Origin of the sequence: Nonomuraea sp. NPDC049607 (assembly GCF_040675375.1) — a bacterium.
Lineage (GTDB): Bacteria > Actinomycetota > Actinomycetes > Streptosporangiales > Streptosporangiaceae > Nonomuraea.
Window position 1 is genome coordinate 169,138 of record NZ_JBFAOV010000014.1, and the last position, 53,138, is coordinate 222,275.

Annotated in this window: 59 protein-coding genes and 2 pseudogenes (1 of these 61 running past the window's edge); 31 read left to right on the forward strand and 30 right to left on the reverse strand. The window is 71.8% G+C overall.

Translation table 11 applies throughout. The features are described from left to right. Positions 1-257: 257 nt before the first annotated feature. Positions 258-533: a hypothetical protein gene (locus AB0J97_RS26935; RefSeq protein ID WP_357701883.1), complete on the reverse strand. Its 276-nt coding sequence runs from the start codon at positions 531-533 to the stop codon at positions 258-260. Positions 534-772: 239 nt separating this feature from the next. On the opposite strand from AB0J97_RS26935, the gene AB0J97_RS26940 reads away from it, so the two are divergent. The 4 genes from AB0J97_RS26940 to AB0J97_RS26955 all read left to right on the forward strand — a co-directional run bounded on the left by AB0J97_RS26940 (position 773) and on the right by AB0J97_RS26955 (position 3,550). Then, positions 773-1,048, forward strand: a complete 276-nt coding sequence (locus tag AB0J97_RS26940) for a hypothetical protein (RefSeq protein WP_364093044.1) — start codon at positions 773-775, stop codon at positions 1,046-1,048. 171 nt (positions 1,049-1,219) lie between these two features. Then, complete coding sequence (locus tag AB0J97_RS26945; RefSeq protein WP_364093047.1) at positions 1,220-1,399, forward strand: hypothetical protein; 180 nt, start codon at positions 1,220-1,222, stop codon at positions 1,397-1,399. A 289-nt stretch (positions 1,400-1,688) separates the two neighbouring features. After that, entirely contained in the window at positions 1,689-2,837 is a 1,149-nt protein-coding gene (locus AB0J97_RS26950) for a histidine kinase (RefSeq protein ID WP_364093050.1), read from the forward strand. Further along, positions 2,834-3,550 carry a response regulator transcription factor gene (locus AB0J97_RS26955; protein WP_364093053.1) on the forward strand — a complete coding sequence of 239 codons (717 nt, stop codon included), beginning with the start codon at positions 2,834-2,836 and terminating at the stop codon, positions 3,548-3,550. Before AB0J97_RS26950 ends, AB0J97_RS26955 begins: the two co-directional genes overlap by 4 nt. On the opposite strand, the gene AB0J97_RS26960 is transcribed toward AB0J97_RS26955, so the two are convergent. The 3 genes from AB0J97_RS26960 to AB0J97_RS26970 all read right to left on the reverse strand — a co-directional run bounded on the left by AB0J97_RS26960 (position 3,515) and on the right by AB0J97_RS26970 (position 5,704). Then, positions 3,515-4,639: a lipase gene (locus AB0J97_RS26960; RefSeq protein WP_364093056.1), complete on the reverse strand. Its 1,125-nt coding sequence runs from the start codon at positions 4,637-4,639 to the stop codon at positions 3,515-3,517. The genes AB0J97_RS26955 and AB0J97_RS26960 overlap by 36 nt on opposite strands. 136 nt (positions 4,640-4,775) lie before the next feature. Continuing rightward, positions 4,776-5,285: a hypothetical protein gene (locus AB0J97_RS26965; RefSeq protein ID WP_364093058.1), complete on the reverse strand. Its 510-nt coding sequence runs from the start codon at positions 5,283-5,285 to the stop codon at positions 4,776-4,778. Between the two features lie 80 nt (positions 5,286-5,365). Beyond that, the gene (locus AB0J97_RS26970) at positions 5,366-5,704 is read right to left on the reverse strand and encodes a peptidase inhibitor family I36 protein (RefSeq protein WP_364093061.1); all 339 of its coding nucleotides are present in this window, start codon (positions 5,702-5,704) and stop codon (positions 5,366-5,368) included. Positions 5,705-5,878: 174 nt separating this feature from the next. On the opposite strand from AB0J97_RS26970, the gene AB0J97_RS26975 reads away from it, so the two are divergent. Further along, entirely contained in the window at positions 5,879-6,754 is an 876-nt protein-coding gene (locus AB0J97_RS26975; protein ID WP_364093064.1) for an alpha/beta hydrolase, read from the forward strand. Then, a complete protein-coding gene (locus AB0J97_RS26980) occupies positions 6,745-7,923 on the forward strand; it encodes an MFS transporter (RefSeq protein WP_364093067.1) in 1,179 nt (392 codons plus the stop codon). Before AB0J97_RS26975 ends, AB0J97_RS26980 begins: the two co-directional genes overlap by 10 nt. A 78-nt stretch (positions 7,924-8,001) precedes the next feature. On the opposite strand, the gene AB0J97_RS26985 is transcribed toward AB0J97_RS26980, so the two are convergent. Continuing rightward, positions 8,002-9,153 carry an epoxide hydrolase family protein gene (locus AB0J97_RS26985; protein ID WP_364093070.1) on the reverse strand — a complete coding sequence of 384 codons (1,152 nt, stop codon included), beginning with the start codon at positions 9,151-9,153 and terminating at the stop codon, positions 8,002-8,004. A gap of 63 nt (positions 9,154-9,216) precedes the next feature. On the opposite strand from AB0J97_RS26985, the gene AB0J97_RS26990 reads away from it, so the two are divergent. Beyond that, on the forward strand, positions 9,217-10,194 hold the full coding sequence (locus AB0J97_RS26990) for a WYL domain-containing protein (RefSeq protein ID WP_364093073.1): 978 nt from the start codon (positions 9,217-9,219) through the stop codon (positions 10,192-10,194). Between the two features lie 125 nt (positions 10,195-10,319). Here AB0J97_RS26990 and AB0J97_RS26995 read toward each other — a convergent pair whose 3' ends face one another. Beyond that, positions 10,320-10,922, reverse strand: coding sequence for an ABATE domain-containing protein (locus AB0J97_RS26995; protein WP_364093076.1), 603 nt, complete (start codon positions 10,920-10,922; stop codon positions 10,320-10,322). 67 nt (positions 10,923-10,989) lie between these two features. Here AB0J97_RS26995 and AB0J97_RS27000 point away from each other — a divergent pair, with 67 nt between their 5' ends. After that, a complete protein-coding gene (locus tag AB0J97_RS27000) occupies positions 10,990-11,379 on the forward strand; it encodes a RidA family protein (RefSeq protein ID WP_364093079.1) in 390 nt (129 codons plus the stop codon). Positions 11,380-11,790: 411 nt separating this feature from the next. Here AB0J97_RS27000 and AB0J97_RS27005 read toward each other — a convergent pair whose 3' ends face one another. Continuing rightward, a complete protein-coding gene (locus tag AB0J97_RS27005) occupies positions 11,791-12,339 on the reverse strand; it encodes a TetR/AcrR family transcriptional regulator (protein WP_364093082.1) in 549 nt (182 codons plus the stop codon). Between the two features lie 81 nt (positions 12,340-12,420). Here AB0J97_RS27005 and AB0J97_RS27010 point away from each other — a divergent pair, with 81 nt between their 5' ends. The 5 genes from AB0J97_RS27010 to AB0J97_RS27030 all read left to right on the forward strand — a co-directional run bounded on the left by AB0J97_RS27010 (position 12,421) and on the right by AB0J97_RS27030 (position 18,795). Continuing rightward, positions 12,421-13,155: an SDR family oxidoreductase gene (locus AB0J97_RS27010; protein WP_364093085.1), complete on the forward strand. Its 735-nt coding sequence runs from the start codon at positions 12,421-12,423 to the stop codon at positions 13,153-13,155. 304 nt (positions 13,156-13,459) lie between these two features. Then, a complete protein-coding gene (locus AB0J97_RS27015) occupies positions 13,460-14,407 on the forward strand; it encodes a hypothetical protein (protein ID WP_364093088.1) in 948 nt (315 codons plus the stop codon). A gap of 58 nt (positions 14,408-14,465) precedes the next feature. Next, a complete protein-coding gene (locus AB0J97_RS27020) occupies positions 14,466-14,966 on the forward strand; it encodes a hypothetical protein (RefSeq protein ID WP_364093091.1) in 501 nt (166 codons plus the stop codon). A gap of 152 nt (positions 14,967-15,118) precedes the next feature. Further along, positions 15,119-17,659, forward strand: coding sequence for a BTAD domain-containing putative transcriptional regulator (locus AB0J97_RS27025; protein WP_364093094.1), 2,541 nt, complete (start codon positions 15,119-15,121; stop codon positions 17,657-17,659). A 272-nt stretch (positions 17,660-17,931) separates the two neighbouring features. Further along, positions 17,932-18,795, forward strand: coding sequence for a lipase family protein (locus tag AB0J97_RS27030; RefSeq protein ID WP_364093098.1), 864 nt, complete (start codon positions 17,932-17,934; stop codon positions 18,793-18,795). Between the two features lie 56 nt (positions 18,796-18,851). On the opposite strand, the gene AB0J97_RS27035 is transcribed toward AB0J97_RS27030, so the two are convergent. After that, the gene (locus AB0J97_RS27035) at positions 18,852-19,544 is read right to left on the reverse strand and encodes a DUF4386 domain-containing protein (RefSeq protein ID WP_364093101.1); all 693 of its coding nucleotides are present in this window, start codon (positions 19,542-19,544) and stop codon (positions 18,852-18,854) included. Between the two features lie 39 nt (positions 19,545-19,583). Beyond that, positions 19,584-19,931 carry a nitroreductase family deazaflavin-dependent oxidoreductase gene (locus tag AB0J97_RS27040; RefSeq protein ID WP_364093104.1) on the reverse strand — a complete coding sequence of 116 codons (348 nt, stop codon included), beginning with the start codon at positions 19,929-19,931 and terminating at the stop codon, positions 19,584-19,586. A 182-nt stretch (positions 19,932-20,113) separates the two neighbouring features. On the opposite strand from AB0J97_RS27040, the gene AB0J97_RS27045 reads away from it, so the two are divergent. Beyond that, positions 20,114-20,776 (forward strand): TetR/AcrR family transcriptional regulator, encoded by a 663-nt coding sequence (locus tag AB0J97_RS27045; protein WP_364093106.1) that lies wholly within the window; start codon positions 20,114-20,116, stop codon positions 20,774-20,776. Positions 20,777-20,872: 96 nt separating this feature from the next. On the opposite strand, the gene AB0J97_RS27050 is transcribed toward AB0J97_RS27045, so the two are convergent. The 4 genes from AB0J97_RS27050 to AB0J97_RS27065 are packed head-to-tail and all read right to left on the reverse strand — an operon-like array spanning position 20,873 to position 24,219. Beyond that, entirely contained in the window at positions 20,873-21,718 is an 846-nt protein-coding gene (locus AB0J97_RS27050; protein WP_357701930.1) for an alpha/beta hydrolase, read from the reverse strand. Continuing rightward, entirely contained in the window at positions 21,718-22,650 is a 933-nt protein-coding gene (locus tag AB0J97_RS27055; RefSeq protein WP_364093110.1) for a VOC family protein, read from the reverse strand. The genes AB0J97_RS27050 and AB0J97_RS27055 overlap by 1 nt, the downstream gene beginning before the upstream one ends. 25 nt (positions 22,651-22,675) lie before the next feature. Beyond that, on the reverse strand, positions 22,676-23,392 hold the full coding sequence (locus tag AB0J97_RS27060; protein ID WP_364093113.1) for an FAD-dependent monooxygenase: 717 nt from the start codon (positions 23,390-23,392) through the stop codon (positions 22,676-22,678). Continuing rightward, positions 23,335-24,219, reverse strand: a complete 885-nt coding sequence (locus tag AB0J97_RS27065) for an FAD-dependent monooxygenase (RefSeq protein WP_364093116.1) — start codon at positions 24,217-24,219, stop codon at positions 23,335-23,337. The genes AB0J97_RS27060 and AB0J97_RS27065 overlap by 58 nt, the downstream gene beginning before the upstream one ends. 185 nt (positions 24,220-24,404) lie before the next feature. Here AB0J97_RS27065 and AB0J97_RS27070 point away from each other — a divergent pair, with 185 nt between their 5' ends. Further along, positions 24,405-25,055, forward strand: a complete 651-nt coding sequence (locus tag AB0J97_RS27070) for a TetR/AcrR family transcriptional regulator (protein ID WP_364093119.1) — start codon at positions 24,405-24,407, stop codon at positions 25,053-25,055. Positions 25,056-25,083: 28 nt separating this feature from the next. Here the strand turns inward: AB0J97_RS27070 and dmpG are convergent, their stop codons facing one another. The 3 genes from dmpG to AB0J97_RS27085 are packed head-to-tail and all read right to left on the reverse strand — an operon-like array spanning position 25,084 to position 27,874. Further along, entirely contained in the window at positions 25,084-26,109 is a 1,026-nt protein-coding gene (gene dmpG / locus AB0J97_RS27075; RefSeq protein WP_364093122.1) for a 4-hydroxy-2-oxovalerate aldolase, read from the reverse strand. Then, entirely contained in the window at positions 26,109-27,053 is a 945-nt protein-coding gene (locus tag AB0J97_RS27080) for an acetaldehyde dehydrogenase (acetylating) (RefSeq protein ID WP_364093125.1), read from the reverse strand. Before AB0J97_RS27080 ends, dmpG begins: the two co-directional genes overlap by 1 nt. After that, on the reverse strand, positions 27,050-27,874 hold the full coding sequence (locus AB0J97_RS27085; protein WP_364093128.1) for a fumarylacetoacetate hydrolase family protein: 825 nt from the start codon (positions 27,872-27,874) through the stop codon (positions 27,050-27,052). Before AB0J97_RS27085 ends, AB0J97_RS27080 begins: the two co-directional genes overlap by 4 nt. 68 nt (positions 27,875-27,942) lie before the next feature. Here AB0J97_RS27085 and AB0J97_RS27090 point away from each other — a divergent pair, with 68 nt between their 5' ends. Next, on the forward strand, positions 27,943-28,704 hold the full coding sequence (locus tag AB0J97_RS27090; RefSeq protein ID WP_364093130.1) for an IclR family transcriptional regulator: 762 nt from the start codon (positions 27,943-27,945) through the stop codon (positions 28,702-28,704). A 45-nt stretch (positions 28,705-28,749) separates the two neighbouring features. Here AB0J97_RS27090 and AB0J97_RS27095 read toward each other — a convergent pair whose 3' ends face one another. Further along, positions 28,750-29,514, reverse strand: coding sequence for an IclR family transcriptional regulator (locus AB0J97_RS27095; protein ID WP_364093132.1), 765 nt, complete (start codon positions 29,512-29,514; stop codon positions 28,750-28,752). 78 nt (positions 29,515-29,592) lie between these two features. Between AB0J97_RS27095 and AB0J97_RS27100 the strand changes: the two genes are divergently transcribed. Genes AB0J97_RS27100 through AB0J97_RS27115 form a run of 4 tightly spaced genes read left to right on the forward strand, consistent with a single transcriptional unit; the run spans position 29,593 to position 33,495 of the window. Continuing rightward, entirely contained in the window at positions 29,593-30,747 is a 1,155-nt protein-coding gene (locus tag AB0J97_RS27100; RefSeq protein WP_364093134.1) for a cupin domain-containing protein, read from the forward strand. After that, complete coding sequence (locus AB0J97_RS27105; protein ID WP_364093136.1) at positions 30,744-31,577, forward strand: fumarylacetoacetate hydrolase family protein; 834 nt, start codon at positions 30,744-30,746, stop codon at positions 31,575-31,577. The genes AB0J97_RS27100 and AB0J97_RS27105 overlap by 4 nt, the downstream gene beginning before the upstream one ends. Next, a complete protein-coding gene (locus AB0J97_RS27110; RefSeq protein WP_364093139.1) occupies positions 31,577-32,224 on the forward strand; it encodes a maleylpyruvate isomerase family mycothiol-dependent enzyme in 648 nt (215 codons plus the stop codon). The genes AB0J97_RS27105 and AB0J97_RS27110 overlap by 1 nt, the downstream gene beginning before the upstream one ends. Beyond that, a complete protein-coding gene (locus AB0J97_RS27115; protein WP_364093142.1) occupies positions 32,215-33,495 on the forward strand; it encodes an FAD-dependent monooxygenase in 1,281 nt (426 codons plus the stop codon). Before AB0J97_RS27110 ends, AB0J97_RS27115 begins: the two co-directional genes overlap by 10 nt. A gap of 82 nt (positions 33,496-33,577) precedes the next feature. Here AB0J97_RS27115 and AB0J97_RS27120 read toward each other — a convergent pair whose 3' ends face one another. The 4 genes from AB0J97_RS27120 to AB0J97_RS27135 all read right to left on the reverse strand — a co-directional run bounded on the left by AB0J97_RS27120 (position 33,578) and on the right by AB0J97_RS27135 (position 35,916). After that, a complete protein-coding gene (locus AB0J97_RS27120) occupies positions 33,578-34,867 on the reverse strand; it encodes a vanadium-dependent haloperoxidase (RefSeq protein ID WP_364093145.1) in 1,290 nt (429 codons plus the stop codon). Positions 34,868-34,955: 88 nt separating this feature from the next. Further along, complete coding sequence (locus tag AB0J97_RS27125; protein WP_364093148.1) at positions 34,956-35,129, reverse strand: LuxR C-terminal-related transcriptional regulator; 174 nt, start codon at positions 35,127-35,129, stop codon at positions 34,956-34,958. After that, complete coding sequence (locus AB0J97_RS27130; RefSeq protein WP_364093151.1) at positions 35,117-35,617, reverse strand: response regulator transcription factor; 501 nt, start codon at positions 35,615-35,617, stop codon at positions 35,117-35,119. The genes AB0J97_RS27125 and AB0J97_RS27130 overlap by 13 nt, the downstream gene beginning before the upstream one ends. Continuing rightward, positions 35,614-35,916: a hypothetical protein gene (locus AB0J97_RS27135; RefSeq protein ID WP_364093154.1), complete on the reverse strand. Its 303-nt coding sequence runs from the start codon at positions 35,914-35,916 to the stop codon at positions 35,614-35,616. Before AB0J97_RS27135 ends, AB0J97_RS27130 begins: the two co-directional genes overlap by 4 nt. Before the next feature lie 30 nt (positions 35,917-35,946). On the opposite strand from AB0J97_RS27135, the gene AB0J97_RS27140 reads away from it, so the two are divergent. From AB0J97_RS27140 to AB0J97_RS27150, 3 genes are all read left to right on the forward strand, one after another. Beyond that, on the forward strand, positions 35,947-36,270 hold the full coding sequence (locus AB0J97_RS27140) for a hypothetical protein (RefSeq protein ID WP_364093157.1): 324 nt from the start codon (positions 35,947-35,949) through the stop codon (positions 36,268-36,270). 171 nt (positions 36,271-36,441) lie between these two features. Next, complete coding sequence (locus AB0J97_RS27145; RefSeq protein ID WP_364093160.1) at positions 36,442-37,128, forward strand: ATP-binding cassette domain-containing protein; 687 nt, start codon at positions 36,442-36,444, stop codon at positions 37,126-37,128. Further along, entirely contained in the window at positions 37,125-37,874 is a 750-nt protein-coding gene (locus tag AB0J97_RS27150; protein ID WP_364093163.1) for a hypothetical protein, read from the forward strand. Before AB0J97_RS27145 ends, AB0J97_RS27150 begins: the two co-directional genes overlap by 4 nt. On the opposite strand, the gene AB0J97_RS27155 is transcribed toward AB0J97_RS27150, so the two are convergent. Continuing rightward, positions 37,814-38,818: a helix-turn-helix domain-containing protein gene (locus AB0J97_RS27155; protein ID WP_364093166.1), complete on the reverse strand. Its 1,005-nt coding sequence runs from the start codon at positions 38,816-38,818 to the stop codon at positions 37,814-37,816. The two genes, AB0J97_RS27150 and AB0J97_RS27155, sit on opposite strands and share 61 nt — an antisense overlap. 70 nt (positions 38,819-38,888) lie before the next feature. Between AB0J97_RS27155 and AB0J97_RS27160 the strand changes: the two genes are divergently transcribed. Next, complete coding sequence (locus tag AB0J97_RS27160) at positions 38,889-39,845, forward strand: NADP-dependent oxidoreductase (RefSeq protein WP_364093168.1); 957 nt, start codon at positions 38,889-38,891, stop codon at positions 39,843-39,845. 60 nt (positions 39,846-39,905) lie between these two features. On the opposite strand, the gene AB0J97_RS27165 is transcribed toward AB0J97_RS27160, so the two are convergent. Both AB0J97_RS27165 and AB0J97_RS27170 read right to left on the reverse strand, forming a co-directional pair. After that, positions 39,906-41,222 carry a hypothetical protein gene (locus AB0J97_RS27165; RefSeq protein WP_364093171.1) on the reverse strand — a complete coding sequence of 439 codons (1,317 nt, stop codon included), beginning with the start codon at positions 41,220-41,222 and terminating at the stop codon, positions 39,906-39,908. 65 nt (positions 41,223-41,287) lie between these two features. Continuing rightward, a complete protein-coding gene (locus AB0J97_RS27170) occupies positions 41,288-42,229 on the reverse strand; it encodes an MBL fold metallo-hydrolase (RefSeq protein WP_364093174.1) in 942 nt (313 codons plus the stop codon). A 75-nt stretch (positions 42,230-42,304) separates the two neighbouring features. Here AB0J97_RS27170 and AB0J97_RS27175 point away from each other — a divergent pair, with 75 nt between their 5' ends. Then, complete coding sequence (locus AB0J97_RS27175) at positions 42,305-42,976, forward strand: TetR/AcrR family transcriptional regulator (protein ID WP_364093177.1); 672 nt, start codon at positions 42,305-42,307, stop codon at positions 42,974-42,976. Positions 42,977-43,016: 40 nt separating this feature from the next. On the opposite strand, the gene AB0J97_RS27180 is transcribed toward AB0J97_RS27175, so the two are convergent. After that, complete coding sequence (locus AB0J97_RS27180) at positions 43,017-43,406, reverse strand: hypothetical protein (protein ID WP_364093180.1); 390 nt, start codon at positions 43,404-43,406, stop codon at positions 43,017-43,019. On the opposite strand from AB0J97_RS27180, the pseudogene AB0J97_RS27185 reads away from it, so the two are divergent. Further along, positions 43,405-43,547: pseudogene (locus tag AB0J97_RS27185) on the forward strand (aminoglycoside phosphotransferase); the annotation flags it as partial. The gene AB0J97_RS27180 and the pseudogene AB0J97_RS27185 overlap by 2 nt on opposite strands. Before the next feature lie 57 nt (positions 43,548-43,604). Continuing rightward, positions 43,605-43,910, forward strand: a pseudogene (locus AB0J97_RS27190) (phosphotransferase); the annotation flags it as partial. Positions 43,911-44,038: 128 nt separating this feature from the next. On the opposite strand, the gene AB0J97_RS27195 reads toward AB0J97_RS27190, so the two are convergent. Then, positions 44,039-44,515: a DUF6326 family protein gene (locus AB0J97_RS27195; RefSeq protein ID WP_364093183.1), complete on the reverse strand. Its 477-nt coding sequence runs from the start codon at positions 44,513-44,515 to the stop codon at positions 44,039-44,041. 404 nt (positions 44,516-44,919) lie between these two features. Between AB0J97_RS27195 and AB0J97_RS27200 the strand changes: the two genes are divergently transcribed. Continuing rightward, on the forward strand, positions 44,920-45,570 hold the full coding sequence (locus AB0J97_RS27200) for a TetR/AcrR family transcriptional regulator C-terminal domain-containing protein (RefSeq protein WP_364093187.1): 651 nt from the start codon (positions 44,920-44,922) through the stop codon (positions 45,568-45,570). Positions 45,571-45,852: 282 nt separating this feature from the next. On the opposite strand, the gene AB0J97_RS27205 is transcribed toward AB0J97_RS27200, so the two are convergent. Together AB0J97_RS27205 and AB0J97_RS27210 are read right to left on the reverse strand one after the other, a co-directional pair. Then, positions 45,853-47,058: a DUF6461 domain-containing protein gene (locus AB0J97_RS27205; protein WP_364093190.1), complete on the reverse strand. Its 1,206-nt coding sequence runs from the start codon at positions 47,056-47,058 to the stop codon at positions 45,853-45,855. 68 nt (positions 47,059-47,126) lie between these two features. Continuing rightward, positions 47,127-48,740, reverse strand: a complete 1,614-nt coding sequence (locus tag AB0J97_RS27210) for a thiamine pyrophosphate-dependent enzyme (RefSeq protein WP_364093193.1) — start codon at positions 48,738-48,740, stop codon at positions 47,127-47,129. Positions 48,741-49,035: 295 nt separating this feature from the next. Between AB0J97_RS27210 and AB0J97_RS27215 the strand changes: the two genes are divergently transcribed. Together AB0J97_RS27215 and AB0J97_RS27220 are read left to right on the forward strand one after the other, a co-directional pair. Then, a complete protein-coding gene (locus AB0J97_RS27215) occupies positions 49,036-50,160 on the forward strand; it encodes an FAD-dependent oxidoreductase (RefSeq protein ID WP_364093196.1) in 1,125 nt (374 codons plus the stop codon). Positions 50,161-50,224: 64 nt separating this feature from the next. After that, a complete protein-coding gene (locus tag AB0J97_RS27220) occupies positions 50,225-50,677 on the forward strand; it encodes a hypothetical protein (protein WP_364093200.1) in 453 nt (150 codons plus the stop codon). Here the strand turns inward: AB0J97_RS27220 and AB0J97_RS27225 are convergent. Then, positions 50,667-50,807, reverse strand: coding sequence for a hypothetical protein (locus AB0J97_RS27225; RefSeq protein WP_364093203.1), 141 nt, complete (start codon positions 50,805-50,807; stop codon positions 50,667-50,669). The two genes, AB0J97_RS27220 and AB0J97_RS27225, sit on opposite strands and share 11 nt — an antisense overlap. Next, positions 50,804-52,792, reverse strand: a complete 1,989-nt coding sequence (locus AB0J97_RS27230) for a heavy metal translocating P-type ATPase (RefSeq protein WP_364093206.1) — start codon at positions 52,790-52,792, stop codon at positions 50,804-50,806. Before AB0J97_RS27230 ends, AB0J97_RS27225 begins: the two co-directional genes overlap by 4 nt. A gap of 79 nt (positions 52,793-52,871) precedes the next feature. On the opposite strand from AB0J97_RS27230, the gene AB0J97_RS27235 reads away from it, so the two are divergent. Further along, positions 52,872-53,138, forward strand: partial view of a metalloregulator ArsR/SmtB family transcription factor gene (locus AB0J97_RS27235; protein WP_364093209.1) — the 5' portion only. 90 nt of this gene lie beyond the right edge of the window; the window shows 267 of its 357 coding nt (coding positions 1-267); its start codon is at positions 52,872-52,874; the stop codon falls past the right edge of the window.

The following is a 53,138-nucleotide window of genomic DNA, read 5'->3' on the forward strand; positions in this document are numbered from 1 at the left end:
CCCGCGTGCGCATCGCCGGCCCGGCGGACGCGAGGTGCTGAGCCTGCACATACTGCAGCGTCCAGGCGGTGGCCGTTGACGTGCGTGTTCCCGCCATGGCCGGAACAGGGTGACGCCTCTGGGGTCGGCGGTGCCGTCGTAGCACCGGTCGGCGCGAGCGCCCCTTGACCTTCACGTGCAAGTACACCGGCGGCAACGTCCGCAGCGAGCAGCGGAGACGGCGAATCGGTCAATGCCGCCGGCGCTTGCAGGGGGGATCAGCAGTTCAGGCCGCTGACGATGCCCAGCTGGGGTGTCGGGTTGATGACCGCGCAGTTGTAGGTGCCCCCCGGGATGGTGATCGAGCCGGGTCCCGACCCTGCCCCCGTGCAGCCGGAACCCAGGATGTGGTAGCCGACGACGTCCCCCAGGTAGGTACGGGAGCCGCTGGCGCAGACCCATGAGCTCATCGCATAGGCGGACGACGCGGGCACGGACGCCACGGCCAGGGCGAAGGCCGAGACGATGGCGAGCCGTCTGGCTGATGTGATCACGGACTTCCCTTTCCTTCGAAGGGACGGAGTATCACTTCTGTGCCCCGCGCCCCGTCGCGCGCCACCCGGGGACGATGTCCGATACCGGACGCGATCACGAGACGCGGCCTTTCGCCCGATCGATCGGCGGCTCGACGTGCTCACTCGCCGGTAGGGCCCCCGGCCCGCCCACTGCTGATGAGAGTCAAGGCCGGTGCCTTCACCGGGGCGCCGGCGATGCCGCCGCCGATGCCCCAGACGTGGCCCGCGCGGTGGCGCTGTTCGTCGAGCAGTGGCCGGCCCCGCACCCCGACCCCGGGCACTGGGAACGCAGCATCCGGGAGTACGGCGCCCCCCTGCGCACGGTCTACCGGCGCTACCCGCGCGCGCTGCTGGTCTCCCTGGACGAACAGCTCGGTGAGCAGCCGATCCACCAGGCCCGTCTCCTCCACGCCGACGCCTTCCTGGGCATGCTGCGGGCCATCGGGCTCGGCGTCATCGTGCGTGACCTGCTGGCGCCGCCGGGCTCGGGGTGAAGTCCCCGAGCTCCGGCCGCCCGGCTACTCGGGAGGGGCGGGAACGGCGTCGGTCCAGCCCGACTCCACGATCGCCAAGTAGTCCAGCCCTCGCACAGGAGCTTGCGCAGGCCCTCCGGATCGGTGGGCAGGTTCTGCAGCTCCTGGTAGGTGAAGTGACCGAGGCCGCCGATGTCGAACACGCCGCCGCTCCGGGCGTCCGGGGCGTCCTCCGTCCAGGGGCCGGCCTTGGACGTGATCGTCCTGGTGCGGTCCGACGAGCGGATCTCCCAGCTCGACGGGGAGCCCGCCGCGCGCCAGGCGTCGGCGTCGGCCCTGGTCTGGGGTTCGGCGGGGAAGTCGCGGCCGTAGAAGGACGTGCCGTCGTCACGGCTGCGTCCCGTCCAGCTGAAGAACTCGGCGCGCTCCTCCACGACGTACCCGCCGGGATCGATCCCGCCGCCGGGCAGGTGCCACAGACCTGGCGTGAAGACGGGCGAGGCCTCCGACGACCGAGCCGGCAGCAGCCGATCGTCCTGCACGGCGATCGCGTACGCCGCAACGCGGGTTCTCACCTGATCGTCCACGAACCCCGATCGTAGGGCCCTTCTGCCACGCGCCCCCCGGTACGTCGTGGCGCCGCGGGTTCTAGGGTGGGCGCATGGCCGAACGGCGTCCCTTGATCGTGCGCAGGCTGCGACCGGGACACTGGGTCGCCGTCGACGCGTTCGCGGCCGTCGCCCTGGCCGCCGGGTTCTCGGCGGCGGCGGTGCTGGTGCCGGAGTCCGCCCGGGTGCCGCCGTACGCGGTCGTGCCGGTGGTCGCGCTGGCCTGCCTGCCGCCGGCGTTGCGGCGCCGGTGGCCGGTGCCGGTCTGCGCGCTGGTCCTGGTGGCGGCGGTGCTCGCGCCGCTCGCCGGGTGGGAGGAGGCGTTCGTGCCGTTGGCGGTGGCGCTGCACGCGGTGGCGCTGCTGGAAGCGCGCCGGACGGCGGTGGCGGCGCTGGTGGCCGCGCTTGCGGTGACCGCCGCCGGGGCCGCGGTCGGCTCGCCCTCGTGGGCGGAGGCGGCCTCGGCGTGCGCGTTCGCCTGGCCGGTGCTCGCTCTGGCGTGGACGATCGGGCTCGCCGTACGGGAGCAGCGCGCGTCCGCGGCACAGGCCGTCGCGCGGTCGGCGCAGGCCGCGGCCACGGCGGAACGGCTGCGCATGGCTCGTGACGTGCACGACGTCGTCGCCCACAGCATGGCCCTGATCTCCATGCGGGCCGGCATAGCCAACCACGTCGCCGCCACGCACCCCGAGGAGGCCGGCGAGGCCCTGTCGATCATCGAGGAGACCAGCCGGAAGGCGCTGGCCGACCTGCGCGACCTCCTCGGCCTGCTCCGCGACGCCTCGGGGGATCAAGGCGGCCCGCCGCACCTGCCGGACTCGCTGCGCGAGCTGGTCGCGGCGATCCCGGACGGCGACGTACGGGTGGAGCTCGACGTCGATCCCGGCCTCACGCTCGACGGCGAGGCGGCCCTCGTCGTCCATCGTCTCGTGCAGGAGTCGCTGACCAACGTGCTCAAGCACGCCGGGCCGGGCCGCTGCCGGGTGGCCGTCGGCGTCCGGGCGGCGGGCGAGCTGGTGGTCGAGGTCGTCGACGACGGCCGCGGGGGCGTGCCGCGTCAGGGGGGCCACGGGCTGGCGGGGCTGCGGGAGCGGGTGATCCTGTACGGCGGGACGTTCTCGGCCGGACCCGAGCCCGCGGGCGGCTTCGCCGTCCGGGCGAGGCTGCCGTTGCCCGGCGGCTCCAGGGCGGGCGAGCGATGAGCACGTTGACGGTGCTGGTCGCCGACGACCAGGCGCTGCTGCGCGCCGGGCTGCGCAGGCTGATCGACACCGCCCCCGACCTGGAGACCGTCGGCGAGGCCGGAACAGGGCGGCAGGCCGTGGAGCTGGCCCGCGGCCTGCGTCCCGACCTGGTGCTCATGGACGTCCGCATGCCCGGCCTCGACGGCATCAAGGCCACCGAGCTGATCCGCGCCGACCCGGTGACCGCCGGGACGCGGGTGGTGATGCTGACCACCTTCGATCTCGACGAGTACGTCTACGGGGCGTTGCGGGCCGGAGCCAGCGGCTTCCTGTTGAAGGACACCCGGCCGGGCGACCTGCTGGAGGCGCTGCGCGTGGTGGGGGAGGGGCAGGCGCTGCTGGCCCCGTCGGTCACCACGCGGCTGATCGGGGAGTTCGCCCGGCGTGAGCCCGCCGGGATCCCGGCCCGGCTGGCGGCGGGGCTGACCCGGCTGTCCGGCCGGGAGCGGGAGGTGCTGCTGCTGGTGGCTCGCGGGCTGACCAACCCGCAGATCGCCGAGCGGCTCGGCATCGGGCAGGCGACGGTCAAGACCCATGTCCGCAGCCTGCTGGCCAAGCTCGCCGCGCACGACCGGGCGCAACTCGTCATCGCCGCCTACGAGGGCGGCGTCGTCACGGCCGGCGGGCGGGCGCCGTCAGCGGCGGTAGGAGACTTCGGGGAAGGCGGCTGACGGTCCCCGCAGCAACGCCTGCGGACGGCCGCGCAGGGTCTCCTCGAAGAAGGCGAGCGGGTAGGCGCGCTGGAAGGCCAGCGCCCGCGCGGCCGGGATCGTGCCGACGACCTCCTCCAACTGCTCCTTCCCCAGCCCCAGCGGCCCGGCCGACAAGGGGATGAGCAGGACGTCGTCGCCGAAGGAGTTGTGCGCCGCCCCCTTGACGGTCACGTTGAGCCGCCAGCCCCGCAACCCATCCCAGAAGGTGCGCAACGTCGGATTGGTGGCCATGCCGCCCTTGCCGTCGGTGTCGACCACCATGTACGGCCGGTCGAGGCCGGACTGCGCGACCTTGCCGAAGACGGCGCCGTCCAGGCCGAGCCCGGCCTTGATCCGCGGGTCGGCGTACATGGCGGAGGAGGTGGCCGCGCCGCCGAGGGAGTGCCCGAACATGCCGATCCGTTCGAGGTCGAAGAGCGGCCTGCCGTTCCGTCCGGGCAGCTTGTCCTCCAGGGCGGGCAGGCTGTCCAGGACGAAACGCACGTCGGCCACCCGGACGTCGACGGCCTTGGCGAAGTCGGTCACCTCGGGGCCCGCCTCCACCCGGCCGCCGGGGAACTCCACCACCGCCGCGTCATAGGGATGATCGACGGTGACCACCGCGTAACCCCGGCTGGCCAGCTCCTCGGCGACGCCGGTCCCGTACGCGCGCGAGGCGTTGGCGCCCGGCGAGTACAGGACGACCGGCAGTCTGCCCAGGCTCGTGTCGGCGGGCGCGCCCTCGTGGCCGTCGGTCCTGTCCAGCAGCACCGAGCCCGGCTCCAGGTCGTTCATCTTCAGGTACCGGTCCGCCGCCGCCTTCGGCATCCAGGGGGCGACCGGGTGGGCCTGTGCGTCTCTGGCCGGGTACCACAGGCTGACCATCAGCTCCCGCTTCCTGCCGGAGCCGTTCCAGGGGTCCGGGCGGGACTGGTCGACCAGGTGGACCGAGACGGTCCCCACCGGATGCGGGCCCGTCGGCTTCGGGATCGTCAGGCGCTGCGGCGGGGTGGAGCCGCATCCGGCCAGGGCGAGGGCCAGGGCGGTGATGATGAGTGCACGTTTCACCCTGCTAACGCTGCCGGTCGGGTACGGCGGCCACCTCTGGCGCGAGGAGGACATCCGGCTCAACCCAGGAGGGTAGAGCTCGCCGGAGATCCCCTTCAGGGATGACCGAATCACCGGGCAGCCGCGGACGCAACCGCTACAGATCGCTCAACGCGGACAGAACCCGCCCGATCCAGGCGAACAACCGCAGGACCTGCCGGAAGGGCCAGACCGCCACCCAGAAGACCGGTTCGAGCCACCGGAACGGGCCGAGGAGCCAGGCGAGGACCAGCGCGACCTCGTCCGGGTCCAGCGACCGCAGAACCCAGCACCACCCCCGGTGCCCCCACCTGCGGTGCAGCACGAACGACACCAACGTGGGCGGCATCGCCAGACCCGCCGCGAGCGCGAGCGCGGACGGCCCCATCAGCCAGATCCCGGCCGCCGCCCACAGCAGCCCGTACATCCCCCACTGGACGGCCAGGTCGCCCAGCAGCCGGCGCATCCCGCCTTCCGACCGGACGTGCCGCGCCAGGCACGCGGGCCGGCGCGCGCACACGTCGGGCAACGAGGTGTCGAGGGGGATCGCCGGCCGCTCGGGCTGGGGCGGCACGGACGCCTCGGACGGGCCTTCTCTGCGGCTGAGCGGATGAAGAGCGTCGTTCATCCGCCCTGATCTACCAGTGCCTCCTTGTGATCCACTGGTGATCGCCAGTCGGGCCCGGGTGCCCGCGGGTCATGGAGCACTCACTGGAAGGCGACCGACTCGATCCGGAGAGGCCGCGCGAAGTTGGTGCGGCGGCCAGGTGACACGACCTCTTCCGGTTCACCGTCGCAGTCCTGGTTGGTGTAGAGCGAGGCGAGCCTCTTGCTGCGGTTCCCGGCCGATCGGGCTCGGAACGCTGCGTCGACGGTCACGCAGCCTGCTTCTTCGGGGGCCGGCACCGGCTGTACCTGGCCGGTCTGGTTGAGGCCGGACCACAGGTTCAGAGCATCGGCGGCTCGGGTGGCGGAGGCGCCGGGGGCGGCGCCGGCGAGGAGGGCTCCGGTCGCGAAGGCGGCGGCAGCGAGAGCGGACAGACGCATCAGGGGGATCTCCTTCGGTGGACGGCGAGACAACAAAATGTTACGCAAAGTAGTTGAATCATTACAGTGCGATGTCTCTTACTGTCTGGGCCTCTAATGGCATTCGAAGGATTTGACGCATTAGATCATGTACGGCTATAACTAACGCATCATTCCTAACAGAAGGCATTAGTGATGACGTACCCCCTGGTAGCCCGCACCGCCCATCGCACACTCGACGTCGATGGCGTCCGGGTCTTCTACCGCGAGTCACTGCCCGAACGGGCCGACGCGCCGGTGCTGCTGCTCCTGCACGGCTTCCCGTCGGCCTCGCACCAGTTCCGCCGCCTCATCGACGTGCTGGGCGCCCGCTACCGGGTGATCGCCCCCGACTACCCCGGATTCGGCCACACCGAGGCCCCGGCCGGCTTCACCTACTCCTTCGACCGGCTCGCCGACGTCACCGAGGGCTTCGTCCAGCGGCTCGGCCTGACCCGCTTCGTGATGTACGTCTTCGACTTCGGCGCCCCCGTCGGCTTCCGGCTCGCCGAGCGGCACCCCGAATGGATCGCCGGCCTGGTGGTGCAGAACGGCAACGCCTACACCGAGGGCCTGTCGGACGGAGCCCGCGACTTCGTCGCCCTGCGCCCCGAGACCCCCGGCGCCGAGGACGCCATCCGCGACCTGCTCACCCTGCCCGGCACACGCGGCCAGTACGAGACCGGCGTCACCGACCCCGAGCTGATCGCCCCCGAGGGCTGGACCCTCGACCAGCACTTCCTCGACCTGCCGGGCCGCAAGGAGGCCCAGGTGGCCCTGGCGTTCGACTACCACTCCAACGTGGAGCGCTACGACCGGTGGCAGGCCTGGCTGCGTAAGCACACCCCGCCCACCCTCATCACCTGGGGTGTCAACGACCCGTTCTTCCCCGAGCCCGGCGCCCGCGCCTACCTGCGCGACCTGCCCGACGCCGAGATCCACCTGCTGGACACCGGCCACTTCGCCCTGGAGGACCACCTGCCCCACATCGCCCCGCTCATCGCCGACTTCCTGGACCGTGTGTGGGGCTGACCGGGCGGCGTCCCGCGGTGGGGCCGGCGGTGCTGTTCACGGTGGCGTTGACCACGATCACCACCGAGACGCTGCCGATGGGTCTGCTGCCGCAGATGAGCCACGGCCTCGGGGCCTCGCAGGACCTGATCGGCTGGCTGGTGGGCGGCTACTCACTGATCATCATCGCGGTGACCATGCCCCTCGCGACGGCGACCGCACGGCTGGACCGCCGCCGGCTGCTGGTGATGATCATGGGGTTGTTCGCCGTGGGCAACGCGCTGCTGGCCGTCGCCCCGAACTATCCCATCGCCCTGCTGGCCCGCCTGGTGACCGCCTCCGGGCACGGGGTGCTGTGGTCGGCCATGGCCGGGTACGCCGCCTCCCTGGTCACCCCCGACAAGGCGGGACGGGCGGTGGCCGTCGTGTTCGCCGGCAACTCGGCCGCGCTGACCGCGGGCGTCCCGCTGGGCACGCTCCTGGGCCAGGCGGCCGGATGGCGCACCGGCTTCGCGGTCCTGAGCGGCCTGTCGGTCCTGCTCATGGTCGCCGCGAGGAGCCTGCTGCCCGGACGGTCCGCGTCCCCCGCCCCCAGCGGGCTGCGGGAAGCACTGCGGCTGCCCTCGGTACGGATCGTCACGGCGGCCACGGCCCTGGTCATGCTGGGGCAGTTCACCCTCCACACCTACCTGGTGCCCTACCTCGGCGACGCCGATCAGAGCGGCACGGCCACCACGGCCGCGCTGTTCGTCTTCGGCGCCGCCGGAATCCTGGGAGTCTGGGCCGCCGGCCTGCTGGCCGACCGGGGAGCCGGCCGCTACCTGCTGGTCACGCTCGCCCTGCACGCGACCGCCGTCGCGGTGCTGCCGGTCACCGGCGGGGCGGTCACCATCGCCGCGATCGCCGTGTGGGGCCTGGCGTACGCGGCCCTGCCGACCCTGCTCCAGACCTTGGCGCTGAAGACGGCGCCGCACGCCGTCCCGGCCGCCTCCACGCTGTTCATCATCGCCTTCAACGTCGGCATCACCGCCGGCTCGGCGCTCGGCGGCCAGACCCTGAGGCACCTGGGCCCGGGGCCGCTGCCGGTCGCGGCCGTGCTCCCGGTCCTGGCCGCCGCGGTCACCGTCGCCGTGGGACTCCGCCGGGCGCGCAGGACACCTCACCTGGCGGTCGTCCGTCCCGGTGCGTGACCGAGGACGGACACGGTCGCCACCGGCGCGCCCTCTACCCTCGGGGGATGGTCGCTCCAGCGGGCTCCCGCCGTCCGGTCAGCCCAGGGTCCGGAAGAACGCCCGGAGGTCGGCGATCAGCAGGTCGGGGGTCTCCAGCGCGGCGAAGTGGCCGCCCCGCTCGAACTCCGTCCAGCGCACCACCTTGTGCGCCTGGTCGGCCAGCGGGCGGACCGAGAAGTCCGTGGGGGAGAGCGCGACCGCGGTCGGCACCGTCCCGCGCGCCTTCGGGGCCCACATGCTGAAGTCGTTGAAGCGTTCGTAGTAGGTGTGGGCCGCCGAGCCCGCGGTGCCGGTGAACCAGTAGATGCTCACGTCGGCGAGGATCCGGTCCCGGTCCACCGCGTCCTCGGGGAGTTCGGCGGCCGGGTCCGTCCAGTCCTTGAACTTCTCCACGATCCAGGCGAGCTGGCCGGCGGGGGAGTCGTGCAGCGCGGCCGCGACCGTCTGCGGGCGCGTGCCCTGGACCTGCATGTACGCGCCCAGCTTCGCCTGCCACTCCTGCATCCCGGCCAGCCGCGCGCGCTCGGCGTCGCTCAGCGAGCCCATGACCGCCGCATCGCCGCCGGGGAACGTGAGCAGGCCGTTGACGTGCACGCCGATGACATCGTCGGGCGCGGCGCGTCCCACCAGCGGGGCGATGAACGCGCCGACGTCGCCGCCCTGCACGCCGTACCGGTCGTGGCCGAGCCTGGACATCAGCTCCGCCATCGCCGCGGCGGTGCGGCCGTCCGTCCAGCCGGTGCCGGGCAGCGGGCCGGAGAAGCCGTAGCCCGGCAGCGACGGGACCACCAGGTGGAAGGCGTCGGCGGCCTCGCCGCCGTGGGCCACCGGGTCGGTGAGCGGGCCGATCAGGTCGAGGAACTCGACGACCGAGCCGGGCCAGCCGTGCAGCAGCAGGAGCGGGACGGCGTCGGGCTCGGCGGAGCGTACGTGCAGGAAGTGCACCTGCGTGCCGTCCACGACGGTGGTGAACTGCGGGTACGCGTTGAGCGCCGCCTCCTGGGCGCGCCAGTCGAAGCCGTCGGCCCAGTACGCGGCCAGCTCCCGCAGGTAGCCGGTCGGCACGCCGCGCTCCCAGCCGGTGCCGGGCACCTCGGGGGCCCAGCGGGTACGGCGCAGCCGTTCGTGCAGGTCGTCGAGGTCGGCCTGCGGGACATCGACGCGGTAGGGCTGGATGTCGTTCGTCATGTCCGTGACGGTATTGGGCATTGGTGTCAGCTTCGGGCACCAATGGCGGCCACAATGGTGCCCATGTTGGAGACCTCCGCCCGGCTGCTGCGCCTGCTGTCACTCCTTCAGGCGCGCACGGACTGGACCGGCGCCGAACTCGCCGACCGGCTGCGCGTCGGCCTGCGCACCGTGCGGCGCGACGTCGAACGGCTGCGCGAACTCGGCTATCCGGTGGACGCCACCCCGGGGGTGGCCGGCGGGTACCGGCTCGGGGTGGGGGCCGCGTTGCCGCCGCTGCTGCTCGACGACGAGGAGGCCGTGGCGGTGGCGATCAGCCTGCGTACGGCCGCGACCGGCAGCGTCGCCGGCCTGGAGGAGGGGGCGGTGCGGGCGCTGGCCAAGCTCCAGCAGCTCCTGCCCTCCCGGTTGCGGCACCGGGTGGAGGCGTTCCGCGCGGCGACCGTCGCGCTGCCCGGGGCGGCCGGTCCGGAGGTCGGCGCCGACCTGCTGGCCGCGATCGCCGCCGCGTGCCGCGACCTGCGCCGGGTGCGGCTGCGCCACCGGGGGCGCGACGGCGTCACCGTACGCGAGGTCGAGCCGCACCGGCTGGTGCACACGCCGCGCCGCTGGTACCTGGTGGCGTGGGACGTGGCCAAGGACGACTGGCGTACCTTCCGGGTCGACCGGATCGAGGAGCCGCTCGGGCCACTGGGGGCGCGCTTCACGCCGCGCCTGCGGCCGGAGGAGGACGTGGCCGCCCACGTCTCGCACGCCATCACCTCGGCGCCGTACGCGTACCAGGCCCGCGTTCTCTTCCACGCGCCGCTGGAGGCGGTGGCGCCGCGCACCTCACCCGCCGCCGGCCGGCTGGAGCCCGTGGACGCGCGCACCTGCCTCTTCACGGCCGGCTCGAACTCGCTGCACGAGCTGGCGGTGCACGTGGCGGCGAAGGGGTTCGACTTCGAGGTGCTGGAACCGCCGGAGCTGGTCCCGGTGCTGCGAGAGGTCCGCGACCGCCTCGACCGGGCCGTCTCAAGGGGAACCAGAAGATGGAGGTGATCGAGCGCGACCTGCTCGACGGCTAGACGGACCTGATGGCCGCCGCCATGCGGCCGTACTCCGGGCTCACGCGGGAAGCCCTCCGGCTGCGCTGCGTCGGCGTGCTGGGCGCGGCCGAGGCCGGGTCACGGCTCCAGGGCCTGGCGGGCGCGCAGGGCGCGCAGCTTGTGACGGTTTCCGCAGCGTTCCATCGCGCACCAGCGGCGGGCGCCGGGCCGGGACGTGTCGACGAACACCAGCGGGCAGTTGTCGCCGGCGCACTCGCGGATGCGTCCGGCGAACGGCCCGGACAGCAGCTCGATCGTCTCCCGAGCCAGGGCCGACAGCGCCTGCGTGGCCCGCACCGGCGGCGCCCATCCGGCGGTGATGCCGTCGTCGGCCAGTTCGGGGACCGGCGGCGCCGCGCTCGCGGCCCGGTTGATGGTGGCGACCGCCTCCTTGGGAAGCGGGCGACCGGCCGCCCGGGCGTGGGCCGCGTCCCAGATCGCCTGGCGCAGGGTCTTGGCCGCCGTCAGCTCGCGGGCGGTCACGGTGGCCGTCATGACCACCGCCAGTGGCGGCTGGGCCAGCCATTCGGCCAGGTCGGCGGGCTCGTGGAGGCTCTCGAAGATCGCGTATCGGCCCTCGCCGCCCGTGTGGGCGAAGTCGAGGCAGACGGCGCCGGCGTCGAACCGGAACGACCCGCCCTTGGGGTCGTGCAGGATCCGCCCGGTTGCGTTCAATCGCATGACACCACTATAACTGGTGTCGCAACGAAACCCCTATAACCGGTTTCAAGATTCGAGGAGAGCGCACATGGGCGTACGGCACATCAACCCCGAGGGGCTCCACCGCAGCCCGGCCTTCAGCCAGGCCGTCGTGGTCGAACAGCCCGCCAAGACCATCTACATCGGCGGGCAGAACGGCGTCGGCGCCGACGGCAAGGTCGTCGGGCCCACGGTCGGCGACCAGGCCAGGCAGATCTTCCGCAACCTGGTGACGATCCTGGAGAGCGAGGGCGCGAGCCTGGCGAACATCGTGCACTGGCGCATCGCCGTGCTCGACGGTCACACCTTCGACGAGGGGGTGGCCGCCTTCCAGGAGGTGTGGAACCGGGCCGACCCGCCGCCCGCCATCACCGTCCACGTCGTGGCCGGCCTGGGCCCCGGGTTCCTCGTGGAGGTCGACGCCGTCGCCGTCGTGTGACGCCCTCGAAGGCGGGCCCGGTTCGCCGCCGGGTGCGACTCGGCGGACATTCCTCGCCGCCTCCGCGCCCACTGACGGCCGCACCTCACGAAGTCACGGTCCGCCGGACCGTCAACGAGATCTCGGATCATGGCGCACCACCGCCCGTGGGCGGCGTCCGATCGCCCGCCATGGAGTCCGACCTCCGCCTCGGGCCCGAGGGGCTGCAACGGTTGGTCAACGGCCACCTCCTCACCTTCGCCGGGTTCCTGCTGCCGGCCGGCCGACCTCTACGGACGCAGGCGCACGTTCGTCGCCGCGCCGGCGTTCCGGGTCTGCGCCGCGGTCGTCATCGCCGGAGCGGTGGCCGTGCTCGCTCTGCCGAACACCTCGAAGGAACGCGCCTGACCCGCGTCCGTCGTCGGGCCCCGCTCACACAAGGCCCGTGAGCAGGGCGTCAAGACCCGCCTTCACGACGGACGCCGCACGCCCCCGGTGGGCGATCAGGTTGGCCGCGATCGGCGCGAGCAGGGCGTCGGCGAGGAACCCCGCGTCGGCCTCCGGCTTGATCCGTGCGATCAGCACGACCAGGTGCTGGTGGTACGCCTCGTAGGCGCCGCCGAAACGCGCGAACTCCCCGGCGGTCTCGGCCATCAGCAGCAGGTCGAGCTGGGCGAAGGTGCGATCGGTCAGCGCGTGCAGGAAGGCGCGGACCCGCTCGATCTCCGGCGCCCCGGGCCCCAGAGGGGGAGCGCCGGTCAGGAACGCCTGCTGGAACTCGCGCTCCTTCTCGTCGATGAGCGCGTACGCCAGCCCCGACCGGTCGCCGAACCGCCGGTACAGCGTGCCGATCCCGACGCCCGAGGCGGCCGCGACGTCGGCCATGGCCAGCCCCTTCATGCCCTCGGTGGCGACGATCTCCGCGGCCGCGGCAAGGATCTTCGCTCGGTTCCTGGCGGCATCGGCCCGCTCCTGTGGCACGTGTTCACCTTATCGGGCTGGAAAAGCGGAACGCATTCCGTATATCCTCAACCGGAATCAGTTCCGGATAATGGAGGACAGATGCTCAACGGCAAGAGCGCACTCGTCACCGGAGGCAGCAGGGGCATCGGCGCGGCCATCGCGCGCAGCCTGGCCGCGGCGGGCGCCGATGTGGCGATCACCTATGCGACGGCGGCGAGCCGGGCGGAGGGCGTGGTCCAGGAGATCGAGGCGCTCGGCCGCCGCGGCCTGGCCATGGCCGCCGATGCCGCCGACGCCGAGGCGCTCCAGGCGGCCGTCGCGCACACCGTCGCCACCTTCGGCCGCCTCGACATCCTGGTGAACAACGCCGGAATCGCCCCCTTCGGCCCGCTGGAGGACGTCTCCCTGGACGAAGTCGACCGCACCCTCGCCATCCACGCCAGAGCCGCCTTCCTCACGTCCCAGGCGGCCGCCCGTCACATGCGGGCCGGCGGACGGATCGTGAACATCGGCAGCAGCCTGGCCGAACGCGTCCCCTACCCCGGCTGGACCCTGTACTCGATGAGCAAGTCCGCACTGATCGGCCTCACCAAGGGCCTCGCCCGTGATCTCGGCCCCCGCGACATCACGGCCAACCTCGTCCACCCCGGCTCCACCGACACCGAGATGAACCCCGCCGACGGCCCCGACGCCGACGCCGAACGCTCCTACACCGCCCTCGGCCGCTACGGCACCCCGGACGACGTCGCCGCCACCGTCCTCCATCTGGCGGGCCCCGCCGGCCGTACCATCACCGGCACGTCCATCACCGTCGACGCCGGGACGACGGCCTGACACCCCGGTACGCGGAGGTCGCGCGCTGGTCGCCTCAGGGCAAGCGGACGGCTGGGCGCTGACGGTACGTCAAGAGGTCCATCCCGAGGACTTCTGTCAGCTCCGGACACTTCGGCAGGACCCTGGGTCGTGGCCGGCCGGACCCGTCGTCGCCACTTGCCGGTCTTCACCGGACCGCGGTGAGGGCCGGCAGCCCGGCGTAGGCAGGCGGAGCCGGCGCGACACCCGCTCCCAACGCGCCCCCAACGCCCGCCCAACAGCCCCTCCTTAGCGTCTGTCCCCAAGACGATCAGGAGGTGACGGCATGCCCGCAGTGAAGGTCGCCGCACGCCGGCGGGGCTCGGCCCGGACAATGTCGTGGCGTGCCGCCGTCGCGGTGGCGGTGATCGCCGGCCTGGCCGGGTGCGGGGAAGGGGCGCACGCGCGGCCGGTCGCCAAGCCGGGGGCCCCGACGGCGCCGATCACCCCCGCGGACGAGGTGACGCTGAGCTGGGCCGAGTCCCTGCTCGTCCGCGACTGCATGCGGGACGTGGGGTTCGAGTACTGGGTGGAACGGCCGGCCGACCAGGACGGGCTGCTCCCGGTCGGGTTCGTGCTCGACGACGTGGAGTGGGCGCGCCGCAACGGGTACGGCACGCGGGCGCGGAACGCCGCCGTCGCGGCGCGGAAGCACAGCCGGAACGTCGCCTACGTCAACGGCTTGCCTGCCGCCCGCCGCATCGCCTACCGGGAGGCTCTGAACGGCGGAGCGGGGAACGAAGTGCTCAGCGTGAAGCTGCCCGACGGCCGCACGATCAACAACTCGCTCGGCGGATGCTCCGCCTCCAGCATCGCGCGGCTCTACGGGGACCGGGCCACCTGGTTCCGCGTCGACCGGCTGGCCATGAACATCACGCCGCTGGTGATGGGGCGACTGGTGAAGGACGCGCGGTACACGGCGGGGGTGAAGGCCTGGTCGGCGTGCATGCGCGAGCGCGGGCACGACTACGCCACACCGCCCGCCGCGCACCTGGCCGCTCCCGGGCTGAGCGTCGGTATGACGGCCGAGCGTGCCCACGCGACCGAGGTCGAGCTCGCGGTCGACGAGGCGACCTGCGCGCGCCGTACTGATCTGCGGGCCACCATGCGCGCCCTCGGCCGGGAGTACCGGCCCAAGATCGGCGCACGGTACGCCGCTGAGCTGGACCTCTACGACCGCATGCGCGGTGAGGCGCTCGCACGCGCCAGGAAGATCACCCGCGCCGAGCGGTGATCACCACTAAGACTCCGCGGCGCTGGGCCGCGGTAGGCACAACACAAGGAGAAAACCGATGCGCTTGACGCGTCTGGCGGCGGCCGCCGTGGCCCTTACCGCCGCTCTGTCGACGACCGGCCCCGCCTGGGCCTCGGAGGCGAGCACGTCGCAGCTCGCCGGCTGCTCCAGCGTCCGGGACGGGTGGAGCAACGGCAACGTCTTCGCCTTCAACCAGCCCAACTGCGGCGGGATCATGCTCGGCTACGCGGAGGGCAACGATTCCAACTGGGACGCGGCCGGCGGGGGCTTCGTCAATGCCGCCAACAGGGCCGTGTCCGTCCTCAACGACGGCGCCACCGATTCCAGCGGACTCACCGTGGTCGCGTTCTACGACAAGATCAACTATGACTACGTGTACGGCTACCGCTGCCTCGACAGGGGCGACTGGGTCCCCGACCTGTCGGGGCTGGTCTACTACCGGGCGGACCACCTCACGCCCGCCCTGGTGAAGAACACGATCTCGTCCCACCTGTGGGTGACGCGCGGCCAGTGCGCCGACGCGTCCATGATGGGCTGAGAGCTCGACCCGCGGGAGCCGGGACGTGCCGGGGCCGTTCCGGCTCTCTTCTTGATCACGCATCTGCTGTTTCCGACATACTTCGTGGAATGGATTTCGGGGTGCTTGGCCCAGTGACGGTTCAGGGCCATCCGATGGCGTCGGGCAAGCAGATGATCTTATTGGCGTCGTTGCTGTGTCACGCCAACGAGCCGGTTACGGGCGACGCCCTGACGGACGCGGCGTGGCCGCTCGCGCCGCCGTCGCCGAGCACCTTCCGCTGGCACCTGCATCGCCTGCGTGGCGTCGTCGGAGAACGGCTGATCCGCAGGGGCGACAGCCACCTGCTGGCGGTGGAGGACGGCGAACTGGACGCCGCCCGTTTCGAGGAGCTGGTGCGGCGCGCGGCAGCCGAGCCGCCCGAGCGCGCGTTGCCGTTGCTGGACAGCGCCATGGCCCTGTGGCGGGGCGAGCCCTACGAGGGGCTGCTCGATCTGGCGGTCGTCCGGGCGGAGGCCGCCCGGCTGGCGGAAGCCCGGCTGCTGGCCGTCGAGGCACGCGCACGTGTGCTGATGGAGCTCGGGCGCCCGGCCGAATGCGTGAGCGACCTGGCCGCCGCCGTGTCCGCACATCCGCTGCGCGAATCGCTCGTCGAGTTACGGCTGCGGGCCCTGGCCGCCACCGGACGCCGTGGAGAGGCCCTTCGCATGTTCGACCAGACGCGCCGGCGCCTGCGGGACGAACTCGGCGTCGACCCCTCCGGCCCGCTGCGCCGCCTGCATGAGGACCTGCTCCACCACGATCCCGCGCCCCGGCTCCTGCCACCGGACATCCACGCCTTCACCGGCCGTACGGCGGAGCTGGCCGTCCTGGACGGCCTCCTGGACCGCCCCTGCGGCGTCGCCGTGATCAGCGGGGTCGGCGGAGTGGGTAAATCCGGGCTCGCCCTGCATTGGGCGCATCGCGCCCGCGACCGGTTCCCCGACGGGCAGCTCTACGCCAATCTCGGCGAGGACACCCCCGTCGAGGTGCTGAGCCGGTTCCTGCACGCCCTCGGAGCCGCGGTCGTCCCCGTCGAGCAGCACGCTCAGATCGCGCTCTATCGTCAGATGCTCGCCCACCGGAGGGTGCTGGTCATCCTCGACAACGCGCCGGATACCGCGCGGGCGAGACCGCTGCTGCCCGGCGCGCCCGGGTGCGTGACGGTGGTCACCGGGCGGAGCAGGTTCGAAAGCCTGGTGGCCGACGTGGGCGCCCTGCCGATGCGGCTTGAGGAGATGCCTCTCGCCGACGCGGCGCTGCTGCTGTCCCGGATCGCCCGCATCGAGGTGTCCAGGGCGGCGCCGCTGGCCGAGCTGTGCGCCCAGCTCCCGCTGGCTCTGCGGGTGGCCGGAGCCAGGCTGCTGACCAGGCCGGGCTGGGGCGTCGAGACCCTGGCCGCCCGGCTGGCCGGTGAGCGTCGATTGAACGAGTTGCGCGCCGGTGAGCTGGACGTGCGGGCCACGCTGGAGGCCGGGTACGACGATTTGCCACCCGCCGAACGCACCCTGTTCGAACGGCTGGGGCTGCTGCGGGTGCCCACCTTCACCGCCTGGATGGGCGCCGCCCTTCTCGACGTGCCCGTGGCCGTCGCCGGTGACCTCCTGGAACGGCTGGCAGAGCGCCAGCTCCTGCAGCCGGACGGGTTCGACGGCGCCGGCCAGGAGCGTTATCGGTGCCATGACCTGATCCGGCTGCTGGCTCGTGAGCGCGCCGGAACCGGATCCGCGCAGGACACGATCGTGCGGCGATTCCTGTCCTGTCTGCTCTGGCTGTCACGGGAGGCGTACCTGCGCGAATACCGGGGCAGGTTCCGCCTCATCGAGAGCGACAGCCCGCTGTGGCAACCCAGCGGTGAGGTGGTGCCGGCCGACCCGATGTCCTGGATGGCCGCCGAGCGCGCCACCTTGTCGGCCGGCGTCCGCCAGGCCGCCGACCTCGGCCAGGCGAATCTCAGCTGGGGCCTGGCGCTGGCCGCCGTGCGGTTGTACGAGATCCACGGCCACCTCCTCGACTGGGTGCAGAGCTCGCAGGTGGCGTTGCGGTCCTGCCTGGACAACGGCGACGACCGTGGCGCGGCGGTGATGACCATGTCGCTCGGGACGGTCGCGGTGTTCCAGAAGCACCACGCCCAAGGCGTCACCCTGCTGACCCAGGCGCTGCCGTCGCTGGACGACGACGCCTTCCGGGCGCTGACACTCAGCAACCTCGCCATCGCCGAGCTGGCCCTGGGGCGGACCGAGGACGCGATCACCCACCTCACGGCAGCCGCAGAGCTGGCCCGCGCGGCGGGCGACGAGGTCATCGAGGCCGTCGCCCTCGCGCGCCTGGCCTTCCACCACGACGATCCGCGCCCGCTCCTGGACCGGGCCGGTGACCTCGCCGCAGGTCATCGGCGGGTGTCGCTGATGGTCCTGCTCTGCGATCTCCGCGTGACGCTGCGAACCCGCTGCCACACGCACGCGGACGTGCTGTCGAACCGCCTTCTGGCCGAGGTCCGGCTCTACGGTGATCGGGTGCTGGAACGGGAGGCACTGTGCCTGCGCGCCGACAGCCTCACAGCGCTGGGCCGTGCCGGTGAGGCCGCCGACTGCCTGCGCCGCGCCCACGAACTGGCCCTCGCCCAGCACGTCCTCCCCGAGGCCCGGCGGATCGCAGGACTCCTGGGCCGCTGACCCGCCTGCCCCGCGAACGGGGCGGACTGTGGTGCTACGGCAGGGCCCACTGATCGGTCCGGTTCGGGCCAGGCGGCTTGGCAGGAGCAGGATGAGGCTGTCGGAACAGGTCGGCGTGGAGGTGGGCGGAGAACTTCTCGCCGTCGAGGGGGCCGCCGGTGCCGCAGCGTGACGGCCTCGGCGAGGCGATCGCTTACCTGCCGGACGGCGACTCTTGGTCAACCGGCGGGTACGCCCGGTGGCGACAGTCCGGGACGCCTGGGGGAGCACTCATGACCACGATCACCTTCGACCACACAGCCACCGGCTACACCCTGGCCCAGGCCCGCCGCCTGGCCCACGCCGCCGCCCTGGCCTACAAGGACGAGCCCGAGGTCCGGGCCACCGTCAACAGCTGGGGCTTCGACCGCGTCAGGAGCTTCCGCGTGCCGCACGCCGCGCCGTTCCCGTTGGAGGACACCCAGGCGTATGTCGCCGCCGGCGACCACATGATCATCGTCGCCTTCCGCGGCACCCAGCCCGAGGAACTGCGCGACTGGCTCTCGGACGCCGACACCCTGCTCACCCCGTACACCGCCGCCGACGGCAACATCCACGCCGGCTTCTACCGCGCCCTGGACGTCGTGCACCCCGCCCTGCTGCGGACCCTGGAGGAATGGCACACCCCCGGCCACTCCCTCTGGTTCACCGGGCACAGCCTCGGCGGCGCGCTGGCCATGCTCGCCGCCGCCCGTACCCACTTCGAAGACCCCACGCTGCTGGCCGACGGCGTCTACACCTACGGCCAGCCCCGCACCTGCTGCCCCAAGCTGGCCGCCGCCTACGACCAGGCCTTCCGCGGCCGCACCTTCCGCTTCGTGAACAACAACGACATCGTCGCCCAGCTCCCGCCCGCCCCGCTGTTCGGCCACGTCGCCGAAGAACGCTACTTCGACGCCCACGGCAAGCTGCACGACAAGATGGCCCCGGTGGCGGGCCTGCTCGACCGGCTCGGCGGCGCCACCGCCGACCTGCTGGCCCCGGGCACCGACGGCATCCGCGACCACTTCATCAACGCCTACCTGACCAGGTTCGACGCCGCGGACCGGGAGGCGGCCTCAGGCCGGAAGCGCAAGACTCCCCTGCTGTCGGATTGAGCCCGTCAGCAGGGGAGCGGTTCGTGACGTACGCCAGGCGCCACCGAGCCTGCGGGTCAGCCGTGCCGGTGGACCGTGGTCGATGTGCCCGTAGCGAGGCCTTTGGCCAGCAGCCACAGGGCGAAGACGACGGTCTGCAGGCCCAGTGGCGCGTTCATGGCCAGGTAGAGCGGCGTGACCACGTCGGTCAGGCCGAGCAGCACCGAGAAGCTCGCCGACATGGCCAGGGCGATTCCCAGGAACCCCCACCCGGACAACCACCGAGGGACGGATCTCGACCGCCACAGAATGCGGAACAACAGGAGGTCTCCGAGGCCCAGCGAGATGATCAACGCGACGTGGTTGACCAGGTCGCGTGCCGTCCGAAGCAACTCGTCCAGGAGCTCAAGGCCGGCCGCGTCCGAGGCGGCGGCCCGGGTGAACGCATGGCCCAGCACGAGGAACAAGGGCAGGATGATCACGCCCAAGAAGTGGAACGTCGCTGCGATCAGCCTGAACCCCAGGAAGCCCAGGCTGAGCGTTTCGTTCTCCGTTCTCAACGCCGGATAAAGGCAGAGCGCGAACCCGACATAGGCGGGGATCATGATGGCCTGGGCGACCGCGCCGACGACGACCTGGCTCTCGTGCTCGGAAATGAGAGCGAGATGGCGTGGCTCCTCGATGACGGGAACGATGCTCAGCGCTCCGGCGATCATGCCGACGATGACCAGTGTTCCCGCAATCGCGGTTGCCCGCCTGTTTGTGTGCACGATGTTCGTCCTGTGATGTCGTGGTGACGCCGGCCAGGGTCAGCCTGTGGGCAGGTCCATGCGGAGGAACTCGGTGATGCCGAACAGCTGCGGTGGGCGTGCCACCTCGTCGGGAAGGGCCCGGAACGCCTCCTCCTTCCCGACGAGGCGTGGGGCGGTGAGTTCCACCTCTCGCCCGTCGACCCGGAGTCGCGCGCCTCTGGCCGCCAGGACGTTCCGCACCCAGTCGGAGCGCGATCCGTACACCAGGACGAACAGGTAGCCGCCCTCGACGGGATGCGCATCGAGCGGCGTGCGGTACGTGGCGCCGGACGTGCGACCGACGTGAATCAGGACGGGCCATTTCCCGCCGGCTATCGCGCGGGGGTTGAACACCCTTTTGTTCACCTGCCCCCACCACCTCGGCATCGGCATCGAAATCCCCTTTCCGGCGGACGCGAACCCAGACAGCCTTACGCCAGTAAGGCTCCTTACGGGTGTAAGGTTGGCTTACGCTCGTAAGGCTGTCAACCCGCTCACACTCCGGAGCCGTCGTGCCGCCACCACCGCAACCGCTCAGCAGAGGCCTCGTGCTGGAAGCCGCGATCCGGGTCGCGGATCGCGGCGGCGTGGAGGCGATCACGATGCGCCGGGTGGCGCAGGAACTGGGCGTGGAGGCGATGTCGCTCTACCACCACGTGCCGAACAAGGACGCCATCCTCGACGGCGTGGTCGACACGGTGTTCGCGGCGATCGAGCTGCCCAGGGCCGAACGCGGCGATTGGCGCGATGCGATCCGTACGCGTGCCTTCTCCGCACGCGCGGTCCTGTCGCAGCACAGCTGGGCTCTCGGGCTCATGGACTCCCGTCGCGATCCGGGGCCGGCGACGCTGCGTCATCACGACGCCGTCCTGGGCGTCCTGCGGGAGGCGGGGTTCACGCTGGCGATGGCCGCGCACGCCGTCTCGCTCGTCGACAGCTACGTCTACGGGTTCGTCCTGCAGGAGGCGAGCCTGCCGGTGACGACGCCGGACGATGTCGAGGAAGTGGCCGGCGGCATCCTGCGGCGGCTGCCGGCGGAGGAGCTGCCGTACCTCGCCGAGATGATCCGCGACCACGCCCTGCGTCCGGGCTACGACTACACCGGCGAGTTCGGCTACGGCCTGGACCTGATCCTGGACGCCCTCGAAGCCCGGAGGGCCCCTCACCCGGGTGCACGCGACACGGCGTGCGCGGAAGGATCCACGACGTGAGATCCAGGGGCAGCGGTCGAGGGCCTCGGAGCGGCCGGTGCCGCGGAGCACGGTGGGATCCGTCCTCCGCGGCCCTGCGGACCTGGGGCCCTTCGGTCAGTTGTTGGCGATGAAGTCGGCGACCAGCCGGTTGAACTCGTCGGCGTGCTCGATCATCGCCCAGTGCCCGCAGCGGTTGAGCAGCACCAGCCGGCTGTTCGGGATGTTGGCCAGCAGGTACAGCGAGGTCTCGAACGACACGACGCGGTCGTCGCGGCCGTGGATGAGCAGGGTCGGCACCTGGATCGAGGGCAGCAGGTCGGGCTTGACCCACTTCGGCAGCGGGGCGCCCTTCGGCAGGCCGTCCACGTAGTTGCGCAGGTGGTCGGGGCGGGCGAGGGCGGCGTCCGAGCGCGCCTGGCACAGTTCGGGGGTGGCGAACCGGGCCTTGTCGTAGACCATGATCTCGACGAGCCGACGCATGTTCTCCGGGCTCGCGTCCCGGTAGGCCTCGATCAGCACCTTCAGGCCCTCGGACGGGCCGTCGCCGGCGCCGAAGAGCGTGGGGATCCGGCCGACCGGCGGGCCCATGGTGATCAGGTGCGAGATGCGATCGGGGTGCTCGGTGGCCAGCCGCAGCGAGGTCTGCCCGCCCATCGAGTTGCCGACGAACGCGGCCTTGTCGATGCCGAGGGCGTCCAGGAACTGGATCGCCGCCTCCACGTGGTCGAGCCGGTCCACGGTCGCCGGGTCCGACTCGCCCCAGCCGGGCATGTCGACGGCGTACACGTGGAAGTGCTCGGCCAGCGCCTCGATGTTGCCGGCGAAGTTGCTCCAGCCCGTCGCGCCCGGTCCGCTGCCGTGCAGCAGCACGACCGGATGGCCGGAGCCGGCCTCGTAGTAGCGCAGCTCCCAGTCGGCGGTGCGGACGGTGCGCGCGATGTCCTTGGCGTCGAGTGCCATCAGTGGTCCTCCCCGTTCGGTGTGGGCGCGTCGGCCAGCAGCCCGGCGACGACGCCCGGGGGACGGTGGCCCCAGCTGTGCAGCTTGTCGAGCGTCTTCACCTCCCACGTCTCGTCGTCGATGATCAGCCCGCCCCAGCCGTACTCGACACTGAAGCCCGAGGGGGTGAAGACGTAGAAGCTGAACATGTGGTCGTTCGGGTGCATCCCGAGGGTCATCTCGAACGGCTGCCCGGCGTCCATGCAGCGGTCGTAGGCCAGGCCGACGTCGCGGATGTCGGTCACCTCGACCATGAAGTGGTGGCTCTTCTTCGGCGAGGGCAGCTCGCCGAAGGCCACGGTGTGGTGGCGGCCGTTGCAGTGCAGGAAGATCAGGTCGGCGACCACGCCGGGGGCGAGCTCCTCGACGATGATGTCGCTGATCTTGAAGCCGAGCAGGTCGATGTAGAAGTGCAGGTAGGTCTCGCGGGTGACGCCGTGCGCCAGGAGGACCTGGTGGCCCGCGCCGCCGGCGCCCGTCACGAACCCGCCGAGCAGCTTCGCCGACTCGAACGGCGTGGCGGCGTCGGCCAGCCCGGTGACCAGCTCGACCCGGTTGCCCATGGGGTCGGCGGTGACGAGGACGCGCTCCACCTTGCGGGCCGCGGCCAGGGCGTCGTCGCCCTCGGTGACCTCGACGCCGGCCGCGCGCAGCTTCTCGACCAGCGCGTCGAGCGCGGCGGCGTCGGAGACCTCGTAGCCGGTGGCCACCAGGTCGTCGGCGGGGCCGCCGGTGACGATCCAGCGGTGGGCCTTCTCGTCGGTGCGCAGGGTGAACCCGCCGTCGATCTTCTCCCCGACCTGCATCCCCAGCAGCTCGACGGCGAAGTGCTCCCAGTCGGCCAGGTCGCCGACCTCGTAGACGACGTAACCGAGTTCCTTGACTCCGGACATGTCTTCCTCTCCTCAGGTGGACGATTCAGGCGGGTACGGCCAGGCCGCTGACGTCGGCCGCGGCGACGAACTTGTCGGGACGGACCGCCACGGCGCGGACGCCGTACCTGCGCAGCCACGGCAGCAGGACCTCGTCGAGGTCGACCAGCTCGTCCGGGCCCTGCGTGTAGGCGGTCTTCGGCCGTACGGCGAGGTAGCGCGCGCCGAGCGCGTCCCAGCCGGCCTTCTCCTGCGCCGTCAGCAGCGTCGCGGGGTCGACGTCGTCGCCGAGCAGCACGAACCCGTCGCCGAGCAGGTCGTCCAGCCGCGCCATCCGGCCGGTGGTGTCACCGGCGACCGGCTGGGGGACCATGCGGCCGACGATGCTGGCGTCGCCCAGCGGTCCCCTGATCCATCCGCCCGCCAGCACCGGCGGCGCGGTGAGCGGCGGCTCGTACGGGGTGACCGTGTCCTGCGGGACCGCGTTCATCGCGGCCTGCTCCTCCTCCGACAGCTCCTGCTTGATGACCCGTCCGAGCTGGACCGCGAGCCCGGTGTAGAAGGCGGTGTTCGGACGCCGTTCGGCCTCGTAGGTGTCCAGCCAGCTGTCGGGCAGCTCGCCCTTGAGCACACGGACGAGCTTCCAGCCCAGGTTGTGGGCGTCGCGCATGCCGGACTGCATGCCGGCGCCGGCCCACGGCGGCATCAGGTGGGCCGCGTCCCCGGCCAGGAACACCCGGCCCGTGCGCCAGGTGTCGCACATCCGGACGTGGTGCTTGTAGAAGGCGTGCCGTGGATCTCGACGTCGTCCTCGGTGACGCCCAGGGCCTTCAGCAGCGGCCAGACCTCGGCGCTGGTCGGGTAGTTCGCGGGGGTCTCGTCCGGCTTGAGGGGGATCTCCCAGCGGTGGTTGTCGGCGGACAGTGCGATGTCGACGACCGGCCGCTCCTTGTCGGACCAGAAGGTCAGGAAGTCGCGGTCGGGCCACCAGCGCTTGACGCGGCAGTCGATGACGACCCAGGTGACGTCGTTGGTGTCGCCCACCAGGCGGCAGCCCAGCTCGCCGCGGGTCGTGCTGCCGCCGCCGTCGGCGGCGATCGCGTAGCGGGCGCGGGTGGTGCGCGTGCGGCCGGTCGCGGTGTCGGTCGAGGTGACGGTGACACCGTCGGCGTCCTGGGCGACGCCGGTGACCTCGGTGCCGTAGTGGACGGTGATGCGGTCGCCGTGGTCCTGCGCGGCCGCGCGCAGCTCGGTCTCCATGATCGGCTGGTAGATGTTGTAGAAGCGCGCCTTGCGGCCCAGGGTCGAGGGCGGATGCTCGATCCGCATGATCTCCCGGCCGTCGTAGGTGACCCAGCGCAGGGCCCGCTGGGGATCGATCTTCTTCTCGATCCGCTCGTCGATGCCGAGGTCCTGGAAGATCCGCATCGTCCAGTCGTTGACGGTCACGGCCCGTGCCCGGGGGTGGATGTCCGTGTCACGTTCCAGGGCGACGGCGGACACGCCGTACCTGGCCAGGGTGAGGGCGGCGATCACGCCGGTCGGGCCGTACCCGATGATCGCGACGTCCGCGTCGTAGCTGTCGGTCATGCGCTGACTCCGTTCTCGGCCGCACATGCTCGATGCGGCACTTTTGGACCAAACGTTCGGTCCAATTGTGAGGAGACTAACAACGACCTGCGGCAACGTGTCAAGAGGTGGCCCGAACGAGTTCTGATCCGGCCCTGACCGGCGGATGGACGAGCCTCCCTCCCGGGGTCCCTAGACTTCGGCAGGTGGAGAAGAGCACGCAGGTGGCGCAGGCCGGAAACAGCCGCGGCCGCCGGTCCCGGCAGGAGATCCTCGACGCGGCCGCCCGGGTGATGTCCGTACGCGGCTACGCCGGCACGTCGATCTCGACGCTCGTCAAGGAGACGGGCCTGCCCAAGAGCGCCTTCTACCACCACTTCGAGTCCAAGGCGGGGCTGCTGTCGGCCGTCATGGCCCAGGGGGCGCAGGGCTTCTTCGACGCCATGCGCGACGCCCACCGCGACCCGCCGCCCGGCGGCACCCCCCGCGAGCGGCTGGGCTGGTACCTGCGCAGGACCGGCGAGGTCTTCGTGCACCGGGAGGAGTTCCTGCGCCTGCTGCTCGTGCTGGTGATGAGCAACGAGGCCGCCGAGGCGCCGGAGGCGACGCAGACCGTGATCGAGGTCCGCGAAGAGGGCCGCGACCTCATGCGGCACATGATCCGATCGTCGTTCGCCGGGGAGGGGGAGGACGCCGCGAACGCGGTCGCGGACGCCCTCGCCCACTTCGGCATGGCCGGCTTCGACGGCGCGTTCGTCTCCCTCCAGTCCGGGGACGGCAAGCCGATCGCGGAGTTCATGGAGCAACTCGCCGACGCCATCGTGGCGATGGGCCAGGCACTGCTCGCCGGCCGCTGAGGTCTCCCTGTGCGGCCGGGCGCGAGCGTCAGGCGGACCGCTGGTCCCGCTCGCTGACGAGCGTGAGGGCGATGTCGACGATCATGTCCTCCTGCCCGCCGACCAGCCGGCGGCGACCGCACTCCATGAGGATGTCGCGGACGTCCACGCCGTACCGCGCGGCGGCCGACTCGGCGTGGCGGAGGAAGGACGAGTAGACGCCGGCGTACCCCAGCGTGAGGGTCTCCCGGTCGACCCGCACCGGACGGTCCTGCAACGGGCGGACGATGTCGTCGGCGGCGTCCTGGAGCTGGAACAGGTCGCACCGGTGCTCGAAGTCCGACAGGTCCGCGACCGCGATGAACGCCTCCAGCGGGCAGTTCCCCGCCCCGGCGCCGTGACCGGCCAGCGAGGCGTCCACGCGGCGCACGCCGTTCTCGACCGCGACGACGGAGTTGGCGACCGACAGCGAGAGGTTCTCGTGGGCGTGGATGCCGATCTCCGTCCCCGGGTCGAGGACGTCGCGGTACGCCCGCACCCGCGCGGCCACGTCGTTCATGGTGAGCCGGCCGCCGGAGTCGGTGACGTAGACACAGTGGGCGCCGTAGGACTCCATGAGCTTGGCCTGCCGGGCCAGCTCCTCCGGCGGGGCCATGTGGGAGAGCATCAGGAAGCCGGACACGTCCATGCCGATCTCGCGCGCCGCGGCGATGTGCTGGGCGGAGATGTCGGCCTCGGTGCAGTGCGTGGCCACCCGGACGGATCGCACGCCGAGCTCGTGGGCGCGCTTCAGCTCGTGGACGGTGCCCACCCCGGGCAGCAGCAGCGTGGTGAGGCGGGCGTTGACCAGCACCGACGCCGCCGCCTCGATCCACTCCCAGTCCGTGTGCGAGCCGGGACCGTAGTTGAGCGAGCCGCCGGCCAGGCCGTCGCCGTGCGCGACCTCGATCGCGTCGACGCCTGCCCGGTCGAGCGCCGTGACGATGCGGTTGACGTCCTCCAGGCCGATCCGGTGGCGGACGGCGTGCATGCCGTCGCGAAGCGTGACGTCCTGGACGAAGATCGGGGTGCCCATCAGAGGTCCGCCTTCCCTGCCGCGATGCGTTCCGCCACCCGCAGGGCGGCGGAGGTCATGATGTCGAGGTTGCCGGCGTAGGCCGGAAGGTAGTGCGCGGCCCCCTCGACTTCGAGGAAGACCGACACCTGGTGGGTGGGCCGCGCGGCCCCGGCGGCCAGGAGCGTCCCGACCGGCTGGTCGGCGGGGATCTCGGTGATCTGCACCTGCTGCTTGAGCCGGTAGCCGGGCACGTAGGCGGCCACGTCGGCGACCATCTTCTCCACCGACCGGCCGATCTCCTCGCGCGCGGCCGGGTCCGGCGCGGCGACGAGGCACAGGACCGTGTCCCGCATGATCAGCGGCGGGTCGGCGGGGTTGAGGATGATGATCGCCTTGCCGCGGCGCGCCCCGCCGATCTGCTCGATGGCGGCCGAGGTGGTCTCGGTGAACTCGTCGATGTTGGCCCGGGTGCCCGGACCGGCCGACTTCGACGCGATGGACGCGACGATCTCGGCGTACTCGACGGGCGCCACCCGGTTGACGGCGGCGACGATCGGGATCGTGGCCTGACCGCCGCAGGTGACCATGTTCACGTTGGGCGCGTCGAGGTGCTCGTCGAGGTTGACGGCGGGGACGACGTAGGGGCCGATCGCCGCCGGGGTCAGGTCGATCAGCCGCTTCCCGAACGGGGTCAGCCGGGCGGCGTTCACCTCGTGCGCCTTGGCCGAGGTCGCGTCGAAGACGATCTCGATCTCCTCGAAGCCCGGCAGCGCGATCAGCCCGTCCACGCCCTCGTGGGTCGTCGGGACGCCGAGCCGGGCGGCGCGGGCCAGGCCGTCCGAGGCGGCTTCGATGCCGACCATGGCCCCCATCTCCAGATGGCGGGCCCCGCGCAGAACCTTGATCATCAGGTCGGTGCCGATGTTGCCCGAGCCGATGATCGCGACCTTCGTCCTGCTCATGATGCTGCTCCTTCGGTGAAGCCGGCCGTCACCGTGCCGAGGCCGGACAGGGTGGCGGTGACGGTGTCGCCGGCGGTGACCGGCCGCATGGGGCCGAGCGCGCCGGACAGGACGACCTGCCCGGCGCGCAGCGGCTCGCCGAGGTCGCGGGCGGTGCGCGCCAGCCACACGACCGCCTCGATCGGGTCGCCCAGACAGGCCGCGCCGGTGCCGGTGGAGACCTCCTGGCCGCCGATGCTCATGGACATCACGACGTCCACCGGTTCGAACTCCTCCAGGGTGCGGCGCTCGGTCCCGAGCACGTAGGCGCCCGCGGAGGCGTTGTCGGCGACCGTGTCGCCGAAGGAGATGTCCCATCCGGCGATCCGGCTGCCGCAGATCTCCAGCGCGGCGACGCCGTACTCGACGGCGTCCCGGACCTGCCGGGCGTCGAGGGGGCCGTCGGCCAGGTCGGAGCCGAGCACGAACGCGATCTCCGCCTCCGCCCTCGGCTGGAGGACCCGTCCGGCCGGGATCACGGCGCCGTCGGCGTAGGCCATGTCCTCGAACAGGACGCCGAAGTCCGGCTGGTCGACGCCGAGCTGCCGTTGCACCGCCTCGGACGTCAGGCCGATCTTGCGGCCGGTGATCCGGGCGCCGGCGGCGAGGCGGGTCGCGGTGAGCGCGGCCTGCACGGCGTACGCGGCGGCCAGGTCGTCACGGCCGATCAGATCCCGCACGGGAGCGCACGGCACGCCGGACGCGGCCGCCCGCGTGAGCCGCCCGGCCGCGGCGGCTATGTCGGACGGCCCGGCGGCTGCCGCTCCGATGGTTTCGTTCATACCCCCACTGTGCAGGCAGGACGGCACCGCAACCAGCACATCGTCTCGCTCAGCGATACGCTGTGCGGGTGACGGAAAGGGCGGATCTCGACACCGTGCTGGGCAAGGCGGTGACGATCCTGCGCGCCTTCCGGCCCGAGGACCGGGTCGTCGGGCTCGCCGAGCTGGTACGGCGTACCGGCCTGCACAAGGCGACCGTCCACCGGCTGGCCGGAGATCTGGTCGCCAACCGGCTGCTCGACCGCGCCGACGGCGGCTACCGGCTCAGTGGCGGCCTGTTCGAGCTCGGCATGCTCGCCTCGCTGGAGCGCAGCCTGCTCGAACTGGCGATGCCGTTCCTCCAGGATCTCTACGAACGCACCCACGAGACCGTCCACCTCGGGGTGCGGGAAGGCCACGACGTCGTCTACGTGGCCAAGATCGGCGGCCACCGCCAGGCCAGGGCCCCCTCGCGCACCGGCGGCCGCATGCCGCTCCACTGCACCGCGATCGGCAAGGCGCTGCTCGCCTACGCCGACCCCGGCCTGCGGCGCGACGTGCTGACCGGCCCGCTCGAACGACGTACCCCGCACACCGTCGTCGCGCCGAGCATCCTGCGCGCCCAGTTGCGGCGCGTCGCGGAGACCGGCGTCGCGTTCGAGGCGGAGGAGTCGGCCGTCGGGCTGCTGTGCGTCGCCGCGCCGGTGCTGGGCCGCGGCGACGAGCCGCTGGCCGCGATCAGCGTGGCCGGGCCGACCGGCAGGTTCCGGCCCGAGGGCCACGCCACCGCGGTACGCGCGGCGGCGGCCGCGCTCGCCAGCACCCTCAGCCGCCGCGACCTCCTCCGGTGACCCGGCGGACCCTGCGGTGACCCGGCGCCCCGAAAGCGCACGGGCTCAGAGGGCGTAGGTGATCGAGTCCGCCGCGGCCGTGAGCGCGGCGACGAGCGGCTTGATCTGCTTGGGGGAGTAGCGGACGCTGGGCATCGAGACCGACAGCGCCGCCCAGGTCGCGCCGTCGCGGCCCTTCACCGGGCATCCGACGGCGACCACCCCCCGCTCGGTGCGTTCAAGGTTGAGCGCGACCCCGCTGCGCCGCACGGACCGCAGGTCGCGCCGCAGCCGCACAAGATCCGGCAGCTCCTCGGCCGGATCGCCGCGATCGTCGGCGGCGTAGAGGAACTCCAGCTCCTCGTCCGACAGCGCCGCCAGCGTCACCAGGCCGCCGGTGGCCTGGTGGGCCGGGAAGACCATCCCCTCGCGGCTGCCCACCCGCAGCGCCTGCCCGCACTCGACCGAGGCGATGAAGCGCACGTTGCGGCCGGTGCGGATGCTGAGGTTCACCGTCTCGTCGATGCGGTCCACCAGCGCCCGCATCGCCCCCAGGGCCGCCGCGCGCAGCGCGCCGACGTCGGACCGGGCGCGCTCGGCCAGAGCCAGGACGGGGCCCACCCGGTAGCTGCGATCTTCGTTCTGCACCGCGAAATCGCGGTACACCAGCGCGGTCAGCAGCCGGTGGGCCGTCGAGCGGGCCACGCCCAGGCGCTCGGCCGCGGCCGAGACCGTCACCATGCCGTCGAGCTGGAGGATCTGCGCCAGCTGGAGGGCATGGTCGACGCTGCTCGGCGCGTAGGCGGGCGGGGTCTTCATGGGCTTCGCCATGGGACCGATCCTCGCACACAATTCCGTCCTGCAGAATCCTCTTTTCCGGATCCGTCAACTCCACGGATAGTCGGGGCCATGCCCCATGTGAACGCAGGCAGGTCGCCGGTCAGGCTCGCCGCTGTGGACCGGCCGGACCAGCCCTCCCTCAGCCCCGACCTGGAGGACCTCTACCGAGGCTTCGAAGAGGCGCTGCTCGTCCCGTTGTGGACCGAGATCGGCGACCTGATGCCGCCGCACCCGCGCTCCAGCGCGCAGTCGCACCGGTGGGACTGGAACACGCTGCTGGGCCTCGCCGGCCGCGCCGGGGAACTGGTCCCGGTCGGCCGCGGCGGCGAGCGCCGGGCGATCGCGCTGGCCAACCCGAGCCTGGGCGGCAAGCCCTACGCGACGCCGACCCTTTGGGCCGCGATCCAGTACCTGATGCCGGGCGAGAACGCCCCCGAGCACCGGCACACCCAGAACGCCTTCCGCTTCGTCGTCGAGGGCGAAGGGGTGTGGACGGTGGTCGAGCGCGACCCGGTGCCGATGCGCAGGGGCGACTTCCTGCCCCAGCCCGGCCTGCACTGGCACGCCCACCACAACGCGGCCGACACCCCGATGGCCTGGATCGACGGTCTCGACATCCCCTTCCAGTACGGCGTCGAGGCGCAGTTCTTCGACTTCGGCCGGGACACCCTCAGCGAGGAGGAGCACGCCACCCCCGACCGCTCCCGCTCGCAACGCCTGTGGGGACACCCCGGCCTGGCGCCGGTCTCGCAGCTGCGCCGGCACGAGGGCACGCCCCTGCTCTGCTACCGCTGGACCGACACCGACGCCGCGCTGGCCGACCAGCTCGCGCTGGAGCGGGAGGGACACCCCGGCACGATCGAACCCGGCCACGCCCTGGTCCGCTACACCGACCCGACGACCGCGGGCGACGTGCTCCCGACGATCCGGGCGCAGTTCCACCGGATCGTGCCGGGCGTGGAGACCGCGCCGTACCGGGAGACCGGCTCGTCGGTCTACCAGGTCTTCGACGGGTCCGGCCGGGTCACCGTCGGCGACGTGTCCTGGCAGGTCACCCGCGGGGACCTCTTCGTCGTGCCGTCCTGGCAACCGCTGTCGATCCGCTCGGAGGCGTCGGGCTCCGACTCCGACTCCGGCGCGCTCGACCTGTTCCAGTTCAGCGACGCCCCGATCTTCACCAAACTCAACCTGTTCCGCAGCCACACCGAGGAGGGCGGCCGATGAAGCTCGCCACCGTCCGTCTGGACGACCACCGCACCGCCGCCGTCCGCGTCGAGGGAGACCAGCTCGTCGAGGTGGGCCTGCCCGACGTCGGCGCGGTGCTGGCAGCGCCCGGCGGTCTCCGGGCCGCCGCGACCGCCGACGGCCCCCGGCACGCGCTGGACGGAGCCGACCTCGCCCCGGTCGTGCCGCGGCCGAGCAAGGTCGTCTGCGTCGGACTGAACTACCAGAACCACATCAAGGAGATGGGCCGCGACCTGCCCGAGTACCCGACGCTCTTCTCCAAGTTCGCCGACACCCTCATCGGCGCCACGGACGAGATCCGGCGTCCGGCCGAGACCGGGCAGTTCGACTGGGAGGCCGAGCTCGCCGTCGTCATCGGCCGGCAGACGCGCCGCGCGGACGAGGAGCAGGCGGTCGCCGCGATCGCCGGGTTCACCGTGCTCAACGACATCACCTGCCGGGACTGGCAGTTCCGGACCCGGGAATGGCTGCAGGGCAAGAACTGGGACTCCACCACCCCGCTCGGCCCGTTCCTCGTCACCGCGGACGAGACCGGCCCGCGTCCGGCGCTCGACATCCGATGCGAGGTCGACGGCCAGGTGATGCAGTCGGACAACACCGGCGACCTGCTCTTCGACCCGGTCGCCCTGGTCCGCTACGTCTCGACGATCGTCCGGCTCAACCCGGGCGACGTGATCGCGACCGGCACGCCGGGCGGCGTCGGCCACGCGCGCAAGCCCCCGGTCTTCCTGAAGGGCGGCGAGGTCGTCGTGACCGAGATCGAGTCGCTGGGCAGGCTGGAGAACCGCGTCGTGCGAGAGGGCGACTGATGCCGCGCGACCTGGCCGCCACGCTCGCCTGGGCCGACGCCGGGACCGCGCTGTGCGCCTCGGCGATCGCCGGCCTGTCGGAGGAGGAGTACGGCGCCGCGTCGGCTCTGCCGGGCTGGACGCGCAGGCACGTCGTGGCCCACCTGGCGGCGAACGCCGAGGCGATCGGCAACCTGGTCCGGTGGGCGCGCACCGGCGAGGAGAGCCCGATGTACGCCTCGCCGCAGGAGCGCGCCGCCGGGATCGAGCGAGGCGCCCTGCTCGGCGCCGGCGAGCTGACCCGGTGGTTCACCGAGTCCGCCGCGACCCTGGGCGCCGCGATGGCGGCACTGCCCGAGCAGGCGTGGCGGGCCGAGGTGGTGACCGCCCAGGGGCGGACCGTGCCGGCGAGCGAGACCCCGTGGATGCGCGCCCGGGAGGTCATGGTGCACGCGGTGGACCTCGCGACCGGGCTCACCTTCGCCGACCTGCCCGGCGACTTCCTGCGGGAGCTGCGGGACGACATCCGCGCCAAGCGGGGCCACGACGCCGTGCCCGACGTCCGGGGATCGCTGGCCGACGTGACCGCCTACCTGGCCGGACGCCCGGCGAGCGGCGTGACCGCCGCCGACGGCGGCCCCCCACCGACCCTGCCTCCATGGCTGTGACGAAAGAGGACCCCATGGACAGCTTCCCCTCCACCCGCGCCGACGTGATCGTCGTCGGGGGCGGCATCGGCGGCCTGTCCGCCGCGCTCGCCCTGGTCCGCCAGGGGCTGCGGGTCAGGGTGTACGAGGCGGCCTCCGCGTTCGGCGAGGTCGGCGCGGGACTCCAGCTCGCCCCGAACTGCACCCGCATCCTGGATCGTTTCGGGCTGCTGGAGGAGGCGGCCGCCCTCGGCGTGCTGCCCGAGACCATGGTCATGAAGGACGCCGTGGACGCCGGCGAGCTGACCCGGCTCGATCTCCGCGACGTCGAACGCCGCTACGGCTACCCGTACCTGGTGATCCACCGCAGCGACCTGCACGGCATCCTGCTGCGCGCCTGCGAACGCGCGGGCGTCGAGCTGCTCACCGACGCCCGCTGCACGTGGTACGGCAACCTCGACGGCGGCGCCCGCGTGCGCTTCGCCGACGGCCGCGCGGACGAGGCGGGCGTGGTGATCGCCGCCGACGGGCTGCACTCGGTCGCCCGCGAACTGCTGGTCCAGGACGAGCCGGTGAGCTCCGGGTACGTCGCCTACCGCTGCGCCGTGCCGTACGAGCAGGTGGCCGGCAACGACGTCCACGACAAGGACGTCGTGGTGTACATCGGCCCGCGCTGCCACTTCGTGCAGTACCCCCTGCGGGGCGCGCGGACGTTCAACCAGGTCGCGGTGTTCGAGTCGCCCAAGGCGCTGGCCGGCGAGGACGACTGGGGAACCCCCGACGAGCTGGACGCGGCGTTCGCGGGCACCTGCGACCAGGTCCAGAAGGGGTTGCCGCTGATGTGGCGCGACCGCTGGTGGCGGATGTTCGACCGCGACCCGATCATGTCCTGGGTCACCGGCCGTATTGCGCTGCTCGGCGACGCCGCGCACCCGCCCCTGCAGTACATGGCACAGGGCGCGATCATGGCGATCGAGGACGGCTGGGTGCTCGGCGAGCACGTCGCCGCCCAGTGCGCCGAGGGCGGCCCGGACGTGGACTGGGACCGGACGCTCGCCGCCTACCAGGCGGTACGGCCCGAGCACTGCCGCCGCGTGGTGACCACCGCGCGGGCGTGGGGCGCCTTGTGGCACCTCGACGGCCTTGCCAGGCTGCAGCGCAACGCCCTGCTGCGGGACCGCGACGTCCTCGACTACTCGTTCGTCGACTGGATCTTCGGTCCGACGGCGTTGACCCCCGAGGACGAGCCGCAGATGTTCCGCCCGATCCCGCTCGACACCGCCGTTCTGTGACCGCCGCCCGGTGACCGACCTCGTGCGGGAGGTCGATGACCCGGGCGGCTGTCTCAGCGCAGGTCGGGTCGCTTGCCCGGTCTCACCGTTTCGGCCGGAAGTAGTGCCTGACCATGTAGGCGGTGACCTGGGCGCCGATCCTGGCGCCCTGCACGTCCGCCGTACGGGTGTGGATGCCGCCCCAGATGCGGGCCTCGACGACCTCGGCCAGGGCGTGGGAGAAGCCGCGGAAGTTCCTGGTGGTGCCCGAATCGGCGCTGTATCCGCTGAAGGGGATGTCGTCCCTGCCGAAGAAGGCGGTCAGCGCCGACATGCTGGCCGCCGTGAAGCAGGTGTGCCCGGAGGTGTAGTCGGGGTGCGGCGGGGTGACGAGCAGCGGCGTCCAGTCCGGGTCGGCCACGGTGGCGGGGTTGCCGTCGGTGTCGCCCAGGCGGATCGCGGTGATCGGCCGCCAGAAGGCCCACGCCGCCTTCTCGTTGTAACAGGCGGTCGTGGCGTCGGCCTCGGACAGGTCGACCATCGCGAACATCCGGGCCGCCTGAAGGGTGTTCAGCCGCCGCGTCGTGGCGAGCTGGCGTTTGATCTCCCATTCGGCCAGGCGCCGGTCGTGCCAGTAGATCGCGGCCTCCGTCTGGTCCTGCGTCCTGACCGTGCTGCCGGCCGCGCCGATCCGCTTGAGCTCGTTGAAGTCCCTGGCGTAGCGGGCGCTGGTGAGCGCGGGCGGGCCCGACGTGCGGAACATCGACGCGCTGGGGATGAGGAACGGCTTGAGCTCGCCGACCCAGGCCCCGTCCGAGGCGTTCGTGGGCGGCGTCGGCCGCCACCGGCCGGGCTCGGTGCCGGTGGGCCAGGTCTGGTCGCCGAACGCCCCGTCGTTCTCCCTGGCGGCGATCATCGCGGCCGCCGCCTGGTCGCCCACGGCGATGCCGCGTCGTTTCGCGCGGCCGTCGGCGATCGTGGCCAGGTATTCGTCGTACTGGGTCGTCAGTCGTGCCTGCTGGGCCGGGAAGAGCTTGTTCAGCACGCGGAAGGCGGCGGTGGCGACGGCGGCCTCCGCCGACTCCCCGCCGTCGGCCCGGGGAGCGATCAGGTACGGCTGGTAGGGGGTGCCGGCGATCGCGTTCACCGCGTCGTAGACGGCTCCGTGGACCATGGCGAAGCTGCGGGCCTGGACCTGCGGTTGCTGGCCGGCGACGTCCCAGATGGCGGTCTGGGCGTTGCGGTCCCAGACGATGACGGCGTTCGGCGGCGGTTGCGTGACCGACGCGTACGCGGTTGATGAGCCCGTTCCCGCCGGGATGCCGGCGGCGATGACGAGGACGGCCAGCCATCGTACGATGACCGGCCGTCGCCTACCACGTGATTGAGGCATTCGAGCAAATTACTATGCCCCTCGACGCCGGTTAAGTGACGCGATGAGCGAAAACTCTATAACGACACATCCGAAACGCCGGCGCAGCTCACTCGCGGGGCGCCAGGCCGTTCCTGAAGGCGTAGGTGACCGCCTGGGCCCGGTCGCGTACGCCGATCTTGGCGAACAAGTTGTTGATGTGGCTCTTCACAGTGGCCTCGGAGATGAACAGGCGGGCCGCGATCTCGGCGTTGGAGCAGCCTGCCGCGATCAGCTCCAGCACCCCGCCCTCCCGCTGGGTGAGCCCGTCGGGGAGGGGACGGGAGCCGCCCCCACACCGATCCGGCGGCAGCGATGGGGGCCGGGGCCCGGCCCGCGCTGTACCCGCGGCGAGAACGGCGTCCGCCCCCCTGCCACCCCGCACACGGCCTGGGCCAGGGACTCGGCGTCGGTGTCCTTGGTGAGATAGCCCCGGGCGCCGGCGCTCAGGGCGGCGAACACCAGCTCGTCGTCGCAGTACGTCGACAACACCACGACCTCGGTGGCGGGCCGCGCGGCACGGATGCGGCGGGTCGCCTCGACGCCGTCGAGCAGCGGCATCCGTAGATCCATCAGCACCACGTCGGGCAGCAGTTCGGCCGCCATGCGCACCGCCTGCAGGCCGTCGCCGGCCGTGCCGACGACCTGGACCCGGGGCACGAGCTCAAGCAGCAGCACCAGCCCCTCGCGCACCACCGTCTGGTCGTCGACCACCAGCACCCGAACGCTCATGACGGCACCCGCAGCAGCACGGTGAACCCGTCCTCCTGGGCGTGGGTGGTGAGCGTGCCGCCGATGAGCGCGGCCCGTTCGCGCATGCCGACCAGGCCGTGGCCGCCGCCCGGCGCGTGCTTGCGCACGTTGGTCAGCGCCTCCTGGGCGGTGCGGGCGACGGCCAGCCGCGCTTCCGCGCCCAAGGCCTGGGCGCCCTCCTCGATCGACAGGACGCACTCCCTCCCCGTGGCGGCCCGGAACTCCGCCGCCAGCCGTTCGAGGCGCTCCCGCAGCGGCAGGTCCTCGCCGCGCAGCATGTCCAGCGCCCTGCGGGTCTCCTCCAGGCCGTGTTCATGTCGAGCCCGGTACGGTACGACACGCCCGGCATGCCGACGATGATCAGTGTGGTCAACGCCATCGCGACGCGTGGTCTGGTCCGGAAGGGCGCGGCGAAGGCCGTCACGAAGCAGAAGCCGACCCCGCTGTACGGCTCGACCAGGTGCATGACCAGGCCGCCGGCCACGGTGGTCAGCAACAGCCAGGCGTTGCGCCGCGTGGACCGCCCGGCCAGCGCCCACACACACGCGGCCAGAGGGGCCGCCGCCAGCGGCAGGACGAGCAGGGCCGCGGCCGCGGTCGGGCGGGTGAGCACCAGGAAGACCGGGCCGTAGGCGAGGTAGACCAGGAGCAGCGCGATGAGAAGGCGGATCACCGGGCGGCGGGGGAGGACCACGAGTTCACGCTAGCCGCCCGCGTGGCCGCGGTCATCGGCCCACGGGTGGAGTCGGGTTCCACCCGTGCTCCCAAGCGTCCGCCGGGGCCGTTGCCGGAGGCTGGCGACCATGACAGTCATCCGCGTCGAGCACGTCAGCAAGTCGTACGGGAAGGTCGCCGCCGTCGACGACCTGTCCTTCGAGACTCCCCCCGGCGCCGTCACCGCCTTCCTCGGGCCCAATGGGGCGGGCAAGACGACCACACTGCGCATGATCCTGGGCCTGGTCACCCCCGACTCGGGCCGCGCGACCGTCGGCGGCCGGCCGTACCGCGACCTCGACCAGCCGCTCCGGCAGGTCGGCGCGGTGCTGGAGGCCACCGGCTTCCATCCCGGTCTCACCGCGCAGGCGCACCTGAGGGCCGTCGCCGTCGCGGCGGGGCTCGACGAGGCGCGGGTCGGGCAGGTGCTCGAACTCGTCGACCTCGCGCAGGCCGGGCCCAGAAGGGTGCGCGGGTTCTCACTGGGCATGCGGCAGCGGCTCGCCCTGGCCACCGCGCTGCTCGGCGAACCCGGGCTGCTCGTCCTGGACGAGCCGGCCAACGGGCTCGACCCGGCCGGCATCCGGTGGTTGCGCGGGTTCCTGCGGGCGTACGCCATGGACGGCAACAGCGTGCTGCTCTCCAGCCACGTGCTGGTCGAGGTCGAGCAGATCGCCGACCACGTGGTGATCGTCGCGGCCGGCCGCCTGCGGTGGAGCGGTCCGCTCAGGACCGGGGCCGGCCTGGAGGAGCTCTACCTGGAGGTGACCGGATGACCCCCCTCGGCCCGCCGGCCGGCGGCAGGACGGCGCGGCTCGTCCGCGCGGAGCTGTCGAGGGCCCGCGCGAACCGTGCCACCTGGGTCCTCGCCGCGATCGCCCCCGCGTTCTGCGTGTCGTGGGCGGCCCTCGTCGCCATGTCGTCACCGGCCCCGCCGCCGGGGAACGTCTACGGCATGGCCCAGCAGGCCTACGTCTTCACCCTGATCCTGGGCGTGCTGGGCATGTCCGGCGAGTTCCGGCATCAGACCATCGGCTGGTCCTTCCTCGTCACACCACGCAGAGGGGCCGTGGTGACGGCGAAGCTGCTGGCCTACGGCCTGCTCGGCCTGGCGGTGGCCGTGGTGTCGGCGCTGACCACGCTCGCGGCGGGCGCGGCGCTGCTGGCCGTCAGGGGACTGCCGGTGACGGGCCCCGACGTGCTGCCGTCCCTCGCGGGCGGGGTGCTCGCCACGGCCGGGTACGCGGTGTTCGGGGTCGCGCTGGCCGTGCTGATCAGGAACCAGCTCGCCGCCGTCGTCCTGGCGGCCCTGATCTTCCTGTACGGCGACTACCTCCTGACCTGGCTGGCTCCCGGCGTCTATCCCTGGCTTCCGACGGGGGCGGCCAGGGCGCTCGGCGGCCTGCGACCGGACACCGCGGACCTGCTGCCCGCCTGGGGCGGGGGGTTGTTGTTCGCCGGCTACGTGGCGGTCGTCGTCCTGGTCGCCGGGCTCGTCACGCTCCGGCGCGACGTCACCTGAGCCGGCGCGGCGGCGGCCCGGAAGGTGTGGCGGTACGCCTGCGGCGAGACCCCGATCGCGGCGTGCAGATGCTGACGCAAAGACGCGGCGGTGGCGAATCCCACCTGGTGGGCGACCAGTTCGACGGGCAGGTCGCTGGACTCCAGGAGCTCCCGTGCCCGGCCGACCCGCTGCTGGGTCAGCCACCGCCCCGGACTGATCCCGGCCTCGTCCTGGAAGCGGCGGGCGAACGTGCGCAGGCTCATCCGGGCGTGTGCGGCGAGGTCGGTCAGCGTCAGCGGTTCGGCCAGCCGTTCGAGCGCCCATTCCCGCGTCGCGGAGGTCCCCGCCGCGGACGGCTCGGGCACGGGCTGTTCGATGTACTGCGCCTGACCGCCGTCCCGCCACGGCGGCACGACGCACCGGCGCGCGACGTGGTTGGCCAGCCGGCTGCCGTGGTCCTTGCGTATGAGGTGCAGGCAGACGTCCACACCCGACACGGCGCCGGCCGAGGTGAGGATGTCGCCGTCGTCGACGAAGAGCACCTCCGCGTCGAGGGTCACCCGGGGGAACAACGCGCTGAACCGGGCCGCCTGGTTCCAGTGCGTCGTGACCCGGCGGCCGTCGAGCAGCCCCGCCGCCGCGAGCGCGAACGCGCCGGTGCAGATGGACACGACCCGGGCGCCCGCCGGGATCAGCCGGAAGGCGTCCGCCACCTGAGGGGGCAGCCGCGCCGAGTCGGGAGCCGACGCGTACGGCGGGACGACCACCGTGTCCGCCGTGGCCAGGAGCTCCGGACCGTGCTGGGTGCTGATCGTGAAGTCCGCGCTCGTGCGCACGGCATGGCCCTCGACCGCGCAGGTGAGCACCTCGTAGAGGTCGGGCGCGGTGCCGAAGACCCGCTGCGGGATGCCGAGCTCGAACGGATAGACCCCGTCGAGCGCCAGGACGACCACACGATGCATGGCATGATCCTATCGACGAATGACATTTCTGCCACTCCCGGCGGACGGCCGGACCCAGCAGGCTGAGCGCATGAACGACATCACCACCATGCGTGCCGTCAGCCAGGACGTCGTCGGCGGCCCCGAGGTGCTCAAGGAGATCCGGCTGCCGCGTCCGGCGGCCCGGGCGGGCGAGATTCTGGTGCGGGTACGCGCCACCGGCGTCAACCCGACCGACTGGAAACACCGCGCCATCCCCGGCCTCATGCTCGGCGAGCCGCCGTTCGTCCTCGGCTGGGACGTCTCCGGGGTGGTCGAGGCCACCGGCCTCGGGGTCACCCTCTTCAAGCCGGGTGACGAGGTGTTCGGCATGCTGCCGTACCCGCACGGAGCCGGTTCGCACGCCGAATACGTCACCGGCCCCGCGCGCGCCTTCGCGCCCAAGCCCGCGGCCGTCGACCACGTGCAGGCCGGCGCTTTGCCGCTGGCCGCCCTCACCGCCTGGCAGGCCCTCGTGGACACCGCGCGCGTCGAGGCCGGGTGGCGGGTGCTGGTCCACGCGGCCGCCGGCGGGGTCGGCCACCTCGCCGTGCAGATCGCCAAGGCCCGCGGGGCGTACGTGATCGGCACCGCCGGCGCCCCCAACCACGACTTCCTGCGCGCCCTGGGCGCCGACGAGGTCCACGACTACCGCACCACGGACCTCGCCGAGGCCGTCCGCGACGCCGACGTCGTCCTGGACGCCCAGGGCAGCGATCACGCCATGGGCTCTCTGCGCAGCCTGCGCGCGGGCGGTCTCCTGGTCTCCCTGCGCCTCGACGACGGCACCCGGGCGCTCGCCCGGGAAGCGGCCCGCCTCGGCGTGCGGGCGGAGGTCATGCTGGTGCAGGACGACCACGCCGGGATGCTGGCCATCGCCCGGCTCGTGGCCGACGGCCGGTTGCGCGCGGAGATCGCCGGCACCTTCGAACTGGCGGACGCGGCGAAGGCCCACGCACTCGGCGAGACCGGCCACACCAGGGGGAAACTGGTCCTCACCGTGCAGTAGCCCCGCGCGACCTGCTCCGGCGCGGCTCCACGGAGGTCGACCCTGGTGGACGGCGCGACGTCAGGTATGAACGGTGAATCCCCCGAACCCGCCGAAGTCGCCGCCGCCCGGGTAAGTCGGGTAGCTGCCGCCCGAGGACGTCGAGGAGGAACGCTGCGGGGCCGACCTGGCCCGCTCCTCCTCCCATTCGGCGTGTCGCGCGCGGTCCCGTTCGAGTTCGGCGGGGTCGCTCAGGTCCTTGACGTCAAGCCTGAACCAGTCGTCGACCAGGGCGAAAAGCGACGGAGAAGGCGCAGGGGCCATCGGCAGCCCCCGGGGGGTCGTGCCGGAAGGCGGCAGCCGCGCGGTGATGGCCGCCAGCTCCCCGTCGGCGGCGTGGACCGAGTCCGGATGCCAGTCCACCCGGTGCAGGTCGCGGCGTTTCTCCTTCGCCGCTTCGATGACGTGCTGAAGGCTCACCGGTCGGCCGGTCGGGGCGGGACCCGCCTCGTCCGTTCGTGCGATGCGGAACTCGTCCGGTCCGGAGGGCGTCAGATACCACGCCTCCCGCTGCTGCCACCTGAACAGCCGGGAGAACTGCGCACCCATCCGCAGATGCGTTCTCGACGTCTCCTCGATCTGGGCGCGCACCTCGTCGTGCACCGGCCGGTACCGGTCGGAGGCGCGTGCCAGACGGTCATGCCCGTCCATCAGCGTCGACCGCCATCGCTCGAAGCGTCTCCGCGTCCGCCGGGACGACAGTGCGATGCGATGGCCGTAGTCGCACCATGCGTGGCTGACCTGCCTGACCACCTCGTTGAGTTCGGTGAGGTATACGACGGCGGCCTCCTGCCACCGGTCGAGATCGCCCTGGTCCGCCGCCAGATGGGTGACGCCCGACCGCTCGACCAGCAACGGTCGATGGTGGGACGACTCCGGTGTGAGGAGGGTGGGCGCCGGTTCGGGGCCGTCCGATCCGGGACGCACCGGCACGCGCAGGAGCAGGTCCGCGTTCCACCCGAGTTCCACCTTCTCGGCGGAGGCGACGTACAGGTCGCACAATGTCGACTGTCGCGTCTCGAAAATCGGCGGGAACCATTCCGGCGACGGGCGGCAGTGCCACACGAACGTGGACGGCACCTGCCACCGCGTGTCGAAGATGGAGATGTGCTCGGAAGCGTTCGAGGGGTCCCGTTCCGTCAGATGGACTTCCTGGCTCTCGTAAAGGGCGACGGGGGCGTGCGGGTCCACCGCTCTCTGCGACGTGGAGCACGCGAAGAGCGGCTCCTCGTACGGCGTGCGCTGCTGGAACGGCAACAACCACATGACCCGCGCGTCCTGCTCACCTTGCTCCCGCGCGATGGACAACTCGTGGATCCGGCGTCGCTCTTTCCGCATGTCCCGTATCCCTCCTGACCGCGTGCCGACGGAGAAGCCGCCAGATCGAATGATGCCGCGGCCGTTCAGGCCGTGTGTATACCCGCGTAGAAGGCGCGGGCGGCCAGGGTGATCCACTCGGGGCGTTCCCAGGTGGTCCAGCGGGCGCGGGCCTGTTCGCCGATCTTCGCGGCCGTCTCGTCGGCGGAGAGTCCGGCCGCGTGCAACCGTGAAGCCTCCGCGTACACGTAGTCGAGGTAGTCGCGGACGTCGCGGATCAGGGAGACGCCGGCCACCTCCCCATGGCCGGGCACGACGACCTCGGGGCCGCGGGTGATCAGATCGTCGAGCACGCCGATCCATCCGGGGCCGTCCACGTCCACGTCGTACGGCGGGAAGTACGGCGCGATCGGGAAGATGCGGGTCTCCATCAGGTCGCCGCCGAACAACACCCGGTCGTCGATGACGACGACCTGGTCGGAGCCCGTGTGCGCCGGCCCGACCGCCAGCAGCGTCGCCGTGCGCCCACCCAGGTCGATCTCGGCCTGACCTTCGTAGACCAGGTCGGGATCGACGAGTTCCACGCCTTCGAGCTCGGCCGCCGCGGCGGCGCTCAGCCCCTTGAACATCTCGACATAGGCGGCGCCCTTGCGGTGCAGCTCCGCGCGCTGGGAGGCGTTGTAGACGATCGTCGCGGCACCCTTGAACGCCTGCGCCCCGAACCCGTGCTCGGGGTGGAAGTGCGTGACGGTCAGGTACAGGCGCCGGTCGCCCGCCAGGCGCCGGGCCTGCTCCAGGACGTGGGCGCCGTTGCGGCGGCCCATGCCGGTGTCGATGACCAGCGCGGAGTGCTCGCCCACGACGATGCCGACGTTCGGGACGAGCTCGACGCGGTTGTCGGGGATGACGTACACGCCGTCGGACACCTCGACGGGCTCGCCGCGCACGATCGGCGGCGGGCTGGTCCGGACGTCGGGAAGGTCGCTCAGGTCGGGGGACGCGTTCGGCGTCACATCGGCGGGGCACATGATCCGGCTCCAATCTGAACAGTGTTGAGATGCTGGCGAGCGTAGCAGAGATCTGATCAGTGTTAAGATCGGGCGATGGCGAAAGGGCGATACCACCACGGCGACCTGCGCAGCGCGCTGCTGGACGCCGCCGAGGCTCTCGTACGCGAGCGCGGCGTCGACGGCTGGTCCCTGCGCGAGGCCTCGGCCCGCGTCGGCGTCAGCCCCAGCGCCGCCTACCACCACTTCGCCTCGCGCGACACGCTGGTGCGCGCCCTGTCCGAGCGCACGCTCGCCTGGCTCGGGGAGCGCCTGCGGCACGACTGCGAACGAGCGCCCGGCCAGGCCGACGACCCGCAGCGGCGGCTGATCGCCCTGGGGCGCGGCTATGTGAGCTGGTCGCTCGACGACCCGGCCGTCGCCCGGCTCGTGCTGCGCGGCGCCGCCACCGCCCCCGACTCCGCCATCTCCCCCCACCCGCACGACGTCCTCACCGCGGAGCTCGACCGGCTCGCCGACGCCGGCGGCCTGCCGGGGGCCGCCCGCGAGGGGGCGGAGTTCGTGGTGTGGGCCGCGCTGCACGGGCTGGCCGTGCTGCTGGCCGACGGCCTGATCCACTTCGACGACCCGCACGCGGTCGAGCTCCAGACCGGGCGCGTGGTCCGTGCCACGCTCAACGGCCTGGCCCAGGAGGCGTCGCACCCGGCGGACCGCCCCGCGGCCCGCTCGGCTCACACCGAGCGCCTGGCCCGCCGTCCTCGCGGCTGACCCCCCTCAAAGGGGTACGCCTTTCGGACCGGGGATCCGTTCAGGCCAGGTGGGCCGGGTCGGCTTCGATCGCGGCCGCCTTCCCGTCCAGGTGCCAGCCCTTCACGTACGCCGCGGCGAAGGCGTCCTCGCCCAGCGCGGCCCGCCCTCGCCGAGTGAGCTCGCGAACCTGCCGATCGGTGCGGTCGTGGCCGCCGCGCAGCCGGGACGCGGCGCCGAGCAGGACGGCCGACTCGTGGTGCCGTCCGCGCGCCTCGGCGTACGCGGCGGCGTTCACCGCCACCAGCGACAGGATCGGCAGGTCCCGGGTCTCCGACGCCGCCGCGTACGCCTTCTCCAGCGCCTTCTCCGCGCCGGCCAGGTCGCCCGTCTCCAGGCAGAGCGAGGCCCGTGCGCTGCCGACCAGCGTCCGGCTAGGGTTGCTCCGCATGACGCACCACGAGGTCGAGATCAGCGCGGAGCTGGTGCGGGAGCTGCTGCGTGACCAGCATCCCGACCTGGCCGGTTCTCCGGTGCGGCTCGGCGCGCGGGGCTGGGACAACCAGCTCTGGCGGCTCGGCGACGACCTCGCCGTCCGGTTGCCCTGGGCGACGCGGGACGCGGACGCGCTGCTGCGCAAGGAGCATGCCTGGCTGCCCGGCCTCGCCCCGCGGCTCCCGCTGCCGGTTCCCGTCCCCCAGCGCCTCGGGGAGCCGTCGCCGCGGTATCCGCGTCCCTGGATCGTCACCACCTGGGTGCCGGGCGAGCCCGCCGACCGCGCCCCCGTCACGCGCGCCGCGGCGGCCGCCGACGCCCTGGCCGCCTTCCTGTCGGCGCTGCACCGGCCGTTCGCGCCGTCTGGGACGACGCCGTCGCCGCGCCCGACTGGGCAGGCCCGGCGCTCTGGCTCCACGGCGACCTGCATCCGGCCAACGTCCTCACCGCGGACGGCACCATCTGCGGCGTGATCGACTTCGGCGACCTGTCCGCCGGCGATCCGGCCTGCGAGCTCGGGCAAGGCCACCTGGGGCCCACCCGCTCACGCGGCACTACGACGCCTGATCGATGGCCTCTGACGGACGCCTACTGTCGAAGGTCGGTCGTGGCGGGACCGGCTGGGACGGCGGTGGTTCGAGGCCAGGTCCAGGCGGAGCGCAGGATGAAGGCCAGGAGCAGCACCTCGATTCCGATGGAGAGGCCGTAGAAGGGGGCCCAGTCCCAGGACTCCCCTACCGCGTTGAACACCGAGTAGGGGATGTAGAGCGATGCGACGACGAGGTTCGTGGCGCGGTTCACCCGGGCGGGCAGCGTCATGGAGAGCATCACCATCAGGGCCGGGATCGCCACGGACGCGAGCATCATGGTCAACAACGTCGGGCTGGTGTCGAACTCGAAGATGACGCCGGCACGGAGGTTGTCGATGACGCCGGGCTTGTGGAGGTGGAAGTAGTCGACGTAGATGTAGAGGAACATGAAGCTGGTCCATGCGGCGGCGAGCTTGGCGTGCACGGGGACCGGCCGGTTGTCGAGCAGGGTCGGGGTTTTCGTTCGGGTGGTCATCGGTTCTTCTTCCGAGAGGAGCGGTCCCTCCGCCGGACTGGCGGCGGGGATGTACCGAGGCCGCGCCCACCTGGACGAGCACATCGCCTCGACCGGGCAGTGGTAGCCCGGACCTCGGACGACTCGATCGCTGAGGGCAGGCCGTAACGGTGCTGGTCGGCGGCCCGCATCGTCGTCGCCCCGGCCGGACTCGCCTCCGGCGCCAGGCGTGCTCCGGCGCTCGATCGCCGATCGATTCCCACAGAAGCCCCCTCACGTCCGAGCGACGACCCTGGCTGGTTCGTACACCGTACGTCGTACGCTGTACTACGAGTAGTACGCTGTACCATGACCGTGCGATGGACGATTGTCAAGCCGTTCGAGCGAGCGAGAGGAGACCCGTGTCTGCCAGGGAACAACGCCCGGTGGCGTCAGACGCGGCGCTGAGCAGGCAACGGGTGGTGGTCGAGGCGGTCCGGCTCGCAGACCGCGAGGGGGTCGACGGGCTGAGCATGCGCCGGCTGGCCGGCGCGCTCGGCGCGGGCGCGATGTCGCTCTACTACTACGTGGCGAACAAGGAAGAGTTGCTGGACGCCATGATCGACGTCGTGTTCGAGGAGATCGAGCTCCCGCCCGAAGAGACCGACTGGCAGTCCGCGATGCGATGTCGGGCGGTATCCACCCGACAGGTTCTCGCCCGCCACCCATGGGCGATCGGCCTGATGGAGTCGCGGACATCGCCGGGGCCCGCGAACCTCCGCCACCGCGAAGCGGTCACCGCCTGCCTGCGGAAGGCCGGCTTCCCGGTCTTGATGGCGACGCACGCCAACTGGTTGCTCGACAGCTATGTCTACGGTTTCGCCCTGCAGGAAGCCAGCCTGCCGTTCGACACCGCCGATGAGTTCGCCGACATGGCCGAGGACGTCTACCTGCCCCAGCTTCCTCCTGACGAGTTCCCCTACCTCAACGAGTCCGCCGCGGTGCTCGCCGCTGCCGGCTACGACCCGGCGGAGGAGTTCACCTTCGGCCTCGACCTCGTCCTGGCCGCCCTCGAGTCCCTGAGAGTGCCTACGTGAGCTATTTGTAACTGTGCGCTGCGGGAGATCGTCGACGCGATCCGCCACCAGGGACGAACCGTGGTCGTACTGGACACCCAAAGCGTCCACGTCGCGGCTGGCGTCCCCGCCACCACGACCGGCCGGGACGTCGCCAAGAAGGTGCCGGGACGCAAGCGAGGCCTGGCCGTAAGCGTGACCAAGCGCCGGTCGACCACCTCCGGGCAACGACGAAAAGGGCGTCAGCTCACGTAACGTGACAACCTCGGGCTACGACGTCTGCCACGCGTCCCGTGGTCGGTGCTACGCCGAGGCGGCCCGCAGCGTCGTGGCGACGGCCGTCGCGTGGTCGCGGTCGGCCAGGGGCTGACCGCCGTGGACCAAGGGGAAGTGGGTGCCGTACGCGGCCCCCCTGGCGTCGGGGGAGAGGGTATGGCGTACCGACATCGCCGCCTGCCAGCGCGGCCGGATCGCCTCCCGCTCCGCTTCGCCCGGACGGTGATGCCACCGGCAGCTCGGGCAGGCCGGCATGCCGGTCTTGTTGTCGAAGGAGAAGATGTTGCGCCGCTCGGCCGTCGAGGCGTGCGGTAACGCGGAGGGGCCGGTCATCCACTCGCCGGTGGCCTCGTCGATCGGGTGGCCGGTCAGCTCCGACTCGTAACCGCGGATGAACTCGGCGAGCGGGGAGTCGCGCCCGATCGGCCCCGTTTCGCCCCGCTCGGCCGCAGCCAGCGCGGCGGCGAGCACCGGCTGGTCGGCCACGCCGGCCAGCTCGCACTGGCGGCGGGCCTCGGCGACCGCGGCCCGCCGCTGGAGGTCGGGAGAGGCAAGGTCGATGGCCTCGGCGAGCTTCCGGTTGCAGGCCCGCAGAGCGTGCCGGGCGAGGGGGTCGCCTCGCGGAGGGTCGTTGGGCGGTGGGTCGGTGATGACGCCGCCCAGGAGTGACCCGTCCAGTAACGCGGGGGTGAACAACACTCCGGTGATACGACTTGCCAGGGCGAGGGCCGCGGGAACGGAGCCGGACAGGTACTGGAACTCGTCAGCCGGTTCGGGTTCCAGGCCCAGCTCGCGCAGGTCCTCGTTCAGCGCGTCGGGGTGGCTGCCCCAGCGCTCCTGGGGTGTCTGCGGGCGGAAGGCGGTCCGAATCCGTCCGTCCGCGGCGTGCTGGAAGTCGTGCGATGCCGCGTAGTCGTGGCGCATGACGGAGACGGCCTCACCTCCGTCGCGGGTCAGCTCGCGCAGTGTCGCCGGACGGGTTCCCGCCCAGCCGTCGTACTCGAAGGCGATGATCCAGTCGCCGGCCCGGGTCACCAGCACCATGTCGCAGCAGCCCTCGTTCACCGCCGTGCGCTCGCCGACCTCGTCATCGTCCACGACATGGATGTTGGCGTCGGCGACGCCGAACCGCCGGAGCGTCTCGCGCTCGTCCGGGCCGTGGACGAAGGTGACGGTGTAGATCTCATACCAGTCGTTCTCCCACGCGTAGTCCGCGGGCATGATCCTGCGCATCGCTCTCCTCCTCCGCGATCACGGTGAGTGTGGCAGGCGGCCCCGACAATCGTGCGGGGAGCGGTGCTTCAGGGCAGCACTGCGGGCAGGCCGCGTGAGTTGACCTTCGCGACGATCAGTGCCGGAGCGCCGGACGACGTCTTCACCGCGGCGAGGGCCTGGTCGAGCTCTGCCGCGGTGTCCACGGAGTACGTGGCCTGAACGCCGAGGGACTTGGCGAACGTGACGAAGTCCCATGGGTTGAGCAGGACGTAGGGCTTCGGCGTCACGTTCGGGTCGGTGAAGAAGTCCGAGTCGATGAGGTACTGCTCCAGGCCGTAGATGCCGTTGTCGATGATCACCACGACGGGGTTGCGGTCGTAGCGTACGAACGTGGACAGTGCCTGGGCGGTCATGTGGAAGCCCCCGTCACCGCAGATGATCAGGGGACGCCTGCTCGACCCGAAGGACGCGCCGACGGCGGCGGCCACGGAATGGCCGATGGAGGCCCACACGGCGCTGGTCAGGAACCCGTCGCGGCCCTTGACCGGCAGGCTCGCCGCCGAGGCGCCGCCGAGGAAGGTGTCGGGCATCGCCAGCCATGAGGCGTCCAGGGCGGCACCGACGCGGTCGAACACCTGGGCGTAGGTCAGCGGGCCGGTGGCGACGGGCGGGGACGGGTCGACGGCCGCGGGGACGGGGACCGGCGCCTCCTTCGCCGCCTCCGCCACGAGGGCGGTCACCAGGGCGGTGATGTCGGCGTTCTGCTTGCTCCCGTTCTTGATCTTCACCTTGCCGTCGTAGGCGGTGATGATGTGGCCGGTGTTGTCCCGGATGAACGTGGCGTAGCTGCTGGGGAAGACGCAGCCGAGCATCACGATCAGGTCCGCGTTCCGGACCTCGGGGGGCTGGCAGTTCGGCGGGGCGAAGACTCCGACCCAGCCGGCGTCCTGCTCGGACAGCACCGACTTGGCCAGCACCTGGGCCGACCAGCGGACACCGAGCTTGGTGATCAGGGCGGCGACCTTGTCGGCCAGTCCGTAACGCTGGACCTCGGTGCCCAGCAGGAGCACGGGTTTCGTGGCGGCGCGAACGAGCCCCACGATCGTGGCGGCGAGCTGCTGCTCGGTGCCCGCCGCCGGATTGGTGACGGGCAACGCCCCGGAAGGGGGCGAACAGGCCGCCGTCCAGATGGTCCGATCGATCTCGATGTAGACCGGCCGCTTCTTCCTGACCGCCGTCGAGATCGCGGTGTCGACCAGGGCGGGCACGTCGGCGGCCTGCCCGGCGCGGGCGGCGCTCGCGGTGACCAGCCGGTAGGCGTTGAGGTCTCCGTCGGGCTGGCCGGTCGAGTGCGAGAACAGGACATCCAAGTTCTTCAGGTTGGCCAGGTTCGCGGCGCTCGGGCCGCCGTTCACGACGACGACCGGGCTGCGCTCGACGAACGCGCCGGCGATGGCGTTGATCATGCTGAGCATACCGACGCCGTTGGCCACCGCGGCGGCGCCGAGGCCCTTCGTACGCGCGTAACCGTCGGCCGCGTAGCCCGCTTCGAGGTCGGTGGCGGTCACGACCGGCGTGATGTGGTGGGCGCCCACCGCGTCGAACAGCGGGGCGCCGTAGGCGGCGGGCACACCGAACAGGGTGTCGACCTGTTGCTGGCTCAGCCGCTCAAGGATGTAGTCGGCAACGGTGAAGGGCACGATGACGCTCCTGGGCATGCCCGCCGTACGGCAGATCGGTCGGAAGGGACAGGCGCGGATCGTCCGGCCGCTTGGGACGCCTACCCGCGCAGCCGGCCGGGCGAACGTGGCTTGACCTTACTCAGGACGGGTGTTTTCACAGGTCAAGGCGTCCATGTGCGGCACGGCCGGACGTCGTCGCCGCCTGGGGAAACAGTCGTCCAGAGGCCGGTCAAGCGTTGGGATCGGGGGAAGAGCCGCACTGCCGCGCGGGTATGCGTACCGATGGCCAAGCGTCTGATCACCGGAGCCGGACATGCTGCTGGACGAGCGTGGAGTGAGCACCCCTTCCCATCTGCCCACTCCGGACTTCACCTTCGACCCCCATCAACCGGGTGCGTGCGTCGCGGGTCTGAGGCCGTACCGCAAGAAGTCCTATCGGCTCGACAAAGAGGTGCTGGGCGACAAGTTCGTCATTCACAACTACGGCCACGGCGGTGGAGGCATCACGCTGAGCTGGGGCTGCGCCGCCAAGGTGCGGGACATGGTCCTCAAACGCCAGGCCGAGACCGGGATCGTCGAAAGGGAGATCGCGGTGATCGGCGCAGGCGTCATGGGAATGACCGCCGCGACGCTGCTGCTCGACCTCGGACTGAACGTCACGATCTATTCCGACCGCACGCCGGTCGAGACCACGTCGTACAAGGCCGGCGGCCAATGGGCGGCGTCGATCCTGGAGTATTCCAAGGACTTCGCCAAGGTGCAGGAGTTCCAGTCCATCCTCAGGACCGCCTACACCATGTTCAAGGCCGGCATCGGCAAGGGCTTCGGCGTCTCCGAGGTCGACAACTACAGCGTCGGCCCCACCTCGGGCATCGACGTGGTGCACGACCTCGTGCCGGGACTGCTGCCGCCGCGCGAATATCTCCCGCGCCTGCCGTTCGAAGGGCACAACACCTCCGGATACAGGTACCGGACGTTGCTCGTCGAACCGCCGATCTTCATTCCCCGGCTGGAACGTGACCTGAGGGCGCGCGGCGTCACGTTCGTGAGCCGGAGATTCATCAACAGCACGGACGTGCTCACGTCCCTGACGCAGAAGGTCGTCGTCAACTGCACCGGGCTCGGCGCGAAGGACTTGTGGAACGACAACGACATGATCTCGTACAGAGGACAGCTCGCGATGTTGCGGCCGCAGATGAACCTGGAATACCTGTACGGGCAGAACGGGTACCTGTTCCCGCGCCATGACCACGTCGTCATCGGGGGCACCGTCGAGGAAACCGACCAGGAAGTGTTCGACCCCGAGAGATGCAGAGGACTGGTCGAGTACATGGCCGGCGTGTTCGGCCAGACGCCCGCGGTGCCGATGCCGGACTTCCACGTTCACCATCCGCGCAACGAGCGCCTGGTCGATCCGAGACTGTCGATCGCCGATTGACGCCGGGGCCCGAACGCGGCGGCCTTCGGGAATGTCAACAACCACAGGAAGTGACGAGGCTGCAATGACTCAGACGATTCAGGGGTTCAGCGTCCAGGCCAAATGTCTTGACCAGGACGGCAAGCCCTGGCATTTGCCCAAGGGGGATGACACGGCCGAGAAGGGGGAAAGAGTGACCCTGCACATCACTGCCCGCCTCCTCAACTCGTCGCAGCCGTCCACGGACCTGGCGATGATCGAGTGCGAGATACTTTCCGGATTCACGCCCGTCACGGACTCGCTCGACGCCCTCGTCGCAGGGGGCCTCGTCACCTTGTACGACATAGATGAAACAGATCAGTTGAACCAGCGACTGGACCTCTACCTCAAGGAAGTCGGTAGCACCCCCACCGAGATCGCCTTCCAGATCGAATGCAAACACGCGGTCCACGACCTGGAACCGTCGACGATCGAACTCTCCGACTCCTACGACCCCGACAGCAGCGTCTCCACCATGTATCCCAGGGTCAAGGAATGACGAGCCGGTCGTCGATGGCGGCGATGGGGACGGTGGCTTCGTAGCGGGCCGCGCCGGCACGGTGCTGGAGCTGGGGGCCTTGCGGGTGTTGGGAGCGCGGATGAAGGCCGATGATGACGGACCGCTTCACCAGGAAGCACCAGTCGGTTGGGCCGCGCGCCGCCAGGCGGCGTTGCGGAGCAGGCGTAGCCCGTTGAGGCCGACGATGACGGTGGAGCCCTCGTGACCGGCCACGCCCAGCGGCAGCGGCAGGTCGCCGAACAGGTCCCAGGTGACCAGCACGGCGATGAAGGTGAAGGCGATGACGAGGTTGGCCACGACCAGGCGGCGGGCGCGCCGGGCCAGGGCGATCACGGCGGGCACGGTGGCCAGCTCGTCGCGGGTGATGACCGCGTCCGCGGTGTCGAGCGCCAGGTCCGATCCGGTGCGGCCCATGGCGATGCCCGCGTGCGCTCCGGCCAGCGCGGGCGCGTCGTTGACGCCGTCGCCGACCAGGGCCACCCGCGCGCCTCGCGCCTGCAGCCCCTGGACGGCCGTCACCTTGTCGGCCGGTAGCAGGTCGGCGCGCACGTCGGTGATGCCCGCCTGGGCGGCGAGGCGGCGGGCGGCGCGCGGGTTGTCGCCGGTCAGCAGCACCGGCGCGGCCCTGGTCAGTGCCGTCAGGTGGGCGACGGTCTCACCTGCGCCGGGCCGCATCCGGTCGGCCAGGGCCAGGAAGCCGGCCACCTCGCCGTCCACCCGGACCACGACCACGGTGTGCCCGCCTTCCTGAAGGTCGGCGACGAGCCGCGCGGCCGAGGCGTCGTTCACGTCCCCGTCGTTGCCCGGCAGGTGAGCCGGACGGGCCACCTCCACCAGCAGGCCGTCGACGCGGGCCCGCACGCCGCGCCCCGGCTCGGAGTCGAACTCCTGGGCGTGGGCCGGCGCCAGGCCGTCCGCGCGGGCGGCCTGGACGACGGCGCGGCCGAGCGGGTGTTCGGAGCCCTGCTCGGCGGCGGCGGCCAGCGCGAGCAGACGCCGCTCGCCCAGCCCGGCCCCCGGCAGGACGTGCACGCCGGCCAGGTGCGGACGGCCCTCGGTCAGGGTGCCGGTCTTGTCGAAGGCGACCTGGGTCACCGTGCCCAGCTGTTCCATCACCACGGCTGACTTGACCAGCACGCCGTGCCGGCTCGCGTTGGCCATGGCGGCCAGCAGCGGCGGCATGGTGGCCAGCACCACCGCGCACGGCGAGGCGACGATCATGAACGTCATCGCCCGCAGCAGGGCGTCCTGCAGCGCTACTCCCCAGGCCAGCGGGAGGACGAAGAGCGCCGCCGTGGCCGCGACCATGACGACGGAGTAGCGCTGCTCGATCTTCTCGATGAACAGCTGGGTGCGTGCCTTGGTGGCGCCGGCCTGCTCCACCATGGCCACGATCCGGGCGATCACGGTCTCGGCCGCCGGGCGCGTCACGCGCACCCGCAGCACGCCGGTGCCGTTGACCGTGCCGGCGAACACCTCGTCGCCCATGCTCTTGTCGGCCGGCACGCTCTCGCCGGTGATGCCGGCCTGATCAACTGCACTGGCTCCGGCGGTGACGTGGCCGTCTGCGCCGATCCGCTCGCCGGGCCGTACCAGGATCACCTCGCCGACCGCCAGGTCGGCGGTGGCGACCCGCTCCTCGTCATCTGCCTCGGACAGGCGGGTGGCCTGCTCGGGGGCCAGGTCCAGCAGGCCGCGCACGGCGTCCTGGGTGCGCTTGGTGGCCAGCGCCTCCAGCGCCCCGGAGGTGGCGAAGATGACGATCAGCAGCGCGCCGTCGAAGACCTGCCCGATGGCGGCCGCGCCGATCGCGGCGACCACCATGAGCAGGTCGACGTCCAGGGTCTTGTCGCGCAGCGCCTTGAGCCCTGACAGGCCCGGCTCCCAGCCTCCTGCGGCGTAGCAGGTGAGGTACAGGCCCCACCACAGCCACGAGGGCGCGCCGGACAGCTGGCAGATGCCGCCGGCGGCGAACAGCAGGGTGGCGGCCGTGGCCCAGCGCACCTCGGGCAACGACCACGTTCCGGCTTGCCAGGCCGACCTGGCCTGCGCCTGGGCGGCGTCACCGGCCTCAGGTACGGGGGAGGTTCTCACGTCGGTTGACACCATGGCAGCATATATGCGCAGTCACGCAGATGCGCAACTAGTGGGATCTCGGGATATGCTGACGGCCATGCACACGTCGCTGCCCGACTTCGACATGCCGAACGAGGAACAGGTGCACCTGGCCGCCGAGTCCTTCCGGCTGCTGTCCGACCCCACCCGGATCAAGATCTTGTGGGCATTGCTGCAGGGCGAGTCCAACGTCGCCTGCCTGGCCGAGCTCGCCGACGCCGCGCCCACCGCGGTCAGCCAGCACCTGGCCAAGCTCCGCCTGGCCGGCCTGGTCAAGGGGCGTCGTGAGGGTACCTTCGTCTACTACAGCGCCGCCGACGAGCAC

Excerpts from the sequence above, each read along its gene's own strand:
- AB0J97_RS27170 (WP_364093174.1), bottom strand. The coding sequence starts at position 42,229 with ATGTGCCCCGCCGATGTGACGCCGAACGCGTCCCCCGACCTGAGCGAC.
- AB0J97_RS27155 (WP_364093166.1), bottom strand. The coding sequence starts at position 38,818 with ATGCATCGTGTGGTCGTCCTGGCGCTCGACGGGGTCTATCCGTTCGAG.
- AB0J97_RS26950 (WP_364093050.1), top strand. The coding sequence starts at position 1,689 with ATGGCCGAACGGCGTCCCTTGATCGTGCGCAGGCTGCGACCGGGACAC.
- AB0J97_RS26955 (WP_364093053.1), top strand. The coding sequence starts at position 2,834 with ATGAGCACGTTGACGGTGCTGGTCGCCGACGACCAGGCGCTGCTGCGC.
- dmpG (WP_364093122.1), bottom strand. The coding sequence starts at position 26,109 with ATGGGCACCCCGATCTTCGTCCAGGACGTCACGCTTCGCGACGGCATG.
- AB0J97_RS27165 (WP_364093171.1), bottom strand. The coding sequence starts at position 41,222 with ATGCGGAAAGAGCGACGCCGGATCCACGAGTTGTCCATCGCGCGGGAG.
- AB0J97_RS27115 (WP_364093142.1), top strand. The coding sequence starts at position 32,215 with ATGGCTGTGACGAAAGAGGACCCCATGGACAGCTTCCCCTCCACCCGC.
- AB0J97_RS26975 (WP_364093064.1), top strand. The coding sequence starts at position 5,879 with ATGACGTACCCCCTGGTAGCCCGCACCGCCCATCGCACACTCGACGTC.
- AB0J97_RS27100 (WP_364093134.1), top strand. The coding sequence starts at position 29,593 with ATGCCCCATGTGAACGCAGGCAGGTCGCCGGTCAGGCTCGCCGCTGTG.
- AB0J97_RS27135 (WP_364093154.1), bottom strand. The coding sequence starts at position 35,916 with ATGCTGCGCGGCGAGGACCTGCCGCTGCGGGAGCGCCTCGAACGGCTG.
- AB0J97_RS27015 (WP_364093088.1), top strand. The coding sequence starts at position 13,460 with ATGCCCGCAGTGAAGGTCGCCGCACGCCGGCGGGGCTCGGCCCGGACA.
- AB0J97_RS27085 (WP_364093128.1), bottom strand. The coding sequence starts at position 27,874 with ATGAACGAAACCATCGGAGCGGCAGCCGCCGGGCCGTCCGACATAGCC.
- AB0J97_RS27105 (WP_364093136.1), top strand. The coding sequence starts at position 30,744 with ATGAAGCTCGCCACCGTCCGTCTGGACGACCACCGCACCGCCGCCGTC.
- AB0J97_RS27120 (WP_364093145.1), bottom strand. The coding sequence starts at position 34,867 with ATGCCTCAATCACGTGGTAGGCGACGGCCGGTCATCGTACGATGGCTG.
- AB0J97_RS26965 (WP_364093058.1), bottom strand. The coding sequence starts at position 5,285 with ATGAACGACGCTCTTCATCCGCTCAGCCGCAGAGAAGGCCCGTCCGAG.
- AB0J97_RS27065 (WP_364093116.1), bottom strand. The coding sequence starts at position 24,219 with ATGACCGACAGCTACGACGCGGACGTCGCGATCATCGGGTACGGCCCG.
- AB0J97_RS27020 (WP_364093091.1), top strand. The coding sequence starts at position 14,466 with ATGCGCTTGACGCGTCTGGCGGCGGCCGCCGTGGCCCTTACCGCCGCT.
- AB0J97_RS27180 (WP_364093180.1), bottom strand. The coding sequence starts at position 43,406 with ATGCGGAGCAACCCTAGCCGGACGCTGGTCGGCAGCGCACGGGCCTCG.
- AB0J97_RS27205 (WP_364093190.1), bottom strand. The coding sequence starts at position 47,058 with ATGCGCAGGATCATGCCCGCGGACTACGCGTGGGAGAACGACTGGTAT.
- AB0J97_RS27050 (WP_357701930.1), bottom strand. The coding sequence starts at position 21,718 with ATGGCACTCGACGCCAAGGACATCGCGCGCACCGTCCGCACCGCCGAC.
- AB0J97_RS27095 (WP_364093132.1), bottom strand. The coding sequence starts at position 29,514 with ATGGCGAAGCCCATGAAGACCCCGCCCGCCTACGCGCCGAGCAGCGTC.
- AB0J97_RS27060 (WP_364093113.1), bottom strand. The coding sequence starts at position 23,392 with ATGTGCGACACCTGGCGCACGGGCCGGGTGTTCCTGGCCGGGGACGCG.
- AB0J97_RS27025 (WP_364093094.1), top strand. The coding sequence starts at position 15,119 with ATGATCTTATTGGCGTCGTTGCTGTGTCACGCCAACGAGCCGGTTACG.
- AB0J97_RS26945 (WP_364093047.1), top strand. The coding sequence starts at position 1,220 with ATGTCGAACACGCCGCCGCTCCGGGCGTCCGGGGCGTCCTCCGTCCAG.
- AB0J97_RS27080 (WP_364093125.1), bottom strand. The coding sequence starts at position 27,053 with ATGAGCAGGACGAAGGTCGCGATCATCGGCTCGGGCAACATCGGCACC.
- AB0J97_RS27130 (WP_364093151.1), bottom strand. The coding sequence starts at position 35,617 with ATGAGCGTTCGGGTGCTGGTGGTCGACGACCAGACGGTGGTGCGCGAG.
- AB0J97_RS27175 (WP_364093177.1), top strand. The coding sequence starts at position 42,305 with ATGGCGAAAGGGCGATACCACCACGGCGACCTGCGCAGCGCGCTGCTG.
- AB0J97_RS27195 (WP_364093183.1), bottom strand. The coding sequence starts at position 44,515 with ATGACCACCCGAACGAAAACCCCGACCCTGCTCGACAACCGGCCGGTC.
- AB0J97_RS26970 (WP_364093061.1), bottom strand. The coding sequence starts at position 5,704 with ATGCGTCTGTCCGCTCTCGCTGCCGCCGCCTTCGCGACCGGAGCCCTC.
- AB0J97_RS26985 (WP_364093070.1), bottom strand. The coding sequence starts at position 9,153 with ATGACGAACGACATCCAGCCCTACCGCGTCGATGTCCCGCAGGCCGAC.
- AB0J97_RS27160 (WP_364093168.1), top strand. The coding sequence starts at position 38,889 with ATGAACGACATCACCACCATGCGTGCCGTCAGCCAGGACGTCGTCGGC.
- AB0J97_RS27030 (WP_364093098.1), top strand. The coding sequence starts at position 17,932 with ATGACCACGATCACCTTCGACCACACAGCCACCGGCTACACCCTGGCC.
- AB0J97_RS27220 (WP_364093200.1), top strand. The coding sequence starts at position 50,225 with ATGACTCAGACGATTCAGGGGTTCAGCGTCCAGGCCAAATGTCTTGAC.
- AB0J97_RS27145 (WP_364093160.1), top strand. The coding sequence starts at position 36,442 with ATGACAGTCATCCGCGTCGAGCACGTCAGCAAGTCGTACGGGAAGGTC.
- AB0J97_RS26990 (WP_364093073.1), top strand. The coding sequence starts at position 9,217 with ATGTTGGAGACCTCCGCCCGGCTGCTGCGCCTGCTGTCACTCCTTCAG.
- AB0J97_RS27000 (WP_364093079.1), top strand. The coding sequence starts at position 10,990 with ATGGGCGTACGGCACATCAACCCCGAGGGGCTCCACCGCAGCCCGGCC.
- AB0J97_RS27215 (WP_364093196.1), top strand. The coding sequence starts at position 49,036 with ATGCTGCTGGACGAGCGTGGAGTGAGCACCCCTTCCCATCTGCCCACT.
- AB0J97_RS27010 (WP_364093085.1), top strand. The coding sequence starts at position 12,421 with ATGCTCAACGGCAAGAGCGCACTCGTCACCGGAGGCAGCAGGGGCATC.
- AB0J97_RS26995 (WP_364093076.1), bottom strand. The coding sequence starts at position 10,922 with ATGCGATTGAACGCAACCGGGCGGATCCTGCACGACCCCAAGGGCGGG.
- AB0J97_RS27110 (WP_364093139.1), top strand. The coding sequence starts at position 31,577 with ATGCCGCGCGACCTGGCCGCCACGCTCGCCTGGGCCGACGCCGGGACC.
- AB0J97_RS27150 (WP_364093163.1), top strand. The coding sequence starts at position 37,125 with ATGACCCCCCTCGGCCCGCCGGCCGGCGGCAGGACGGCGCGGCTCGTC.
- AB0J97_RS27055 (WP_364093110.1), bottom strand. The coding sequence starts at position 22,650 with ATGTCCGGAGTCAAGGAACTCGGTTACGTCGTCTACGAGGTCGGCGAC.